This is a genomic window from Burkholderia sp. IT-111MI5 (assembly GCF_949752865.1).
Lineage (GTDB): Bacteria > Pseudomonadota > Gammaproteobacteria > Burkholderiales > Burkholderiaceae > Burkholderia > Burkholderia pyrrocinia_C.
In genome coordinates this window covers 55,643-112,998 of record NZ_CATKIF010000006.1, presented here as the reverse complement: position 1 = coordinate 112,998, position 57,356 = coordinate 55,643, and the positions used below count along the sequence as shown (strand labels likewise).

The 57,356-nt window shown below is 69.1% G+C and carries 50 protein-coding genes (2 of these 50 running past the window's edge); 24 read left to right on the top strand and 26 right to left on the bottom strand.

Annotation, left to right across the window (positions count from 1 at the left end; translation table 11 throughout):
- The 4 genes from ACM6JT_RS05385 to ACM6JT_RS05370 all read left to right on the top strand — a co-directional run.
- Positions 1–659, top strand: partial view of a TetR/AcrR family transcriptional regulator gene (locus ACM6JT_RS05385; RefSeq protein WP_034184866.1) — the 3' portion only. It extends 100 nt beyond the left edge of the window; 659 of the gene's 759 nt are visible here — the last part of the coding sequence; the start codon falls outside the window, past its left edge; the stop codon is at positions 657–659.
- A complete protein-coding gene (locus ACM6JT_RS05380) occupies positions 656–1,237 on the top strand; it encodes a TIGR00730 family Rossman fold protein (RefSeq protein WP_034184865.1) in 582 nt (193 codons plus the stop codon). Before ACM6JT_RS05385 ends, ACM6JT_RS05380 begins: the two co-directional genes overlap by 4 nt.
- 22 nt (positions 1,238–1,259) lie before the next feature.
- Positions 1,260–2,021, top strand: coding sequence for an SDR family oxidoreductase (locus tag ACM6JT_RS05375; protein WP_034184864.1), 762 nt, complete (start codon positions 1,260–1,262; stop codon positions 2,019–2,021).
- 228 nt (positions 2,022–2,249) lie between these two features.
- Complete coding sequence (locus ACM6JT_RS05370; protein ID WP_105390981.1) at positions 2,250–4,142, top strand: ArnT family glycosyltransferase; 1,893 nt, start codon at positions 2,250–2,252, stop codon at positions 4,140–4,142.
- A 194-nt stretch (positions 4,143–4,336) separates the two neighbouring features.
- Here the strand turns inward: ACM6JT_RS05370 and ACM6JT_RS05365 are convergent, their stop codons facing one another.
- From ACM6JT_RS05365 to ACM6JT_RS05290, 16 genes are all read right to left on the bottom strand, one after another.
- Positions 4,337–4,954: a DUF924 family protein gene (locus ACM6JT_RS05365; protein ID WP_034184862.1), complete on the bottom strand. Its 618-nt coding sequence runs from the start codon at positions 4,952–4,954 to the stop codon at positions 4,337–4,339.
- Positions 4,951–5,682 (bottom strand): alanyl-tRNA editing protein, encoded by a 732-nt coding sequence (locus ACM6JT_RS05360; RefSeq protein WP_414856076.1) that lies wholly within the window; start codon positions 5,680–5,682, stop codon positions 4,951–4,953. Before ACM6JT_RS05360 ends, ACM6JT_RS05365 begins: the two co-directional genes overlap by 4 nt.
- Positions 5,683–5,787: 105 nt before the next feature.
- Positions 5,788–6,198 (bottom strand): group II truncated hemoglobin, encoded by a 411-nt coding sequence (locus tag ACM6JT_RS05355; protein ID WP_017331548.1) that lies wholly within the window; start codon positions 6,196–6,198, stop codon positions 5,788–5,790.
- A gap of 43 nt (positions 6,199–6,241) precedes the next feature.
- Positions 6,242–8,803: an ABC transporter permease gene (locus tag ACM6JT_RS05350; RefSeq protein ID WP_414856075.1), complete on the bottom strand. Its 2,562-nt coding sequence runs from the start codon at positions 8,801–8,803 to the stop codon at positions 6,242–6,244.
- Positions 8,804–8,853: 50 nt separating this feature from the next.
- Positions 8,854–9,471: a DUF4126 domain-containing protein gene (locus ACM6JT_RS05345; protein ID WP_034184919.1), complete on the bottom strand. Its 618-nt coding sequence runs from the start codon at positions 9,469–9,471 to the stop codon at positions 8,854–8,856.
- 241 nt (positions 9,472–9,712) lie between these two features.
- The gene (gene sugE, locus ACM6JT_RS05340; RefSeq protein WP_414856074.1) at positions 9,713–10,033 is read right to left on the bottom strand and encodes a quaternary ammonium compound efflux SMR transporter SugE; all 321 of its coding nucleotides are present in this window, start codon (positions 10,031–10,033) and stop codon (positions 9,713–9,715) included.
- A 165-nt stretch (positions 10,034–10,198) separates the two neighbouring features.
- Positions 10,199–10,480 (bottom strand): DUF333 domain-containing protein, encoded by a 282-nt coding sequence (locus ACM6JT_RS05335; protein WP_414856073.1) that lies wholly within the window; start codon positions 10,478–10,480, stop codon positions 10,199–10,201.
- Between the two features lie 158 nt (positions 10,481–10,638).
- Positions 10,639–11,337: a two-component system response regulator KdpE gene (kdpE, locus tag ACM6JT_RS05330; protein WP_034184856.1), complete on the bottom strand. Its 699-nt coding sequence runs from the start codon at positions 11,335–11,337 to the stop codon at positions 10,639–10,641.
- Entirely contained in the window at positions 11,330–14,173 is a 2,844-nt protein-coding gene (locus ACM6JT_RS05325; protein WP_414856072.1) for a DUF4118 domain-containing protein, read from the bottom strand. Before ACM6JT_RS05325 ends, kdpE begins: the two co-directional genes overlap by 8 nt.
- Before the next feature lie 163 nt (positions 14,174–14,336).
- Positions 14,337–14,918 carry a potassium-transporting ATPase subunit KdpC gene (gene kdpC / locus ACM6JT_RS05320; protein ID WP_105390987.1) on the bottom strand — a complete coding sequence of 194 codons (582 nt, stop codon included), beginning with the start codon at positions 14,916–14,918 and terminating at the stop codon, positions 14,337–14,339.
- An 18-nt stretch (positions 14,919–14,936) separates the two neighbouring features.
- On the bottom strand, positions 14,937–17,021 hold the full coding sequence (gene kdpB, locus ACM6JT_RS05315) for a potassium-transporting ATPase subunit KdpB (RefSeq protein ID WP_217590899.1): 2,085 nt from the start codon (positions 17,019–17,021) through the stop codon (positions 14,937–14,939).
- Positions 17,022–17,075: 54 nt separating this feature from the next.
- Complete coding sequence (gene kdpA, locus ACM6JT_RS05310; RefSeq protein WP_131946536.1) at positions 17,076–18,881, bottom strand: potassium-transporting ATPase subunit KdpA; 1,806 nt, start codon at positions 18,879–18,881, stop codon at positions 17,076–17,078.
- Complete coding sequence (gene kdpF, locus ACM6JT_RS05305; protein WP_006752209.1) at positions 18,878–18,970, bottom strand: K(+)-transporting ATPase subunit F; 93 nt, start codon at positions 18,968–18,970, stop codon at positions 18,878–18,880. The genes kdpA and kdpF overlap by 4 nt, the downstream gene beginning before the upstream one ends.
- 299 nt (positions 18,971–19,269) lie before the next feature.
- On the bottom strand, positions 19,270–20,244 hold the full coding sequence (locus tag ACM6JT_RS05300) for a quinone oxidoreductase family protein (RefSeq protein WP_105390989.1): 975 nt from the start codon (positions 20,242–20,244) through the stop codon (positions 19,270–19,272).
- A 177-nt stretch (positions 20,245–20,421) separates the two neighbouring features.
- A complete protein-coding gene (locus ACM6JT_RS05295; protein WP_034184850.1) occupies positions 20,422–20,814 on the bottom strand; it encodes a methylglyoxal synthase in 393 nt (130 codons plus the stop codon).
- 55 nt (positions 20,815–20,869) lie between these two features.
- Entirely contained in the window at positions 20,870–21,649 is a 780-nt protein-coding gene (locus tag ACM6JT_RS05290) for an SDR family oxidoreductase (protein WP_034184849.1), read from the bottom strand.
- Positions 21,650–21,858: 209 nt separating this feature from the next.
- On the opposite strand from ACM6JT_RS05290, the gene upp reads away from it, so the two are divergent.
- The 13 genes from upp to ACM6JT_RS05225 all read left to right on the top strand — a co-directional run bounded on the left by upp (position 21,859) and on the right by ACM6JT_RS05225 (position 33,431).
- Positions 21,859–22,509 (top strand): uracil phosphoribosyltransferase, encoded by a 651-nt coding sequence (gene upp, locus ACM6JT_RS05285; protein WP_034184848.1) that lies wholly within the window; start codon positions 21,859–21,861, stop codon positions 22,507–22,509.
- A 221-nt stretch (positions 22,510–22,730) separates the two neighbouring features.
- Positions 22,731–23,459 (top strand): YebC/PmpR family DNA-binding transcriptional regulator, encoded by a 729-nt coding sequence (locus ACM6JT_RS05280; protein WP_034184847.1) that lies wholly within the window; start codon positions 22,731–22,733, stop codon positions 23,457–23,459.
- Positions 23,460–23,563: 104 nt separating this feature from the next.
- Positions 23,564–24,844 (top strand): phosphoribosylamine--glycine ligase, encoded by a 1,281-nt coding sequence (gene purD, locus ACM6JT_RS05275; RefSeq protein WP_034184846.1) that lies wholly within the window; start codon positions 23,564–23,566, stop codon positions 24,842–24,844.
- A 116-nt stretch (positions 24,845–24,960) separates the two neighbouring features.
- On the top strand, positions 24,961–25,884 hold the full coding sequence (hemF, locus tag ACM6JT_RS05270) for an oxygen-dependent coproporphyrinogen oxidase (protein ID WP_034184845.1): 924 nt from the start codon (positions 24,961–24,963) through the stop codon (positions 25,882–25,884).
- Positions 25,885–25,922: 38 nt separating this feature from the next.
- On the top strand, positions 25,923–26,624 hold the full coding sequence (locus tag ACM6JT_RS05265) for a nicotinate-nucleotide adenylyltransferase (RefSeq protein WP_414856090.1): 702 nt from the start codon (positions 25,923–25,925) through the stop codon (positions 26,622–26,624).
- Positions 26,625–26,628: 4 nt separating this feature from the next.
- Positions 26,629–27,078 (top strand): ribosome silencing factor, encoded by a 450-nt coding sequence (gene rsfS / locus ACM6JT_RS05260; protein WP_105390993.1) that lies wholly within the window; start codon positions 26,629–26,631, stop codon positions 27,076–27,078.
- A 19-nt stretch (positions 27,079–27,097) separates the two neighbouring features.
- Complete coding sequence (gene rlmH, locus ACM6JT_RS05255) at positions 27,098–27,568, top strand: 23S rRNA (pseudouridine(1915)-N(3))-methyltransferase RlmH (RefSeq protein WP_034184842.1); 471 nt, start codon at positions 27,098–27,100, stop codon at positions 27,566–27,568.
- Between the two features lie 51 nt (positions 27,569–27,619).
- Positions 27,620–28,252, top strand: a complete 633-nt coding sequence (locus ACM6JT_RS05250; RefSeq protein ID WP_414856071.1) for a Maf family protein — start codon at positions 27,620–27,622, stop codon at positions 28,250–28,252.
- Positions 28,253–28,260: 8 nt separating this feature from the next.
- Positions 28,261–29,730, top strand: coding sequence for a ribonuclease G (rng, locus tag ACM6JT_RS05245; protein WP_034184840.1), 1,470 nt, complete (start codon positions 28,261–28,263; stop codon positions 29,728–29,730).
- Positions 29,731–29,856: 126 nt separating this feature from the next.
- Positions 29,857–30,192: a YggL family protein gene (locus ACM6JT_RS05240; RefSeq protein ID WP_034184839.1), complete on the top strand. Its 336-nt coding sequence runs from the start codon at positions 29,857–29,859 to the stop codon at positions 30,190–30,192.
- A 397-nt stretch (positions 30,193–30,589) separates the two neighbouring features.
- Positions 30,590–31,558, top strand: coding sequence for a PRC-barrel domain-containing protein (locus tag ACM6JT_RS05235; protein WP_131946543.1), 969 nt, complete (start codon positions 30,590–30,592; stop codon positions 31,556–31,558).
- A complete protein-coding gene (locus ACM6JT_RS05230; protein WP_034184837.1) occupies positions 31,555–32,823 on the top strand; it encodes an MFS transporter in 1,269 nt (422 codons plus the stop codon). Before ACM6JT_RS05235 ends, ACM6JT_RS05230 begins: the two co-directional genes overlap by 4 nt.
- A gap of 41 nt (positions 32,824–32,864) precedes the next feature.
- Positions 32,865–33,431 carry an FUSC family protein gene (locus ACM6JT_RS05225; RefSeq protein ID WP_034184836.1) on the top strand — a complete coding sequence of 189 codons (567 nt, stop codon included), beginning with the start codon at positions 32,865–32,867 and terminating at the stop codon, positions 33,429–33,431.
- Positions 33,432–33,479: 48 nt separating this feature from the next.
- On the opposite strand, the gene ACM6JT_RS05220 is transcribed toward ACM6JT_RS05225, so the two are convergent.
- On the bottom strand, positions 33,480–33,863 hold the full coding sequence (locus tag ACM6JT_RS05220) for an RcnB family protein (RefSeq protein ID WP_414856070.1): 384 nt from the start codon (positions 33,861–33,863) through the stop codon (positions 33,480–33,482).
- Positions 33,864–33,955: 92 nt separating this feature from the next.
- Positions 33,956–35,707, bottom strand: a complete 1,752-nt coding sequence (gene msbA / locus ACM6JT_RS05215) for a lipid A export permease/ATP-binding protein MsbA (protein WP_243564760.1) — start codon at positions 35,705–35,707, stop codon at positions 33,956–33,958.
- A gap of 225 nt (positions 35,708–35,932) precedes the next feature.
- Here msbA and ACM6JT_RS05210 point away from each other — a divergent pair, with 225 nt between their 5' ends.
- The 3 genes from ACM6JT_RS05210 (at position 35,933) to ACM6JT_RS05200 (ending at position 39,073) form a co-directional block, all read left to right on the top strand.
- Positions 35,933–36,685 (top strand): glycosyltransferase family 2 protein, encoded by a 753-nt coding sequence (locus tag ACM6JT_RS05210; RefSeq protein WP_034184833.1) that lies wholly within the window; start codon positions 35,933–35,935, stop codon positions 36,683–36,685.
- 132 nt (positions 36,686–36,817) lie between these two features.
- Positions 36,818–37,660: a glycosyltransferase family 2 protein gene (locus ACM6JT_RS05205; RefSeq protein WP_105390997.1), complete on the top strand. Its 843-nt coding sequence runs from the start codon at positions 36,818–36,820 to the stop codon at positions 37,658–37,660.
- A gap of 132 nt (positions 37,661–37,792) precedes the next feature.
- Complete coding sequence (locus ACM6JT_RS05200) at positions 37,793–39,073, top strand: O-antigen ligase family protein (protein ID WP_414856069.1); 1,281 nt, start codon at positions 37,793–37,795, stop codon at positions 39,071–39,073.
- A 140-nt stretch (positions 39,074–39,213) separates the two neighbouring features.
- Here the strand turns inward: ACM6JT_RS05200 and ACM6JT_RS05195 are convergent, their stop codons facing one another.
- The 3 genes from ACM6JT_RS05195 to dnaE all read right to left on the bottom strand — a co-directional run bounded on the left by ACM6JT_RS05195 (position 39,214) and on the right by dnaE (position 45,467).
- On the bottom strand, positions 39,214–40,392 hold the full coding sequence (locus ACM6JT_RS05195; RefSeq protein ID WP_105390998.1) for a glycosyltransferase family 9 protein: 1,179 nt from the start codon (positions 40,390–40,392) through the stop codon (positions 39,214–39,216).
- Between the two features lie 178 nt (positions 40,393–40,570).
- The gene (locus ACM6JT_RS05190) at positions 40,571–41,659 is read right to left on the bottom strand and encodes a glycosyltransferase family 9 protein (protein WP_414856068.1); all 1,089 of its coding nucleotides are present in this window, start codon (positions 41,657–41,659) and stop codon (positions 40,571–40,573) included.
- 274 nt (positions 41,660–41,933) lie between these two features.
- Complete coding sequence (gene dnaE / locus ACM6JT_RS05185; protein WP_414856067.1) at positions 41,934–45,467, bottom strand: DNA polymerase III subunit alpha; 3,534 nt, start codon at positions 45,465–45,467, stop codon at positions 41,934–41,936.
- Positions 45,468–45,682: 215 nt separating this feature from the next.
- Between dnaE and ACM6JT_RS05180 the strand changes: the two genes are divergently transcribed.
- Both ACM6JT_RS05180 and gluQRS read left to right on the top strand, forming a co-directional pair.
- Positions 45,683–46,537 (top strand): sulfurtransferase, encoded by an 855-nt coding sequence (locus ACM6JT_RS05180; RefSeq protein WP_034184828.1) that lies wholly within the window; start codon positions 45,683–45,685, stop codon positions 46,535–46,537.
- A gap of 19 nt (positions 46,538–46,556) precedes the next feature.
- Positions 46,557–47,450, top strand: coding sequence for a tRNA glutamyl-Q(34) synthetase GluQRS (gluQRS, locus tag ACM6JT_RS05175; protein WP_414856066.1), 894 nt, complete (start codon positions 46,557–46,559; stop codon positions 47,448–47,450).
- Positions 47,451–47,627: 177 nt separating this feature from the next.
- Here the strand turns inward: gluQRS and ACM6JT_RS05170 are convergent, their stop codons facing one another.
- The 4 genes from ACM6JT_RS05170 to purT form a co-directional block, all read right to left on the bottom strand.
- Positions 47,628–49,187 (bottom strand): DEAD/DEAH box helicase, encoded by a 1,560-nt coding sequence (locus ACM6JT_RS05170; RefSeq protein WP_034184826.1) that lies wholly within the window; start codon positions 49,185–49,187, stop codon positions 47,628–47,630.
- Between the two features lie 394 nt (positions 49,188–49,581).
- Positions 49,582–49,962, bottom strand: coding sequence for an MliC family protein (locus ACM6JT_RS05165; RefSeq protein ID WP_243564763.1), 381 nt, complete (start codon positions 49,960–49,962; stop codon positions 49,582–49,584).
- A gap of 79 nt (positions 49,963–50,041) precedes the next feature.
- Positions 50,042–50,227, bottom strand: a complete 186-nt coding sequence (locus ACM6JT_RS05160) for a DUF6726 family protein (protein WP_034184824.1) — start codon at positions 50,225–50,227, stop codon at positions 50,042–50,044.
- An 18-nt stretch (positions 50,228–50,245) separates the two neighbouring features.
- Positions 50,246–51,460 carry a formate-dependent phosphoribosylglycinamide formyltransferase gene (gene purT, locus ACM6JT_RS05155; protein ID WP_034184823.1) on the bottom strand — a complete coding sequence of 405 codons (1,215 nt, stop codon included), beginning with the start codon at positions 51,458–51,460 and terminating at the stop codon, positions 50,246–50,248.
- Between the two features lie 212 nt (positions 51,461–51,672).
- Between purT and ACM6JT_RS05150 the strand changes: the two genes are divergently transcribed.
- Positions 51,673–52,218 carry an META domain-containing protein gene (locus tag ACM6JT_RS05150; RefSeq protein ID WP_105391001.1) on the top strand — a complete coding sequence of 182 codons (546 nt, stop codon included), beginning with the start codon at positions 51,673–51,675 and terminating at the stop codon, positions 52,216–52,218.
- 177 nt (positions 52,219–52,395) lie between these two features.
- Positions 52,396–57,246 (top strand): DNA translocase FtsK, encoded by a 4,851-nt coding sequence (locus ACM6JT_RS05145; protein WP_414856065.1) that lies wholly within the window; start codon positions 52,396–52,398, stop codon positions 57,244–57,246.
- A 100-nt stretch (positions 57,247–57,346) separates the two neighbouring features.
- On the opposite strand, the gene ACM6JT_RS05140 is transcribed toward ACM6JT_RS05145, so the two are convergent.
- Positions 57,347–57,356: the final stretch of a lactonase family protein gene (locus ACM6JT_RS05140; RefSeq protein WP_414856064.1), read on the bottom strand. Its footprint extends 1,235 nt past the window's final position; the window shows 10 of its 1,245 coding nt (coding positions 1,236–1,245); its start codon lies beyond the right edge, outside the window; the stop codon is at positions 57,347–57,349.

The window sequence follows — 57,356 nt, the reverse complement described above, 5'->3', positions numbered from 1 at the left end:
TCGCCGAGGAAATGGAAATCAGTCCAGGCAACCTGTACTACCATTTCCGCAACAAGGACGACATCATCAACAGCATCTTCGCGCAGTTCGAGCAGCAGATCGAACGGCGGCTGCGCTTTCCCGAAGATCATCGTCCGACGATCGACGAAACCTGGTCGTACCTGCAGTACATGGCCGATTTCATGTGGACCTACCGGTTCCTGTATCGCGACCTCAACGACCTGCTCGCCCGCAACCGCACGCTCGAGACGCACTTCAAGCAGATCATCAGCCACAAGGTGCGCTTCGCGCGCGAGATGTGCGAGCTGCTCGTGTCCGACGCCGAGATGGTCGCGACGCCCGCCGAGATCGAAGTCATCGCCACCAACATGGCCGTCATTTCGACGTACTGGCTGTCGTATCAGTACGTGATGCATCCGCGCAAGTACAACGACCAGGACGCGATTCGCGAGGAACTGCACCAGGTCAGCATGCACGTGATCTCCGTGATGGCGCCGTACCTGCGCGGCCGTTCGCGCCAGCTGTTCGACGACCTGGTCTCCGGCAAGCTGCCGAAGCGCCAGTTCACCGACTACCTGCCGCCGCGCGACGGTTCGCCCCGCCCCGCTGACAGCCCGGTCGTCAGTGGGCAGGCCCCCGCCAAGGATTCCAAGCAATGAAGGCAGTCTGCGTTTACTGCGGCTCGTCGTCCGGCGTGCGGCCCGTCTATGCCGACGCCGCGCGCGCATTCGGCCGCGCGCTCGTCGGTGCGGGCCTGACGCTCGTATACGGCGGCGGCCGTGTCGGCCTGATGGGCGTGATCGCCGACGAAGTGATGGCGGCCGGCGGCCGTGCGGTCGGCGTGATCCCCGAACTGCTCGTCGACAAGGAAGTCGGCCATACGGGGCTGTCGGAACTGCACGTCGTGCCCGACATGCACCATCGCAAGAAAATGATGGCCGACCTCTCGGACGCGTTCGTCGCGATGCCCGGCGGCGCCGGCACGCTCGAGGAACTCTTCGAGGTCTACACGTGGGCGCAGCTCGGCTACCACCGCAAGCCCGTCGCGCTCTACAACATCGATTCGTTCTACGACCCGCTGATCGCGCTGCTGCGTCATACGGTCGACGAGGGTTTCATGCGTCCGGCCTATTTCGACGCGCTGTGCGTCGATTCGGAACCGGTCGAACTGATCGAGCGGCTGCGCCGCTATCAACCGCCCGCCCGCGACAAGTGGGCGCCCGACGCAGCGAAGTAACCGTCCCCGGGAACCGCACGCGATGACCGCACCGTCCGGCCGCAAGGCCGTCCTCGTCACCGGCGCGAGCCGCGGCATCGGCCGCGCGACCGCCGTGCTCGCGGCCGAACGCGGCTGGGACGTCGGCATCAACTACGCGCGCGACGCGGCGGCAGCCGAACGCACCGCGCAGGCCGTCCGCGATGCAGGTGGCCGTGCGTGCGTCGTCGCAGGCGACGTCGCGAACGAAGCCGACGTCGTCGCGATGTTCGACACCGTCGCGGCCGCGTTCGGACGCCTCGACGCGCTCGTCAACAACGCGGGCATCGTCGCGCCGTCGATGCCGCTCGCCGACATGCCGGCCGACCGGCTGCGGCGGATGTTCGACACCAACGTGCTCGGCGCGTACCTGTGCGCGCGCGAAGCCGCGCGCCGGCTGTCCACCGACCGCGGCGGCCAGGGCGGTGCGATCGTCAACGTCTCGTCGATCGCCTCGCGGCTCGGCTCGCCGAACGAATACGTCGACTACGCGGGCTCGAAAGGCGCGGTCGATTCGCTGACGATCGGCCTTGCGAAGGAACTCGGCCCGCACGGCGTGCGCGTCAACGCGGTGCGCCCCGGCCTGATCGAGACCGAAATCCACGCGAGCGGCGGCCAGCCGGGCCGTGCTGCCCGCCTCGGCGCGCAGACGCCGCTCGGCCGCGCGGGCGAAGCGCACGAGATCGCCGAAGCGATCGTCTGGCTGCTCGGCGACGCGGCGTCCTACACGACGGGCGCCCTGCTCGACGTCGGCGGCGGCCGGTAGCCGCACGCGCGGCACGTCAAAACAGCTGCCTCGAACAAGCTGTCGTCACGGCGCCACAAATCTCCACAATTTCGTGACGGTTTCAGTAAACATTCGTAACAGTTCCGTGATTTACTAGCGGCCAGCCCGACAGGCGTCGTAAACGCCTGTTTCTTGCCGCCCTGATGCGGCCCTTATCGGTCCGGCCCATGTCGCCGAACCGGCTCGACTCGACCCGAGATCTTTTCCATGCCTGGAACCGCAGCGCCCGGCCGGCGACGCACGTCCGTGCCGGCTCCGGCCCCGCACACCCGCCCAACCGCCGACGCCGACCTCACCGCGACGCTTGACGCCGCCGGCACGCCCGTCATGGCCGTGACCGCCGCGACCAGCATCACGCGCGACCGCTCGCGCCTGCTCGGCTGGCGCGCGTGGCTGCTCGCCGCCGCGCTGGTCTGCGCGTATGTGCTGCCCGGCGTGCTCGGCCACGATCCGTGGAAACAGGACGAAACCTACACGTTCGGCATCATCCAGCACATGCTCGAGACCGGCGATTTCGTCGTGCCGACCAATGCCGGCCTGCCGTTCATGGAAAAACCGCCGCTTTACGCGTGGGTCGCGACCAGCCTCGCGTGGCTGCTGCAGCGCGTGATGCCGCTGCACGACGCGGCACGGCTCGCGAGCGCGCTGTTCGCCGTACTCGCGTTCGGCTTCATCGCGCGCGCGGCGCGCATCGCCAGCCGCGCGGACAGCTGGTTCGACCTGCGTGTGATCGGCCCCGTCGTGCTGAGCGCGGGCACACTCGTCGTCATCAAGCACATGCACGACATGATGACGGACGTCGCGCTGTTCGCCGGCACGGCAATAGGCTTCTGCGGCCTGCTCGAACTCGTGATGCGGCACGTCGCGCACGCGCAGCAGATGCGGCACGGGCTGCCGGTCCGGCCGTCGGGCCGCTGGGCGGCGCCGATCTTCGGCGCGGGCGTCGGCATCGCGCTGATGGCGAAGGGGCTGTTCGTGCCGCTCGTGTTCGCGGCCACGCTCGTCGGCGCGCTGGTGCTGTACCCGGCCTGCCGCACCCGCTCGTTCGCGCGCGCACTCGGCATCGCCGCGCTCGTGTTCGCGCCGTTCGCGCTGATCTGGCCGACTGCGCTGTTCCTGCGTTCCGAGACACTGTTCATGACGTGGTTCTGGGACAACAACGTCGGCCGCTTCTTCGGCTTCTCCGTCCCCGAACTCGGCGCGGAAAACGACAAGCCGTTCTTCATCCTGCGCGCGTTCCTGCTCGTCGGCTTCCCGGTCGCGCCGCTCGCGATCGTCGCGCTCGCGCGCGGTGCATGGCGCGACTGGCGCACGCCGCGCATCGCGCTGCCCGTGCTGTTCGCCGGCGTGGGGCTCGCGGTGCTGCAGGTGTCCGCAACGTCGCGCCAGCTCTACATCCTGCCGTTCTTCGCGCCGCTCGCGCTGGTCGCCGCGCAGGCGATCGAACGCATTCCGCGCACGCTGCATCTCGCGTGGGATTACTTCAGCCGCGTGCTGTTCGGTACGGCCGCCGCACTCGCCTGGGGCATCTGGGCAGTAATGGCCGATCCGGCCGCGTCGCGCGCGGATCTCGCGCTGCTCGGCCGCTGGCTGCCGCTCGACTGGACGATGCCGATCGAGCCCGCGCTCGTGGTCGGTGCGCTCGCGCTGACGGTCGGCTGGCTGACGCTGCTGCCGAAGCTGCGCACGACGGGCCTTTGGCGCGGCGCGCTGTCGTGGGGCGCCGGCGCGGTCGTCGCGTGGGGGCTCATCTATACGCTGCTGCTGCCGTGGCTCGACGTCGCGAAGAGCTACCGCTCGGTGTTCGACGACCTGAACGCGCATCTCGCGCTCGAATGGAACGACGGCGACTGCATGGCGAGCCTGCACGGGCTCGGCGAATCGGAAGCGCCGATGCTGTACTACTTCTCCGGCATCCAGCACACGCCGATCGACGACGCGAAGACGACGCGCTGCACGTGGATGATCGTCCAGGGCGTGCGGGCCGTCGATCCGGCGCCCGGCAGCGAATGGAAGCTGTTCTGGACGGGCGCGCGCCCGGGCGACAACGACGAACTGCTGCGCGTCTACGTGCGCACGCCCGAACAGCACCTGCAATGACGCGGGACGGCGCGGCGCGCCGTCTTGCCCGACTTCATCTCCGGCAAAAAGGTTGAGACCGGCCGCCTGAGCCGCGCGCAGGCTTCCCCATGCGATACGCCGCGCCGCCAGCCAGTTTCGCCGACCGCCAACGCAACCGCGCGAATCTGCGGGCTTGCCCCTCCCCCTCTTCAGTCACGCAACCGCCCTGAGCGTCAGAACGACGAACCGGGTTCGCGAAGAAACGCCGTCTCCTCATCGGTCGACGCACGGCCGAGAATCGCGTTCCGGTGCGGAAAGCGACCGAAGCGCTCGACGACGGCCGCATGCAGCAACGCGAAGCGGTGATAGCTCTCGCACCCTGCCTCATCGCGAATGCCCGCGCACAGGCGCACGGCCTCGCGCTGGCTGTCGATCGACTCGTCGTGCTCGAACGGCAGATATGCAAACGCGCGGTGATGGCCGCTCGGCAGTTGCGCATCCCAGCCGGCCGCGACGATGCGGCGTGCAAACGCGAGCGCCTTCGGATCGGCGGCAAACGCGCGCGGCGTGCCGCGATGAATGTTGCGCGAGAACTGGTCGAGCACGACGATCAACGCAAGCGCACCCTCCGGCGAACCGGCCCAGTGATCGCATGCGCCGTCGCACGCGGCGTCGAGCAGCGCGCCGTAGCGCGTGCGCAGCACGTCGTCGAACGCCGCGCCGCCGTTGAACCAGATCTTGCGTTCCTGCCCGAATTCGGCCGAGCCCGGTTCGCCGAACCAGAAATCCAGAATCTCGCGCGCTTGCGGATCCAGCGCCGCCGCGCCCGCCACCCCGGTGTCGATCGTCATGCAAACTCCAGTACGAGGCGCCGCGTGCGCGCGCTCTTCTTTTCAAGTTTCGCGACGCGCAGGCTGCCGATTTCCGACGTGTTGCGCACGTGCGTGCCGCCGCACGGCTGCAGGTCGACCTGCTCGATGCGCAGCAGCCGCACGCGGCCGAGGCCCATCGGCGGCTTCACGCTCATCGTGCGCACGAGTTCGGGCCGCTCGGCCATCTCGTCGTCGGTGATCCATTCGGTCGTGACCGGATGCGCGCCGGCGACCAGGCCGGCGAGGCGCCGCTCGACGTCGTCGCGGTCGATCGCTTCGGACGTCGCGAAATCGAGCCGCACATAGTCGGCCGTCACGCTGCAGCCGTCGACCGCGTACGGCAGCACCGCGCACATCAGGTGCGCGGCCGTATGCAGGCGCATGTGCCGATAGCGGCGCGCCCAGTCGATCGCCGCGACCACGCGCATGCCGGGCACGAGCGTCGCGACGCGCGCCTCCTGTCCCGGTGCCGGCAGGTGCAACGCGTCGTCGGGCGTCGCGCCGTCGAACTTTGCCTTGCGCGTATCGGCGATCGCGATCGTGCTGCCGTCGGGCAGGGTCAGCGTGCCGGTGTCGCCGGCCTGGCCGCCGCCGAGCGGATAGAACGCGGTGCGGTCGAGCCGGATGCCGTCGTCGCCGACGGCCTGAACGATCGCGTCGCACCGCGTGAGGTACGCGTCTTCGCGAAACAGCGCTTGTGTCGTCATCGGGCGAGCCTCGTATCGATTGCGGGAAACCGCCAGTGTCGCGCCGCGGGGCGCGCGCGCCCAGACGCAGATCGTCCCGCGCACGGGCAGCGGCGTACCGGTCGATCAACCGGGCCGGTTGCGCATCCAGTCGGCCGTGTCGTAGAACGAATGCATGAGCCGCTCGCGCAGCGGCTCGGGCAGCCCGACATCCTCCATCGCCCACGCCATGCAGCGCAGCCACTGGTCGCGCTCGACCGACGCGATCGGGAACGGCAGGTGCCGCGCGCGCAGCCGCGGATGGCCGAACCGGTCGATGTAGTGGTCGGGCCCGCCGAGCCAGCCGCACAGGAACCAGAACAGCTTGTCGCGCGAACCGTCGAGCGATGCCGGGTGCAACGCGCGAATCTGCGCGAACTCGGGCTCGAGGTCCATCAGGTCGTAGAAGCGGTCCACCATTTCGCGCACGCGGGCTTCGCCGCCCACGAGCTCGAACGCCGTCGGCTGCGACGGCGCATCGTCATTCACATCGGTCATACGGATAGTCGGAAAACGGGATCTTCGGGGCCGCCGGCGACGCTCATGCGTCGCGCAGCGACTGCAGCGCGGGGCGCCGCAACACATTATGCAGGCTCAGCCAGCCGGCCGCACCGGCGCACGCGACGCCGGCCGCGATACCGGCCGGCACGAGCCACGGATCGACGGCGAGCCGGAAATCGAACACGCGTGACGCGAGCACCCAGCCGACCGCGATCGCGCCCGCCGACGCCAGCGCGCCTGCCAGCGCACCGACCACGACGAATTCCGCACGCTGCACCGCATTGACCTGCGCGCGCGACGCGCCGAGCGCGCGCAGCAGCGCGGCTTCGCGCACCCGCTCGTCGCGCGAGCCGGCGAGCGCCGTGTACAGCACGAGCACGCCGGCCGCGAGCGTGAACGCGAACAGGAACTGCACCGCGCCGACCACCTGCAGCATCATCCGCTGCAGCTGCGCGAGGATCGGCGCGACGTCGATCGCGGTCAGGTTCGGGTAGCGCGCGATCAGCGGATCGAGCAGCGCGGCGTCGGATGCGGGCAGATGGAAGCTCGTGAGGTAGACGGCCGGGAAATCCTTCAGCACCTGCGGCGGCATCAGCACGAAGAAGTTGACGCGAAACGTGCCCCAGTCGAGCTTGCGCACGCTCGTGATCGGCGCGTCGACCGTCAGCCCCGTCACGTCGAAGCGCAGCGTGTCGCCCGGCTTCACGTTCAGCGTCTTCGCGAGGCCGGCCTCGATCGAAATCTGCGGCGTGGCCGCGGTGCCGAACCAGTCGCCTGCGACGATCCGGTTGTCGGACGGCAGCTCGGTCGTATACGACAGGTTGAACTCGCGGTCGACGAGCCGGCGCGCCTCGTCGGACGGATAGGCGTCCGGATTCACCGGCTTGCCGTTGATCGCGACGAGGCGGCCGCGCACCATCGGCGCGGGCACCGCGTCGCGCACGCCGTGCGCGGCCAGATAGGCCGCGACGTCGTCGCGCTGGTCGGGCTGGATGTCGATCAGGAACTGGTTCGGCGCATCGGGCGGCGTCGATTGCCGCCAGCCCGCGACGAGGTCGTTGCGCGTGATCGCGATCAGCAGCAGGCACATCAGGCCGAGCGCGAGCGCGGTGATCTGCAGCGCGCTGGCCGTGCCGCGCCGATGCAGCGATGCGAGCGCATAGCGCCAGCCGACGCCCGCGGCCACGCGCGCGTTGCGCACCGCGTGCGCGGCCGCGAACAGCACGAGCCGCGCGATCAGCGCGAAACCGACCAGCGCGCCGGCGAAGCCGCCCGCGACGATCAGGCCGAGCTTCAGGTCGCCGGCGGCCGCGATCAGCAGCCCTGCGAACAGCACGACGCCGACCGCATACGCGGCCCACGCGGTGCGCGACGCATCGCCCCACTCGCGGCGCAGCACGCGCACCGGCGGCACGCGCGTGAGCGGCACGAGCGGCGGCAGCGCGAAGCCGAGCAGCAGCACGAGCGCGGCACCCACGCCGATGAGCGCCGGCCACAGCGTGGGCGGCGGCAGCACGACTTCGATCAGGCCGCCGAGCGCGGCCAGCAACGCCCAGTGGCCGCCGTAGCCGAGCACCGCGCCCGCGGCGCCCGACACGATCCCGATGCCGACGAATTCGAGCGCGAACAGCGCGCCGAGCGTGCGGCGGCTCACGCCGAGGCAGCGCATCGTCGCGCAGCCGTCGAGATGGCGCCGCATGTAGCGCTGCGCGGCCATCGCGATCGCGACCGCCGCGAGCAGCGCGGTCAGCAGCGCGACGAGCGTCAGGAAATGGCGCGCGCGATCCAGCGTCTGCCGCACCTGCGGCTGGCCTTCCTGCAACGACTCGAGCCCGACGCCGCGCAGCTTCCCGCCGTCGACGCGCTCGTGCGCATAGGTTTCGAAACGCGCGACGGCCTGCGCGTCGCCGGCGACCAGCAGCCGGTACGTGACGCGGCTGCCGTAGCCGGTGAGCCCCGTCGCGGCGAGTTCGTCCGCGCGCATCATCAGCCGCGGCGAAAAATTGACGAACGAAAAACCGCGATCGAGTTCGCGGGAGATCGACGCGGCGACCGTGAACGTGCGCAGCCCGACCCGCACCGTATCGCCCGCCTTCAGGTGCAGCGCATCGAGCAGTGCGGGATCGGCCCACACGGTGCCGGGCGCGGGAATCGCGGTCGCCTTGTGCGCGGCGGCGGCGCCGGCCGGCAGGATCTCGACCGCGCCGCGCAGCGGATACCCGGGCGACACGGCCTTCACGGCCGCGAGGCGCGCGGGCGCCGCGTCGCTCGCCTGCCCGCCCGCGGTGGACGCGATCATGCTCGGGAAAATCGCGGTCGTCGCGGTACGCAGGCCGAGTGCGCGGGCCTGACGGTCGAACGACGGATCGACGGGACGGTCGGCGCGCACGACGAAATCGGCGCCGAGCATCTGGCGCGCGTCGCGCTCGAGCCCCTGGCGCAGGCGGTCGGCGAGAAAGCCGACGCTCGTCAGTGCCGCGACCGCGAGCACCAGTGCGAGTACGAGCAGCGTCAACTCGCCCGCGCGCCAGTCGCGCGCAGTCATCCGCGCGGCCTGGCGGATCAGGTCGCGCAGGCCGAAGCGGCCGGCATGCGCGGGCATGTCATGGCCGGGTTGCCCGGCCGGCGGCTGCGCCGCGTGTTGCCGCCCCTTCAATCGCGCTTACCCCCGATCGAGTTGAGCCGCGACACCATGTGGTTCGCCATCCCGCGAAAACCGCCCGACACGCCGCGCCACAGGCGCGGCAGCGCCCAGGCCGAAGCGGCGATGAAGGCCGCGAGCAGCACGAGGAACGCGAGCGGGACGAAGAACGCGAGCGCAAGCCCGCCGACCACGAGGCCGTCCTCGGTCGACGACGCGACCCAGTTCGAAATCGGTTCGGGAGACAGGTTGATCAGTGCGCGCGTACCGGCCTTCGCCACGTGCGCGGCGCCGGCAAGCGAACCGCCTGCAAGGCCCGCGACCGCGAGCACGGTCGGATCGGCATGGCCGAGCGCGCCGGCTGCGAGCACGGCGCCGGCCGGGATGCGGATGAAGGTATGCACGGCATCCCACAGCGAGTCGAACGCGGGGATCTTGTCGGCAAGGAATTCGGTGACGGTGAGCACGGCGGCGGCGCCGATGACCCACGGCGACATCAGGACGGCCAGAGTGTCGGGCAGATGGAGCCAGCCGACCCGCGCCAGCACGCCGGCGATCAGCACCGTCAGGTACAGGCGCAGCCCGCTCGCCCACGCGAGCCCCGCGCCGAGCGAAATGGCTTCGATCATGGCCCTCTCCTTGCACTTTCCGTGCGCTTTGCCGATCGATCGGGTCGGGTCGGTCAGACCGGCCGCGCGGCGCGTGGCGACCGGCGCCGCAGGCCGCGAACGGCACAACGACATTCAGGCCCGAATGCGTTCCATTATAGACAGGCTAACCGGGCACCCGACGCAATTCCGCAGTGCGGTGCCCGGGCACGGCGGGCCCGGGATGCCGTCGTCCGGGATGCCGTCGTCCGGGACTCCGGCGTCAGGCGGCCGACGACAGCTTGAGGCCGATCAGCCCGGCGACGATCAGCGCAGCGCTCGCGACGCGCGCGACGGTCAGCACCTCGCCCATCATCACGATGCCGAACACGAACGCGCCGACCGCGCCGATGCCCGTCCACACCGCGTACGCGGTGCCGAGCGGCAACTGGCGCATCGCGACCGCGAGCAGCCCGAAGCTGGCCAGCGCCGTCACGATCGTAAACACCGACGGGCCGAGCTTCGTGAAGCCGTCCGACGATTTCATGCCGGCCGCCCAGGCCACTTCCAGCAAACCGGCAATCAACAACAATACCCACGCCATCGCGACGTACTCCGTATCGGATGGGGCCGTCCCCGTTGAAGCGAATGACCCGGGGTCGTCCCCGGGCGGCGCCGAGTATAACAAGAGGCTTACGGACACGCCGGACGCGGCGCACGGCCGGCGGCCGATCCGGGGCAGGATCGGCCGGGCCCGGTCAGTTCGGCATCAATTCGACACACGCTTCGGCGCGACGCCGCCGACGCAGCGGTCGTCGCGATACAGCGCCCACTCCTCGCACACGCGGCCATCCTTGAACATGCACATCCCGACCTGCCCGCTCGGCAGGCTGCGGATCACGTGGCGACCGCCGAGCTTCTCGCAGTTGACCGACGCGGGATTGGCGAGCGCGGCCTGCGCGAGCGGCTGTTGCCCCGGCGGCAGCGGTTGGGCGAACGCGCCGGGCGCAGTCAGCGCCAGCGCACAGATGACGACCAGACGGACGGACATTGCACGCTCCTCGTTTTTGTTCGCGGAACGGTCAGCATAACGGGGAATCCGCGGCCGGTGTGCAAGGCCGGCGCCGGCCGCGCGACTGTCGCGCCGGCGCAACCCTGCCCGCGCGCGGCGTCACGCCAGCCCGGGCGGCCGCCGCCGTGCGATGCCCGTCACGCGGCGCCGACCAGCCGGTAGCCGACGCCCGTCTCGGTGACGATGTACTCGGGCTGTGCCGGGTCGCGCTCGAGCTTCTGGCGCAGGTGCGCCATGTAGATGCGCAAGTAGTGATGGCTCTCGACGTGCGACGGCCCCCACACGTCGCGCAGCAACTGGCGGTGCGTAAGCACGCGCCCCGCGTGCCGCACGAGCGTCGCAAGCAGCCGGTATTCGAGCGGCGTCAGATGCACGATCTCGCCGTCGCGCCACACCTGGCGCAGCGCGAGATCGACGGTCACGGTGCCGAAGCTCACCTTCGGCGTCTCGTTCGCGCCGCCCTGGTTGCGCCGGCGCAATTGCGCGCGGATCCGCGCGCGCAGTTCGGACACGCCGAACGGCTTGGTCAGGTAGTCGTCGGCGCCCGCGTCGAGCGCCGCGACCTTCTCGTCTTCCTGCGTGCGCGCGGACAGCACGATCACCGGCACCTCGGACCAGCCGCGCAGCTCGCGGATCACGTCGAGGCCATCGGTATCGGGCAGGCCGAGGTCGACGATCACGAGATCGGGCTTGCGCGTCGCCGCGTCGATCAGCCCCTGCTTGCCCGTCTCGGCCTCGAACACGGCGATGTCCTCCTCTTCGAGCGCGGCGCGCACGAAGCGGCGGATCTGCTTTTCGTCCTCGATCAGGACAACGGTCAGGCTGGGTTCACTCATGGTCTGGCAATGGCTCGGATGGGGACGATGCGCTCGGCACGTCGGATTCGTCGTCGGGCACGGCGGGCGCGGCCGGCGGCGTCTCGACCGGCAGCGTGAACCAGAAGCGCGCGCCCGTCACGCGGCCGTCGGGCGCGGTGCGGTTGAGCGCGCCGATTCTACCGCCGTGCGCCTCGACGATCGCGCGGCAGATCGCGAGGCCGAGCCCGATGCCCGGCGTCGCCGATTCCTTCTCGCCGCGCGTGAACTTGTCGAAGATCCGCGTTTCCATGCCGGCCGGCAGGCCCGGGCCGTGATCGTCGACGTGCACGCGCACGAACGGCAGCCCGTCGTCGGTCACGCGCTCCGCGCCGATCTCGAGCGGCGTGTCGGGCGGCGTGTACTTCGCCGCGTTCTCGAACAGGTTGGTGAACAGGCGTTCCATCAGCACCGCGTCCATCTGCAGCAGCGGCAGGTCGACCGGCAGCGACACGCGCGCGGGATGGCGCGCGAGCACGCGCTTGCACGCGGCGAGCGCGGCGCCGACGGTTTCCTCGAGCAGCGACCACTGGCGCTTGAGCTGCAGGCTGCCGGCCTGCAGCCGCGCCATGTCGAGCAGGTTCGTGACGATGCCCGTCATCCGCAGCGCCTCGTCGTGGATCGCGTCGACGAGTTCGCCCTCGCGCTGCGCGAAGCGTTCGGCCGCCGCGGCGCCGCCGCCCTGCGCGGCCGCGCGCCCGTTCGCGAGCATCGACGAGAAGCCGACGATCGTCGTGAGCGGCGTGCGCAGGTCGTGCGAGATCGCCGACAGCAGCGAGTTGCGCAGCCGCTCGGATTCCATGTTCACGAGCGCGTCGCGCGCGATCTCGACGTAGTGCACGCGCTCCAGCGCAAGCGCGATCTGCGCGGCGAATGCGTCGAGCATCCGCTGCTGCTCGGGCACCTCGAGCTCGCGCGGCTCGCGCGACACGACCGCGAGCACGCCGCGCGTGCGCATCGGCGCCTTCAGCGGCAGGTACAGCGCGGCCGTTGCGGGCAGCGTGTCGGTGCCGCGGCCGGCCGGCTTCTGCTGGTCGTACACCCACTGGCCGACGTCGCTGTCGAGATCGGCGCCCGTCAGCGTGACGGCCGCGTCGGGCTCCTCGATCTTCTGGCGCACCTTGTCCGCGCTGTCGGGCAGCAGGAACGCGACACGCGCGCGAAACACCTCGCCCACGTGGCGGCTGCCGATCTCGACGATCTGCTCGGTCGTCAGCGCCGCGCCCAGCTCGCGCGCCATCGCGTAGATCGCGCCGGTGCGGCGCTCGCGGCGCTGCGCGATGCTCGCCTGGCGCGTCAGCGTCGACGTCAGGTGGCTGATCACGAGCGACGTCAGCAGCATTCCGAAGAAGGTCAGCAGGTATTGCGTGTCGCTGACCGAGAACGACATGCGCGGCGGCACGAAGAAGAAATCGAATGCGGCCACCGACAGGAACGACTGCAGCACGCCCGGGCCGCGCCCGAGCCGCACGGCCGAAAACACGACGCCGAGCAGGTACAGCATCACGAGGTTCGTGAGGTCGAGCCGCTCGGACACGACGTTTGCGACGACGGTGATCGCCGCGCAGATCGCGGCCGCGTACACGTAGTGCCGCGGCGGCGAACGATGCGTGCCGAACTTCGCGAACGCATCGCGCCAGTCGCGCGCACGCGGGTCGAGCGGCGCCGCGCGCGCCTCGTCGCTCGCGGACGCGCGGATCAGCATCAGGTCGACGTCGCCCGCGCGTTCGGCGAGCTGCTCGCCGAACGGCCGCGCGAAGCGGCGCATGAGCCCGACCTTCGGCGAGCCGCCCGCGACGATCTTCGACACGTTGCGCACCTTCGCATAGCCGATCAGCGCGGCGACCGCGTCGCCGCCGGCGAGCGTGGCCGTTTCCGCGCCGAGTTCGGCCGCGAGCTTCAGCGCATCGAGCGTGCGCTGCCGCTGCGCGTCGGGCAGCCGCTGCAGGCGCGGCGTCTCGACATACACGGCGATCCAGTCGGCCTTCAGGCTCGCGGCGAGCCGCGCGGCCGCGCGCACGAGCGTCGGCGCTTCGGCGCCCGGACCGACGCACACGAGCAGCCGCTCGCGCGCCTGCCAGATGCGCTGGATCGAACGGTCGGCGCGGTATTCGCGCATCTGCGCATCGACGCGATCGGCCGTGCGCCGCAGCGCCAGTTCGCGCAGCGCGATCAGGTTGCCCTTGCGGAAGAAGTTGCGCACCGCGCGCTCGGCCTGCTGCGCGAGATAGACCTTGCCGTCGCGCATCCGCTCGAGCAGTTCCTCGGCCGGCAGGTCGACGAGCGTGACTTCGTCGGCCGCGTCGAACACGCGGTCGGGCACGGTCTCCCACACGCGGATGCCGGTGATCGCGCCGACCACGTCGTTCAGGCTTTCGAGGTGCTGGACATTGACGGTCGTATACACGTCGATGCCCGCGTCGAGCAGTTCGTAGACGTCCTGCCAGCGCTTCAGGTGCCGTGCGCCCTGCACGTTCGAATGCGCGAGTTCGTCGACGAGGATCAGTTGCGGCTGGCGCGCGAGCGCGCCATCGAGATCGAATTCGGCGAGCGTGCGGCCGCGATAGTCGATGCGCGCGAGCGGCAGCACGTCGAGGCCGTCGAGCAGCGCGGCGGTTTCGCCGCGGCCGTGGGTTTCGACGATGCCGACGACGACGTCGACGCCGTCCTGCAGGCGCTGGCGCGCGGCCTGCAGCATCGCGTAGGTCTTGCCGACGCCGGCCGATGCGCCGAAGAAGATCTTGAGCTGGCCGCGCCGCTGCTTTTCTTCGTCTCGCTGCAGCTTGTCGAGGAGTTGGTCTGGATCGGGACGGTTCATGCGTCAGGAAAGCGGAGCGCCCGGATGCGCGCGAGTACGAGCATTGTTGTTCCAAATCGCCGCAAAAGGCAAAGACGGCGCATGCGCCGTCGGGAAAAGTGCGTCCGGCGCGGCTCAGGCCGCGCCGGGCACCGGTTGCCGGGCCCGGAGCCCGGACGCGCGATCAGTGCGTGGCCTGCGCCGCGTCGAGCGCGAGGTTCAGCTTCAGCACGTTCACGCGCGGCTCGCCGAGCACGCCGAACTGGCGGCCCGTCGTGTTCGCGGCGACGAGCTGCGCGACCGCGTCGGGCGCCAGGTTGCGTGCCTTCGCGACCCGCTCGACCTGGTATGCGGCGGCGGCCGGCGTGATCTCCGGATCGAGGCCGCTCGCCGACGCCGTCACGAGGTCGACCGGCACGGGCTTCGACATGTCGGTGCCGGCATCGCGCAGCGCGGCGATGCGCCCCTTCACCTGGTCGGCGAGCGACGGGTTCAGCGGGCCGAGGTTCGAGCCGCCGGAACCGGTCGCGTTGTACGGCATCGGCGCCGTGGCCGACAGCCGGCCCCAGAAGTACTTCGGCGCATCGAACGGCTGGCCGATCAGCGCGGAGCCGACCGCCTTGCCGTCCTTCTCGATCAGGCTGCCGTTCGCCTGCGACGGAAACACGGCCTGGCCGAACACGGTCATCACGGCCGGATACGCGAGCCCCGTCACCGCGGCAAGCACGACAAAGAGCACGACGAGCGGACGAATCAACGTTTTCATGATGTTTCCTTCAGGACTTCAGGCCCAGCCGAGTGCGGCGAGCGTCATGTCGATCAGCTTGATGAACGGGAACGGCAGCAGCAAGCCGCCGAGGCCGTACACGAGCAGGTTGCGGCGCAGCAGCGATGCGGCGCCGAGCGGCCGGTACGTGACGCCCTTCAGCGCGAGCGGGATCAGCGCGACGATGATCAGCGCGTTGAAGATCACCGCCGACAGGATCGCGGACGCCGGCGACGTCAGGTGCATGATGTCGAGCACGCGCAACTGCGGGTACGTCGTCACGAACGCAGCCGGGATGATCGCGAAGTACTTCGCGATGTCGTTCGCGATCGAGAACGTCGTCAGCGAGCCGCGCGTCATCAGCATCTGCTTGCCGATCTCGACGATCTCGATCAGCTTCGTCGGGTTCGAATCGAGGTCGACCATGTTGCCCGCTTCCTTCGCGGCCTGCGTGCCCGTGTTCATCGCGACCGCCACGTCGGCCTGCGCGAGCGCCGGCGCGTCGTTGGTGCCGTCGCCCGTCATCGCGACGAGGCGCCCCGCCGCCTGGTGCTCGCGGATCGTCGCGAGCTTGGTTTCCGGCGTCGCTTCCGCGAGGAAATCGTCGACGCCCGCTTCCGCCGCGATCGCCGCGGCCGTCAGCCGGTTGTCGCCCGTCACCATCACGGTCTTGATGCCCATCTTGCGCAGTTCCGCGAAGCGCTCCTTGATGCCGCCCTTCACGATGTCCTTCAGCTCGATCACGCCGAGCACGCGCGCCGCCCCTTCATGCAGGTCGGCCACGACGAGCGGCGTGCTGCCGCGGCGCGCGACGTCGTCGACCGCGCGACGCACTTCTTCCGGGAAGCGGCTGCCGTGCGTCTCGACGTAGCGGCGGATCGCGTCGGCCGCGCCCTTGCGGATCTCGCGGCCGGGCAGGTCGACGCCGCTCATCCTCGTCTGCGCGGAGAAGCCGATGAACGTCGCGTGCAATTGCCCCATGTCACGCTGGCGAATGTTGAAGCGCTCCTTCGCGAGCACGACGATGCTGCGGCCTTCCGGCGTTTCGTCGGCGAGCGACGACAGTTGCGCGGCGTCGGCCAACGCTTCCTCGGTCACGCCCGGCGCGGGCACGAACATCGACGCCTGGCGGTTGCCGAGCGTGATCGTGCCGGTCTTGTCGAGCAGCAGCACGTCGACGTCGCCGGCCGCTTCCACCGCGCGGCCCGACGTCGCGATCACGTTCGCCTGCATCATCCGGCTCATCCCCGCCACGCCGATCGCGGACAGCAGGCCGCCGATCGTCGTCGGGATCAGGCACACGAGCAGCGCGACGAGCGCGGTGATCGTCACCACGTGGCCGGCCTTCATCGCGTCGACCGCGAACGTCGAGAACGGCAGCAGCGTCGCGGTCGCGAGCAGCATCACGATCGTCAGCGCGACGAGCAGGATCGTCAGCGCGATCTCGTTCGGCGTCTTCTTGCGCTTCGCGCCTTCGACCATCGCGATCATCCGGTCGAGGAACGCCTCGCCGGGGTTCGCGGTGACCCTGACGACGATCCAGTCGGACAGCACGCGCGTGCCGCCCGTCACCGACGAGAAGTCGCCGCCCGATTCGCGGATCACCGGCGCCGATTCGCCGGTGATCGCCGATTCGTCGACCGATGCAACGCCGTCGACGACCTCGCCGTCGGCCGGGATCACGTCGCCGGTCTCGACGAGCACGATGTCACCCTTGCGCAGGTCGGATGCGGTCGTGACGCGGATCGGCGACTTCGGATGCGGCTCGTTGAGCTTCTTCGCCATCACGTCCTTCTTCGCGCTGCGCAGCGATGCGGCCTGCGCCTTCGAGCGCCCTTCGGCGAGCGCTTCGGCGAAGTTCGCGAACAGCACCGTGAACCACAGCCACAGCGCGATCGCGAGGATGAAGCCCGCGGGCGCCTCGGCCTGGCCGGCAAGCGCCGCGATCCACAGGATCGTGGTCAGGATGCTGCCGACGTATACGCAGAACATCACCGGATTGCGGAACTGCGTGCGCGGCGTGAGTTTCTTGAACGAATCCACGATCGCCGGGCGCAGCAGCGCCGGATCGAACATGGATCGTGTTGCGGAATGTTGAGTCATTGCGATCTCTTCAATCTCTTCAGTCTTTTCAATGTGTGACCATGCGGGCGCGCGTCACGCGCCCAGCCACATCATCAGGTGCTCGACGCCAGGGCCGAGCGCTAGCGCCGGCACGTAGGTCAGCGCGCCCACCAGCAGCACGGTGCCGAGCAGCAGCACGACGAACAGCGGACCGTGCGTCGGCAGCGTGCCGCTCGTCACCGCGATGCGCTTCTTCGCGGCGAGCGAGCCGGCGATCGCCAGCACCGGCACGATCGTGCCGAAGCGGCCGAACCACATCGCGATCGCGGTCATCCAGTTGTAGAACGGCGTGCCGACCGTCAGGCCCGCGAACGCGCTGCCGTTGTTGTTCGCGGCCGAACTGAACGCGTACAGGATTTCCGAGAAGCCGTGCGGGCCCGGGTTCGCGATGCCGGCCTTGCCCGCATCGGCGAGCACGGCGATCGACGTGCCGACCAGCACCAGCAGCGGCGTGAGCAGCACGACGATCGACACCATCTTCATCTCGTACGACTCGATCTTCTTGCCGACGTACTCCGGCGTGCGGCCGATCATCAGGCCGGCGACGAACACCGCGAGCAGCGCGAACACGAGCATCCCGTAGAGGCCCGAGCCGACCCCGCCGTAGATCACCTCGCCGAGCTGCATCAGCAGCATCGGCACGAGGCCGCCGAGCGGCGTCAGCGAATCGTGCATCGTGTCGACCGCGCCGCACGACGCGGCCGTCGTCGCGACCGTGAAGATGCCGGTCTGCGCGATTCCGAAGCGGGTTTCCTTGCCTTCCATGTTGCCGCCCGACTGCAGCGCGTTCGCCGACTGGTCGACGTGCAGCGCGGCGAGCGTCGGGTTGCCGCCCTGCTCGGCGCTCACCTCGACGCCGACCGCGACCGCGAACGCGACCGTCATCGCCGCGAGCACGGCGATACCCTGCCGGCGATCGCCGATCACGCGGCCGAACACGAGGCACAGCGCGGCCGGGATGATCAGGATCGCGAAGATCTGGATGAAGTTCGCGAACGGCGTCGGGTTCTCGTACGGATGCGCGGAGTTCGCGTTGAAGAAGCCGCCGCCGTTGGTGCCGAGCATCTTGATCGCTTCCTGCGACGCGACCGGGCCCATCGCGAGCGTCTGCTTCGTGAGCGGGGTCGGCACCGTCACCGGAGCGCCCTTGTCGTCCTTCACCGGGTTGCCCTGCGCGTCGAGCTTCGGCGCCGCATAGGTGCTCGCCTGCAGCACCGGCACGTCCTGGTACGCCTTCATGTTCTGGATCACGCCCTGGCTCATCAGCAGCGCGGCGACGATCATCGACATCGGCACGAGCACGTACATCGTCACGCGCGTGAGGTCGACCCAGAAGTTGCCGATGGTCTGCGCGGTGTGGCGCGCGAAGCCGCGGACCAGCGCGATCACGACGACGATGCCGGTCGCCGCCGACAGGAAGTTCTGCACGGTCAGGCCGAGCATCTGCGTCAGGTAGCTGACGGTCTGCTCCGGCGTGTAGTCCTGCCAGTTCGTGTTGGTGACGAAGCTGACGGCCGTGTTGAACGCGCCGTCGACCGTCATCGCGCCGAACTGCTGCGGGTTGCCGGGCAGGAAACCCTGCAGGCGCAGCAGGCCGTAAAGGAACAATGCGCCGAGCGCGTTGAACGCGATCGTCGCGATCGCGTACTGCTTCCAGCTCATCTCGCTGCCGGCGTCGACGCCGGCGATGCGGTACAGCGCGCGTTCGAGCGGCCCGAACACGCGCACGACGCGCGAGCTGCCGTCCATCACCGCCGTCAGGTAGCGCGCGACCGGAACGGCCGCCGCCAGCAGCACGACGATGAACAGCAGCATCTGCAACAGGTTGTTCGCGTTCATTCGATGTCCTCCGCGCGCAGCAGCGCAAAGACGAGATACGCGAACAGCAGGGCTGTCGATGCGCCCGCCAGCCAAAGCATCCAGGTCATGCTCGCCCCCCGCGACCGTATTGCACGAGCTTCTCGCAACCGGCAACCAAACCGAGGATCAGCACGGTGAAAAGCACCAGGGCGCCGATGAATACCCCATCCATTTTTGTGTTCTCCGTCGTCGAAATCAGACGACTAGAACCTTATGGGAACGCACGTAAAGGACGGGTCAAAGGTATCGGGGCGGATGTAAAAAACGTGTAAACGCGAGGCGGGAGGAAAACGGACGCAGGACGGGCGGCGCCGCAGCGCCGCCCGCGAAGGCGCGTGCCGGCATGGCGCCGGCACGAAGGGAACGGTCAGGGAACGAGGATCGTCGAGCCGGTGGTCTTGCGCGCCTCGAGATCTTCATGCGCGCGGCCGACTTCCGCGAGCGGATAGCGCTGGTTGATGCTCGTCTTCACCTTGCCCGACAGGATCACGTCGAACAGCTCGGCGGCCGCGGCTTCGAGATCGGCGCGCTTCGCGATGTACGAGAACAGCGTCGGCCGCGTGAAGAACAGCGAGCCGCGCGACGAGAACTCCTTCGAGTCGATCGGCGGCAGCGGGCCCGACGCGTTGCCGAAGCTGACGAACAGCCCGAGCGGCGCGAGGCTGTCGAGCGAGCCGATGTAGGTGTCCTTGCCGATCGAATCGTAGACGACCGGCACGCCCGCGCCGTTCGTGATCTCCTTCACGCGCTGCGTGAAGTTCTCGCGCGTATAGACGACCGGATAGTCGCAGCCGTGCGCCTTCGCCAGCTCGGCTTTCTCGTCGGAGCCGACCGTGCCGATCACGGTCGCACCGAGCGCCTTCGCCCACTGGCACACGAGCAGGCCGACGCCGCCGGCCGCCGCGTGAATCAGGATCGTGTCGCCGGCCTTTACCGGATACGTGCGGCGCAGCAGGTAGTGCGCGGTCAGGCCTTGCAGCATCACCGACGCCGCGTCGTCGTAGCTGATGCCGTCCGGCAGCTTCACGAGCCGCTCGGCCGGCATCACGCGCTCCTGCGCATACGCGCCCGGCGGCTGCCCGACATAGGCGACGCGGTCGCCGACCTTGAGCGCGGCCACGCCGTCGCCGACGGCCGTCACCTCGCCCGCCGCCTCCATCCCGAGGCCGCCGGGCAGCGGCTGCGGATAGAGACCCGTGCGGAAATACACGTCGATGTAGTTGAGCCCGACCGCGTGCTGCCGGATGCGGACTTCGCCCGCCTTCGGCTCGCCGACCTCGACATCGACCCACTTCATCACGTCCGGGCCGCCCGGCTGGTCGTATCGGATTGCTTTCGGCATCGTTTCGCTCCTCGTCTGTCAATCGGTCAGGAAAAAATCCGGGTCGCCGATGCGTGGGCCGGCCGCTTCATGCAGGAACCGGGCGGCGGGTGCGCGTCGCGACGCACGATTCTCGCGCGTCGCTGCCGTCCGTGCATGGCCCTGCCGCCAGCAGGGGCAATCGGGCGCAGCAAGCGCCTAGCAAACGTCCTGCATGCTCCGCGCCAGATCGTCGAGCAGCATCCGCGCCGTCGCGACGTTGGTCGCGACCGGCACGTCGTGCACGTCGCATGCGCGCACGAGCGCGGTGATGTCGGGGTCGTGCGGCTGCGCGGTCATCGGGTCGCGCAGGAACACGACGATGTCGATGCGGCCGTCGGCCAGCTCGGCGCCGATCTGCAGGTCGCCGCCGAGCGGCCCCGACAGCTTGCGCTCGACCTCCAGCCCGTGCGCGGCCGCGATGCGGCCGCCCGTCGTGCCGGTCGCGACCAGCCGGCATTGCGCGAGCGTCTCGCGAAATTGACCCGCGAGCGCGACGATCTCGTCCTTCTTCGCGTCGTGCGCAATCAGTGCGATGCGGGGTTTGCTCATCTCCGGTTCCTTTGTCGTTCAGTTGTTGTCGTGATCGTGATCTGGCGGGCGCGCGTCAGAACGTGCCCGGATACGCGCCGCCGTCGAGCAGCCAGTTCTGCCCGGTGATATAGCCGGCATGCACGCTGCACAGGAACGCGCACGCCGCGCCGAATTCCTCGCGCGTGCCGAGGCGGCCGGCCGGGATGTCCTTCGTGCGCCGCGCGCGCATTTCGTCGACGGTCACGCCCTGCGCCTGCGCCGACGCGGCGAGCGTCGTCGCGATCCGGTCGGTGTCGAACAGCCCCGGCAGCAGGCTGTTGATCGTCACGCCCTGGCCGGCGACCTTGCGCGACAGCCCCGCGACGAAGCCGGTCAGCCCCGAGCGAGCGCCGTTCGACAGCGCGAGCACGTCGATCGGCGCCTTCACGGCCGAACTCGTGATGTTGACGATCCGGCCGAAGCCGCGCGCGATCATCCCGTCGATGGTCGCGCGGATCAGCTCGATCGGCGTCAGCATGTTCGACTCGAGCGCGCGGATCCAGTCGTCGTGCGAGAAGTCGCGGAAGTCGCCCGGCGGCGGGCCGCCCGCATTGTTCACGAGAATGTCCGGCTGCGGGCACGCGGCAAGCGCGGCCGCGCGCCCGTCCGGCGTCGTGATGTCGCACGCGACCGCCGTGACCGACACGCCGGACGCCGCGCGGATCGCGTCGGCGGTGGCCTCGAGCGTGTCGCGCGTGCGCGCGACGATCACGAGGTTCACGCCCTCGGCGGCCAGCGCTTCCGCGCAGCCGCGCCCGAGGCCCTTGCTTGCCGCGCACACGAGCGCGGTCTTTCCTGCGATGCCGAGATCCATCGTCGATTCCCTGGTGGCGAAGCGCGCCGATGCGGCCCCGAGTCGCGCCGTCGGGCGGGCGAACGGGCGTGCGCGGCACGCGGATTGTCGTGAGACGTCGATAATATCCGGATCATGTGGCGCGCCTTGGTAAAATTGCGGCCATAAGCGGCGGCCGGCCCGGCGCCGCCGTCGCCCCGATCCCCTTTTGCCGCCAAGGCGCCCCCGTCATGAAACAGGACAGCCGTTTCCCGAATCTCTTCATCCTCGATCACCCGCTGATCCAGCACAAGCTCACCCACATGCGCGACAAGGACACGTCGACGCGCACGTTCCGCGAACTGCTGCGCGAGATCACGCTGCTGATGGGCTATGAGATCACCCGCAACCTGCCGATCACGACCAGACGGGTCGAAACCCCGCTCGTCGAGGTCGACGCGCCCGTGATCGCGGGCAAGAAGCTCGCGATCGTGCCCGTGCTGCGCGCGGGCATCGGGATGTCGGACGGCCTGCTCGACCTGGTCCCGTCCGCGCGCGTCGGCCACATCGGCGTATACCGCGCCGAAGACCACCGCCCGGTCGAATACCTCGTGCGCCTGCCCGACCTCGAGGACCGCATCTTCATCCTGTGCGACCCGATGGTCGCGACCGGCTATTCGGCCGTGCATGCGGTCGACGTGCTCAAGCGCCGCAACGTGCCGGCCGCGAACATCATGTTCGTCGCGCTCGTCGCCGCGCCCGAGGGCGTGCAGGTGTTCCAGGACGCGCACCCGGACGTGAAGCTGTATGTGGCTTCGCTCGACTCGCACCTGAACGAGCACGCGTACATCGTGCCGGGCCTCGGCGACGCGGGCGACCGCCTGTTCGGCACCAAGAACTGACGTGCCTGCGCGGCCGCGCGGCGCGCCGTCGGGTATCCCGCGGCGGCCTGCCCGGCCGTTCGGCCATGCGCGGCGGCCCCGATCCGGCGGTCGCCGCGTGATAAAATCTCGATCCACTCGACACGCGCGGCCCCGCGGCTTCATGCCCGCCGAAACGGCCGCCGATTCAACGACACATTGGCACAATCGCCCGCGCAGCGCGCCCGGGCACGGAGAAAGGTATGGCTGGTCATTCGAAATGGGCCAACATCAAGCATAAGAAGGCAGCGGCCGACGCGAAGCGCGGCAAGATCTGGACCCGCCTGATCAAGGAAATCCAGGTCGCGGCCCGCCTCGGCGGCGGCGACGTCAACTCGAACCCGCGCCTGCGTCTCGCGGTCGACAAGGCGGCCGACGCGAACATGCCGAAGGACAACGTCAAGCGCGCGATCGATCGCGGCGTCGGCGGCGCGGACGGCGCGAACTACGAGGAAATCCGTTACGAAGGCTACGGCATCAGCGGCGCGGCGATCATCGTCGACACGCTGACCGACAACCGCACCCGTACGGTCGCGGAAGTCCGCCACGCGTTCTCGAAGTTCGGCGGCAACATGGGCACCGACGGCTCGGTCGCGTTCATGTTCGATCACGTCGGCCAGTTCCTGTTCGCGCCCGGCACGTCGGAAGACGCGCTGATGGAAGCCGCGCTCGAAGCCGGCGCGAACGACGTGAACACGAACGACGACGGCTCGATCGAAGTGCTGTGCGACTGGCAGGAATTCTCGAAGGTGAAGGACGCGCTCGAAGCTGCCGGCTTCAAGGCCGAGCTCGCCGAAGTGACGATGAAGCCGCAAAACGAAGTCGAATTCACCGGCGACGACGCGGCGAAGATGCAGAAGCTCCTGGACGCGCTCGAGAACCTCGACGACGTGCAGGACGTGTATACGAACGCCGTCATCGTCGAGGAATGAGATGCCGGCCGCCGTGCTCCTGTCGCGGCGGCGGCCCGACCGAATCCGCGGCCGGCGCGCCTGAGCGTGCCGGCCGCCCTGTTTTCTAGTCTGCGGGGAATCCCATGAAACTACTCGTCGTTGGCTCCGGCGGCCGCGAACACGCGCTGGCGTGGAAGCTCGCGCAGTCGCCGCGCGTCCAGATGGTCTACGTCGCACCCGGCAATGGCGGCACGGCGCAGGACGAGCGTCTGAAGAACGTCGACATCACGTCGCTCGACGAACTCGCCGATTTCGCGGAAAGCGAAGGCGTCGCGTTCACGCTCGTCGGTCCGGAAGCACCGCTCGCGGCCGGCATCGTCAACCTGTTCCGCGCGCGCGGCCTGAAGGTGTTCGGCCCGACCCGCGAAGCCGCGCAGCTCGAAAGCTCGAAGGATTTCGCGAAGGCGTTCATGAAGCGTCACGGCATCCCGACGGCCGACTACGAAACCTTCTCCGATGCCGCCGCAGCCCATGCGTACATCGACGCGAAGGGTGCACCGATCGTCGTGAAGGCCGACGGCCTCGCGGCCGGCAAGGGCGTCGTCGTCGCGATGACGCTCGAAGAAGCACACGCCGCCGTCGACATGATGCTGTCGGGCAACAAGCTCGGCGATGCCGGCGCGCGCGTCGTGATCGAGGAATTCCTCGATGGCGAGGAAGCGAGCTTCATCGTGATGGTCGACGGCAAGCATGCGCTGGCGCTGGCGTCCAGCCAGGACCACAAGCGCCTGCTCGACGAGGACCGCGGTCCGAACACCGGCGGCATGGGTGCGTATTCGCCCGCGCCGATCGTCACGCCGCAGATGCACGCACGCGTGATGCGCGAAATCATCATGCCGACCGTGCGCGGGATGGAGAAGGACGGCATCCGCTTCACGGGCTTCCTGTATGCGGGCCTGATGATCGACAAGGAAGGCAATCCGCGCACGCTCGAGTTCAACTGCCGGATGGGCGACCCGGAAACGCAGCCGATCATGGCGCGCCTGAAGAGCGATTTCTCGAAGGTCGTCGAGCAGGCGATCGCGGGCACGCTCGATACGGTCGAGCTCGACTGGGACCGCCGCACCGCGCTCGGCGTCGTGCTGGCCGCGCACGGCTACCCGGACGCGCCGCGCAAGGGCGACCGCATCAACGGGATCCCGGCCGAGACCGAACAGGCCGTCACGTTCCATGCGGGCACGACGCTCGGCGACGGCGACAAGCTCGTGACGTCCGGCGGCCGCGTGCTGTGCGTGGTCGGCCTCGCCGATTCGGTGCGCGAAGCGCAGCAGCATGCGTACGACACGATCAACCAGATCAATTTCGAAGGCATGCAGTACCGCCGCGACATCGGTTTCCGCGCGCTCAACCGCAAGAGCGTGTGACGATCGCAACCGCCGCCCCGCCCTCGCGCGGCGGCCTCTCTGCCGGGGTTCGATAGAATGCCCGGCAGATGCCTTTTTTACGGCCCCCGCTTCGGGCGGGGGCACCCAGTCCAGACATGACCGATTCGACCTACGACGTGGCGCGCGTGCGCACGTACCTCCAGGGCCTGCAGGCACGCATCGCCGACGCGCTCGGCGCGCTCGACGGCACGCCGCTCGCGACCGATGCGTGGCAGCGCGGGCCGGCCGAACGCCTGCGCGGCGGCGGCTGCACGCGGATTCTCGAAGGCGGCCGCGTGTTCGAACGCGCGGGGATCGGCTTTTCCGACGTCGCGGGCGACGCGCTGCCGCCGTCGGCGAGCGCGGCGCGCCCGCAGCTCGCGGGCCGCGGCTTCGAGGCGCTCGGCGTGTCGCTCGTGCTGCACCCGCGCAATCCGTACTGCCCGACCGTGCACATGAACGTGCGGATGCTGATCGCGACGAAACCGGGCGAAGACCCCGTGTTCTGGTTCGGCGGCGGCATGGATCTGACACCGGTTTACGGTTTCGAGGATGACGCGCGCCATTTCCACCAGACCTGCAAGGATGCGCTCGACCCGTTCGGCGCCGAGCTCTACCCGCGCTTCAAGAAATGGTGCGACGAGTATTTCTTCCTGAAGCACCGCAACGAGATGCGCGGCATCGGCGGGATCTTCTTCGACGATTTCTCCGAGCCCGGTTTCGAACGCTCGTTTGACATGATGCAAAGCGTCGGCGATGCGTTCCTGCAGGCCTACCTGCCGATCGTCGAGCGCCGCGCCGACCTGCCGTACGGCGAGCGCGAGCGCGACTTCCAGGCCTACCGCCGCGGCCGTTACGTCGAATTCAACCTCGTGTTCGACCGTGGCACGCTGTTCGGCCTGCAAAGCGGCGGCCGGACCGAGTCGATCCTGATGTCGATGCCGCCGGTCGCGAACTGGCGCTACAACTGGCAACCCGAACCGGGAACGCCTGAAGCGCGCCTGTACAGCGACTTCATCGTGCCGCGCGACTGGGTCTGAGCCCGCGCACCCCGCCGCCCCAAGAAAAGGACGCGTTTCTGGACACCACCGCCCGCCCCGCCCCGCTGCCGCGTCGTATCGGCTTGCTGGGCGGCACTTTCGACCCGATCCACGACGGCCATCTCGCGCTCGCGCGCCGGTTCGCCAAACTGCTCGGGCTGACCGAGCTCGTGCTGCTGCCCGCCGGGCAGCCGTACCAGAAGCGCGACGTGTCGGCCGCCGAGCACCGGCTCGCGATGACGCGCGCGGCCGCGGATTCGCTCGTGCTGCCGGGCGTGACCGTGACCGTCGCCACCGACGAGATCGAGCACGCCGGCCCGACCTACACGGTCGACACGCTCGCGCGCTGGCGCGAGCGGGTCGGCCCGGACGCGTCGCTGTCGCTGCTGATCGGCGCCGACCAGCTCGTGCGCCTCGACACGTGGCGCGACTGGCGCAAGCTGTTCGACTACGCGCACATCTGCGCGTCGACGCGCCCGGGCTTCGAGCTCGGCGCGGCGCCGCCGGAGGTTGCGCAGGAAATCGCCGCGCGGCAGGCCGGCGCCGACGTGCTGAAGGCCACGCCGGCCGGCCGCCTGCTGATCGACACGACCCTCGCGTTCGACATCGCCGCGACCGACATCCGCGCGCACCTGCGCGAATGCATCGCGCGCCATGCGCAAATGCCCGACGCATCGGCCGAACATGTACCGGCCGCCGTATGGGCCTATATTCTTCAACATCGCCTCTACCACACCTGATTCCATGGATATTCGCAAACTGCAGCGCGTGATCGTCGACGCCCTCGAAGACGTCAAGGCGCAAGACATCAAGGTGTTCAACACCAGCCACCTGACCGAACTGTTCGACCGCGTGGTCGTCGCATCGGGCACCTCCAACCGCCAGACCAAGGCCCTCGCGTCGAGCGTGCGCGACAAGGTCAAGGAAGCCGGCGGCGACATCGTCAGCTCCGAGGGCGAGGAAACCGGCGAATGGGTGCTCGTCGACTGCGGCGACGCCGTCGTGCACATCCTGCAGCCGGCCCTGCGCCAGTACTACAACCTCGAGGAAATCTGGGGCGACAAGCCCGTGCGGATGAAGCTCGGCGGCGGCAAGGGCCAGAATGGCTTTGCGACGGCCAGCGAAGACGGCGAAGACGAGGAAGAAGCCGCGCCGGCCCGCCCGGCACGCAAGACGGCCGCCCGCCGCCGCTAAGTCGTCACGAATCGTCCCGATGAAGCTTTTCATCCTCGCGGTCGGCCACAAGATGCCGGGCTGGATCGCATCCGGCTTCGACGAATACACGAAGCGGATGCCGCCCGAGCTGCGCATCGAGCTGCGCGAGATCAAGCCCGAACTGCGCTCGGGCGGCCGTAGCGCCGAAAGCGTGATGGCGGCCGAGCGGCAAAAGATCGAGGCCGCGCTGCCGAAGGGCGCGCGCGTCGTCGCGCTCGACGAGCGCGGCCGCGACTGGACCACGATGCAGCTCGCGCAGGCGCTGCCCGGCTGGCAGCAGGACGGCCGCGACGTCGCGTTCGTGATCGGCGGCGCCGACGGGCTCGATCCGGAACTGAAAGCACGCGCCGACGTGCTGCTGCGCATCTCGAGCATGACGCTGCCGCACGGGATGGTGCGCGTGCTGCTCGCCGAACAGCTTTACCGGGCGTGGAGCATCACGCAGAATCACCCCTACCACCGCGCATGACGTGTCGTCCTCGAGACGCGCGCCGCGCGCGCTCACCGAGATAACGACACCATGCCGTCCAGCACGTCCCCCGCGCTTTTCCCGATCCTTTACCTCGCTTCGCAAAGCCCGCGCCGCCAGGAGCTGCTGCAGCAGATCGGCGTACGCTTCGAGTTGCTACTGCCGCGCCCCGACGAGGACGCCGAGGCGCTCGAAGCCGAACTGCCCGGCGAAGCCGCCGATGCGTACGTGCGGCGCGTGACCGTCGCGAAGGCCGAAGCCGCGCGTGCGCGCCTCGTCGCGAGCGGCAAGCCGGCCGCGCCGGTGCTGGTTGCCGATACGACCGTCACGATCGACGGCGCGATCCTCGGCAAGCCGGCCGACGCCGATGACGCGCTCGCGATGCTGATGCGCCTCGCGGGCCGCGAACACGCGGTGCTGACCGCCGTCGCCGTGATCGACGCGCGCGGCGAACTGCTGCCGCCCGCGCTGTCGCGCTCGTCGGTGCGCTTCGCGGCGGCGTCGCGCGACGCATACGCGCGCTACGTCGAAACGGGCGAGCCGTTCGGCAAGGCCGGCGCGTACGCGATCCAGGGGCGCGCGGCCGAATTCATCGAGCGGATCGACGGTTCCCATTCGGGTATCATGGGTCTGCCCCTTTTTGAGACCGCGGCGCTGTTGCGCGCCGCGCGTGTCGCCTTCTGAATCCCACCATGAACGAAGAAATCCTGATCAACCTCACGCCGCAGGAAACGCGGGTCGCACTCGTCCAGCAAGGCGCGGTGCAGGAGCTTCACGTCGAGCGCACGCTGTCGCGCGGGCGGGTCGGCAACATCTATCTCGGCAAGGTCGTGCGCGTGCTGCCCGGCATGCAGTCGGCGTTCATCGACATCGGCCTCGAGCGCGCGGCGTTCCTGCACGTCGCCGACATCTGGCATCCGCGCCTCGCGGGCGAGCCGCAATCGAGCGCGCCGCACCAGCCGATCGAGAAGACCGTGTTCGAAGGCCAGACGCTGATGGTCCAGGTGATCAAGGATCCGATCGGCACGAAGGGCGCGCGGCTGTCGACGCAGGTCAGCATCGCGGGCCGCACGCTCGTCTACCTGCCGCAGGAGCCGCATATCGGCATCTCGCAGAAGATCGAGAGCGAGGCCGAGCGCGAGGCCGTGCGCGCGCGCCTGACGGCCGTGATCCCGCCGGACGAGAAAGGCGGCTATATCGTGCGCACGATCGCCGAGGATGCGACCTCCGACGAGCTGGCCGGCGACGTCGCCTACCTGCGCAAGACGTGGGCGACGATCGTCGCGCAGGCGCAGCGGCTGCCGGCGACGAGCCTGCTGTACCAGGATCTCGATCTCGCGCAGCGCGTGCTGCGCGATTTCGCGAACGACGACACGACGCGCATCCAGGTCGATTCGCGCGAGACGTACCAGCGCCTCTCCGAATTCGCGTCCGAGTTCACGCCGGCCGTGAGCCCGAAGCTGCACCACTACACCGGCGAGCGGCCGCTGTTCGACCTGTACAACATCGAGACGGAGATCCAGCGCGCGCTGTCGCGCCGCGTCGACCTGAAGTCGGGCGGCTACCTGATGATCGACCAGACCGAGGCGATGACGACGATCGACGTGAACACGGGCGGCTATGTCGGCGCGCGCAACTTCGACGACACGATCTTCAAGACCAACCTCGAGGCCGCGCACACGATCGCGCGGCAACTGCGGCTGCGCAACCTCGGCGGGATCATCATCATCGACTTCATCGACATGGAGAACGCCGAGCATCGCGACGCGGTGCTGTCCGAGCTGAAGAAGGCGCTGTCGCGCGACCGCACGCGCGTGACGGTCAACACCTTCTCGCAGCTCGGGCTCGTCGAGATGACGCGCAAGCGCACGCGCGAATCGCTCGCGCACGTGCTGTGCGAGCCCTGCCCGACCTGCCAGGGCAAGGGCCAGGTGAAGACGTCGCGCACCGTGTGCTACGACATCTTGCGCGAGATCCTGCGCGAATCGCGGCAGTTCAACCCGCGCGAATTCCGTGTGATCGCCGCGCAGCAGGTGATCGATCTGTTCCTCGACGAGGAGTCGCAGCATCTCGCGATGCTGATCGACTTCATCGGCAAGCCGGTGTCGCTGCAGGTCGAATCGAACCTGAGCCAGGAGCAGTACGATATCGTGCTGATGTAACGTTCCGCCCATCCGCCGCCGGCATCGCCGCGCGGCGCTTCGATGCGGCGCCCGGGCCGCTCGCGCATCCCGCGCCAGCGCCCGCCGCCGCCCTTTCACTTACCCTTTTCGTATTCATCACGCACCATGAGCCAAGGCCACAACCGCCGCCAGCGCAAGAAACTCCACATCGGCGAATTCCAGGAACTCGCGTTCAACGCGACCGCGCATTACCGCAACGAGATGACCGACCTCGAACGCGGCGAACTGATCGACGCGTTCATCGACTTCGTCGAAGCGAACGGGCTGCTGACCGTCGCGTCCGCGGACGAAGGCATCGGCGCCTACGTGATCTCCGGCGCACCGCGCGGCACGACGACCGACGCCGATCGCGAGATCGTGCGCGGCTGGCTAGCCGCACGGCCGGAACTGACCGACGTCAAGGTCAGCGAATTCACCGACGCGTGGTATCCGGACGCCTGACTTTCCGGTATCTCCCTGCAGCGGGCAGCGCCCGCGCCTGCCCGCCGTGAAGGCTGGCCAGGCCGGCGCCTGCGTGCACCATCTCCTCTCCCGCTCCCTCCCTTCCCCGTCGCCCGACACCCGCGCGACCGGCACCGACTCACACGATTCGCGCCGCGTCGACCGTGACTACCCCTGATCAGGCGCCGCAACCTTGACCTCAACCGTCATTCGGCATCCCCCGCCCCGCCTCCGATCCCTTCCTTTTCCCCGACAGTCCGCCTCCAATCGGCCATCGAAATCGGTCCTGAAAGCAAGACACGTTAAACTCTCACCTCGCGTGGTGCGCCGCCCGCACCCGCCATCCATCGCCAGCCGCGTGCCCTCGGGCCGCCCCCGACCCATGGAGTGAGTGTCAATGAGCGGCGGACTTCCGTTTCCCGCATCCCGCAAGTCGTTTCCGTCGTCGACGGTCTTCCTGATTCTCGCCGCCGCCGTGCTGCTGTCCGGCTGCGGGCTGCTGCCGACCCAGAATCCGCCCGCGCCGATCAGCGAGGCGCTCGTCGAGCCCGTCGAGGAAACCGCCGGCGAGCCGCTGACGATGCCGCCCGTACCGGCGCCGACGCAGCCGGAGGAACCGGAAGCGCCGAAGAAGCCGCACCGCGAAGTGACGCGGCCGAAGCCCGTACCGCGCCCCGAATCGCCGACGCCGCCCCCGCCGCCGCCCGCGCCGCTCGTCGCGACGCGCGTGCTCGACCGCACCCAGATCCATGCGCTGCTCGACAGCGAAGTCGCGCGCCGCAACGGCAAGGTGATCGGCCGCGCGATCGACATGGTGACCGACGCGAACGGCAAGCCGCGCGAGATGATCGTCAACCTGCAGGGCTTCATGGGCGTCGGCGACCGCAAGGTCATCTTCCCGTGGAACGTGTTCCGCTTCACGCCGGGCGGCAAACAGGAGCCGATCGTGCTCGACGTGCCGTCGGGCGACCTGCCGCCGGCCGCGCGGCCGAAGGCCGTGCCGCTGTCGGGCTCCGCCGCGGCATCGCCCGCGACGCGGCTGCCGATGCTCGACAGCGATGTCGAGCGCCCGAACGGCACGAAGATCGGCCGCGTCGTCGACGTGCTGATCGACCGCGCCGCGCAACCGCAGGCCGTCGTGCTCGACCTCGGCGGGCTCGTCAATACCGACCGCCGCTCGATCGCCGCGAACTGGGCCGCGCTGCGCTTCGTCACGCGCGACAAGGCGCTGCATCCGCAGCTCGACCTGAACGATGCGCAGATCAAGGCGTCGCCGCCCTACGCGGCCGACAAGCCGATCGTCGCGGTCTCGCCGCCTCCCCCTGCCGCCCCCGCGCCGGCTTCGTCTGCGAGTGCCACCCGATGACGATCAAGCATTCCGTCAGCGTTCGCAGTCTGCGGTCCCTCGACTGGCTCAACTTTTTCGTTGCAAACGTTCAAACCGGGTTCGGTCCGTTCATCGCGTCCTACCTCGCGTCGCACAAGTGGACGCAGGGCGAGATCGGCATGGTGCTGTCGATCGGCACGATCAGCGCGATGGTCAGCCAGGTGCCGGGCGGCGCGGCCGTCGATGCGCTGAAGAACAAGAAAGGCGCGGCCGCGTGGGCGATCGCGGCCATCATCCTGTCCGCGGTGCTGCTCGCGTCGAGCCCGACGATCGTGCCGGTGATCGCCGCCGAGGTGTTCCACGGGTTCGCGAGCTGCATGCTCGTGCCGGCAATGGCCGCGATCTCGTTCTCGCTCGTCGGCCGCGCCGACCTCGGCGACCGGCTCGGCCGCAACGCGCGCTGGGCATCGATCGGCAGCGCGGTCGCGGCGGGCCTGATGGGGCTCACCGGCGAATACTTCTCCGCGCGCGCGGTGTTCTGGTTGACCGCGGTGCTGGCGCTGCCCGCGCTGTTCGCGCTCGCGATGATCCAGCCGACGCACGAGGTGATTCCGCAGTCGTCGAAGCCCGACGACCATGGCGATCACGACGAAGCCGGCGAGCGCGAAACGCTGCTCGAACTGCTGCGCGACCGCCGGATGCTGATCTTCGCGGCGTGCGTCGTGCTGTTCCACCTGTCGAACGCGGCAATGCTGAACCTCGCGGCCGGCGAAGTCACGGCCGGGATGGGCGAGAACGTGCAGCTCGTGATCGCCGCGTGCATCATCGTGCCGCAGGCGATCGTCGCGATGCTGTCGCCGTGGGTCGGCCGCTCCGCGCAACGCTGGGGGCGCAGGCCGATCCTGCTGCTCGGCTTCTCCGCGCTGCCGGTGCGCGCGCTGCTGTTCGCCGGCGTGAGCAGCCCGTACCTGCTCGTGCCCGTGCAGATGCTCGACGGCATCAGCGCGGCCGTGTTCGGCGTGATGCTGCCGCTGATCGCGGCCGACGTCGCGGGCGGCAAGGGCCGCTATAACCTGTGTATCGGGCTGTTCGGGCTCGCGGCCGGGATCGGCGCGACGCTCAGCACGGCCGCGGCCGGCTACGTCGCCGATCACTTCGGCAACGCGGTCAGCTTCTTCGGGCTCGCGGCCGCAGGTGCGCTCGCGGTGCTGCTGGTCTGGCTCGTGATGCCCGAAACGCGCGTCGAGAACGGCGACGCAGCGGCCGACGAGCCGGCCGCCGCATCGCCCGAACAGGCGCACTGAGGCCGGCGCGCCGCCGTTACCCGCTTCCTGGCCAACTCATGATGGATACGATCAGGACACTCAACGAAGCCCGCCAGCAGATCCAGCAGTCGGTCTTCGATCTGTTCAAGGGGCTGACCTTCGGCGAGCGCTTCGTGCAAGGCGTGCTGATGGCCATCCAGGCCGTCTGCGGCGCGTGCCTCGCGTACACGATCGGACGTGCGCTGCACACCGAGCAGGCCGTGTGGGCGGCGGTCACCGCGATCGCCGTCACGCAGCACAACTACTCCGACACGATGTCGCTGTCCCGCGACCAGTTCGTCGGCGCGATGATCGGCGGCGTGCTCGGCTTCGCGGGCGCCGCGCTCGGCGGCGATCGCCTCGTCGCCTATGCGCTCGCGGTCGCGCTCACGATCGTCTGCTGCTGGTGCCTGAACGTCGGCAGCGCGGCACGGCTCGGCGGCGTGACCGCGACGATCGTGCTGCTGTTTCCGGGCAACGGCCCGCTGTGGGACATTCCGCTGATGCGGCTCGGTGAGGTGACGCTCGGCACCGTGTGTGCGCTGGGCGTGTGCTGGGGGATGTCGAGAATCGAGCGGCGCTGGTTCCGCCGCGCGGCGGCAAAGTGACACGGTTGCCGGGCGCACGCCCGGCAACCGGATAAACGGCGGGAAAGGTTACTGGCCGATCTGCAGCACGATGCCCGAGCCGATCTGCACGAGCAGGTGATCGCCGCCCACGCCGACCCAGTGATAACCGCGCGGCGGCGGGCTCAGGTGGTAGCCGCGCCAGTCGTCGATCACGTACTGGCGGTCGCGGAATTCGTCGGGCAGCCGGTCGCCCTTATGCCAGTCGCGGCGCGGCTGGTCGGCCCAGCGCGGCGGCACGTCGTCCTCGCGGTGCATCGCCTGGCCGGGCGGCATGTGTTTCGGGCCATGGCCGCGATGCATGCCGTGATTGTCGTGCTTGTCGTAGTTGCCGTGATCCTGCGCCATTGCGGCCGGCGCGGCAAAACCCGGCGCGATCAGCGCGGCCAGCATCATGCAGTGCATCTTCTTCATCGTGCCTTCCCTCCGTGTTGTCACGTCGTAGCAAACGACCGGGCCTGCCCAATGAAGACTAGCACACCGCTCTGACGCGAACGGAACGCGCATCACGCCGCCTGCTGCTGGTACTGGATCCGGTGCAGATGCGCATAGAGGCCGCCGTGGCGCAGCAGTTCGTCGTGGCTGCCCTCTTCGACGATCTTGCCGGCTTCGAGCACGAGGATGCGGTCCGCCCGCTCGATCGTCGACAGCCGGTGCGCGATCACGAGCGTCGTGCGCCCTTCCATCAGCCGTTCGAGCGCGGCCTGCACGTGGCGCTCCGATTCCGAATCGAGCGCCGACGTCGCTTCGTCCAGGATCAGGATCGGCGCGTCCTTATAGATCGCGCGCGCGATCGCGAGCCGCTGGCGCTGGCCGCCGGACAGCCGCATCCCGTTGCCGCCGACGAGCGTATCGAGCCCGTCGGGCATCGCGGCGACCGCGTCGGCGAGGTTCGCGGCCTCGAGCGCGGCCTGCACGCGCACGCGGTCGGGTGTCTGCCCGTATGCGACGTTCGCGGCGATCGTGTCGTTGAACAGCACGACGTCCTGGCTGACCATCGCCATCTGGCTGCGCAGCGCGTGGAGGTCGTAGTCGGCAACCGGCACGCCGTCGACCAGGATCGCGCCGTCCGTCGGATCGAAGAAGCGCGGCAGCAGGTTCACGAGCGTCGTCTTGCCGCTGCCGGACGGGCCCGCGAGCGCGATCATCTCGCCCGGCGCGACCTTGAACGAGATGCGGTCGAGCGTCGGCCGCTCGGCTGCACCGTAATCGAACGACACGCCGCGGAACTCGATCTCGCCGCGCGCCTGCGGCAGCGGCCGGCCGCCGCCCTGCGGCTCGGCCGGCTCGTCGATCAGCCCGAAGATCAGCTCGGCGGCCGTCATCCCGCGCTGCAGCGGCTGGTTGACGTCGATCAGGTGCTTGAGCGGAGAAATCACCAGCAGCATCGACGTGACGAACGCGACGAAGCCGCCGACCGTCGTCTGGTCGTTGGTCGACTGCACGACCGCGATCGTGATCACGACCGCGAGCGCGATCGACGCGAGGAACTGCGTGAGCGGCTGCGCGAGACCGCCCGAGATCGTCATGCGCATCGCGTAGCCGCGCAGGCGCTTGCTCATCGACGTGAAGCGGTCCATCTCGTACGCTTCGCCGTTGTGCACCTTGACGACCTTGTAGCCGCCGACCGTCTCCTCGACGATGTACGACAACTCGTTGGTCAGCGTCTGGTGCTCGCGGTTCAGGCGGCGCAGGCGGCGGTTGATCTTGCTGACGAGCCAGCCGATGCCGGGCAGGATCACCGCGACGATCAGCGTGAGCCGCCAGTTCAGGTAGAACAGGTAGCCGAGCAGGAAGATCACCGTCAGCGAATCGCGCACCAGCGTGACCATCACGCCGGTCAGCACCGACAGGATCTGGTTGACCTCGAACACGATCGCGTTGATCACCGTGCTCGCGGTTTCGCGCTGGAAGAACGACGCGCTCGTGTGGAGCATCCGCTGGAACATCTCGAGCCGGAGTTGCAGCAGGATGCGGTTCGATACGTAGTTGAGCAGGTAATTCGATGCGTACTGCGATACGCCGCGCACGAGCGCGAGGCCGATCACCGCGATCGGTACGTACCATTTCGCGTTGTCGCTGCCGTGTGCGCCGAAGCCATGGTCGAGCAGCGGCTTGAGCAGCGCCGGAATGCCGGCTTCGGTGGCCGCGACGACGCCCATCGTCATCACGGCGAGCACCACGATGCCGATGAGCGGCCGGATGTACGGCCACAGGCGCTTCAGGACCGTGACCGGCGAGGTGCCGGTGCCGTCCATCGGTTTGCGAAGAGTGTTCTGGGTTTCCAAGGCAATCCTTCTTGAGCCGCGATGCGGCGCCCGGCGCGTGGCCGCCCGGGATTTCGCCCCTGTCGGGCGGGTGCCGAAAAGGGCTCAACATTATAGCCGCACCGCCCCCGCCGGCACGGTCATGGCCGATGCGGCCGGCGGCCGGGCCGCGGGTATACTGCCGCTCACCGTTTTCTCCGCCTTTCCGACGATTTCATGGCTGAACCCTCCCTCGGCGTCGCCCTCATCGCCCTCAACGCGTCCGCGCGGCTCGCCCAGTGCCTCGATGCGCTGTCGTTCGCCGACGATGTCGTCGTCATCGACGGCGGCAGCACCGACGATACCGTCGCGATCGCGCAGGCGCACGGCGCGCGCGTGATCGTCGAGCGCGACTGGCCGGGCTTCGGCCCGCAGAAGAACCGCGCGCTCGACGCGCTCGGCACCGACTGGATCCTGTCGCTCGATACCGACGAAATCGTCAGCCCGGAGCTCGCGCAGTCGATCCGCGACGCGATCCGCGCGCCGGCCGCGCAGGTCTATGCGCTGGACCGGCTATCGAGCTTCTGCGGCCAGTGGATCCATCACAGCGGCTGGTATCCCGACTGGGTGCCACGCCTGTTCCGGCGCGGCGCCGCGCGTTTCTCGGACGATCTCGTGCACGAGCGCCTCGTGTTCGATACCGCCGCGCAGCGCCTGCCCGGCAAGCTGATGCACTACTCGTACGAGGATTTCGAAACCGTCGTGCGCAAGCTCGACGCGTATTCGACGGCCGGCGCGCGCCAGCGCCGCGCGGCCGGCCAGCGCGGCGGCTTCGGCAAGGCACTCGCGCGCGGCGCCTGGGCGTTCGTGCGCACCTACGTGCTGCGGCGCGGGTTCCTCGACGGCCGCGCGGGCTTCATGATCGCCGTGTTCAACGCGGAGACCGTGTATTACCGCTTCCTGAAGCTCGGCCACGGACCGGCGCGCTGAGCGCCCGCCCCTGCGCGCCGCCAGCAAGCGGCCGGCCCGGCGTTACAATGCCGGGCTGCCCGCGCCGCGCGTGCCCGCCCAAACGGCTGCACCGCGCGCCGCCCGCCACGACGACTACCGAATCCGACCGCCATGTTCTCCATCATCATCCCGACCTGGAACAACCTGCCGTACCTCAAGCTCGTCGTCGACAGCCTGCGCCGCCACTCCGCGTACGACCACCAGATCATCGTGCACGTGAACGACGGCTCGGACGGCACGCTCGACTGGGTGCGCAGCGAAGGGATCGAGCACACCGCGTCGCCGACCAACATCGGCATCTGCCATGCGGTGAACCTGGCCGCCGCGCGCGCGACGCGCGACTACGTCGTCTACATGAACGACGACATGTTCTGCTGCCCCGGCTGGGACGCGGCGCTCGTGCGCCGCATCGAACAGATGCCAACCGACCTTTTCATGCTGTCGGGCACGATGATCGAGCCGGTCGACACGCGCAACCCGTGCGTCGTCGTCAGCAATTTCGGCCGCGATGCCGAGCATTTCGACGCGGCGGGCCTCGTCGAGGCGACCCCGCGGCTCGCGCGCGCGGACTGGCTCGGCTCGACCTGGCCGCCGACGCTCGTGCACCGCGACTGGTGGAACCGCATCGGCGGCTACAGCAGCGAGCTGTCGCCCGGCATGAGCAGCGACAACGACTTCTCGATGAAATTCTGGGACGCCGGCTGCCGGATCTTCCTCGGCGTCGGCGACAGCCTCGTCTACCACTTCCAGCAGAAGAGCACGGGCAAGATCGTCAAGAACGACGGCCGCCGCCAGTTCCTGAACAAATGGGGCATGACCCAGGCGACGTTCGACCGCTACTACCTGCATCGCGGCGAGCCGGCCGGCACGCGCATCGCGCTCGATACGCCGGCAGTCGCCGGGCGCCTGAAGCGCGCGCTGCTGCGCTCGCGGATCAAGCGCGCATTCAGCTGATCGGGCCCCTGAAACGGCACAGAAACGCCGCCTGCTTCGCGTATACTGCGCCGTTCGTCCCGGAGCTCCCGCCGGGACGCGCGGCGCGAGCACGATGTCCGCAAGCCGCATTCGTTCATTCGACAGGTTCCGATGCTTTCGTTTTCCGCTCCCGCCACGCGGCGCCTGACCGCCGCCCGCGCCTTCGCCGTTGCCGCGCTCTGCATGGTGCCCGTCTCGACCGCGCTGACCAACGTCTTCTGCGGGCTGTTCGCCGCCGCGCTCGTGATCTCCCCCGAATTCTGGCGCGACCTGCGCTCGTTCGTGACCGACCCGGCTTCGCTCGCGGCGCTGCTGATCCTCGCCGCGCTGACTGCCAGCGTCGCATATACGGTCGCGCCGCATAACAAGGCGTGGAACTGGGTCGCCAAATACGACAAGCTGCTGCTGCTGCCGTTCGCCGTGCTCGCGTTCCGCCATTCGAACTGGGCGCCGATCGTGCGGCGCTGCTGGTTCGGCACGTTGTGCGTGATCCTGCTGCTGTCGACGACCAACTATCTCGGGCTGACCGCGATCGGGCCCGCGCACGCGACCGAACTGCCGCTGTCGCGCGCCTGGGTGTTCAAAAACCACATCGCTGCCGCCATGTTCGGCGCGCTGCTGTTCTACCAGGCGGCCGATCTCGCGCTTGCTGCCCGCACGGCGCTGTCCCGCGCCGCGTATGCGGGCGTCGCCGCATGGTCGCTCGTCAACGTGTTCGTGATGCTGCAGGGGCGCACCGGGCAGATCGTCGCACTGCTGCTGATCCTCGTCGTCGCCGTACGTTTCGTGTTGCTGTTGCGCCGACAGTCGGCGCTGCGCGCCTGGCTCGCCGCCGGCGCGCTCGTGCTGGGCGGCATGGCGCTCGTGGCTGCCGCCTGCACGGTTCACAACGGGCGGCTCGTGAAGGTCGCGTCGGAGGTGCAGCAATACAGGCAAAGCGATGCTGCTACGCCGACCGGGCTGCGCCTGGAGTGGTACAGGAAGGGACTCGAGCTGTTTCGCCAGCACCCCGTGATCGGTTACGGCGCGGGCGGCCTCGAGTTCGAATTCGAGAAGCTCACGGCCGGCAAGACAGCCGCCGAAGGCCAGCTCACGTCGAACCCGCACAACGAATACCTGCTGATGGCCGTGCAGCTCGGCTCGCTCGGCCTGCTGTTGTTCGTGAACCTGATCGTGCAGATCGCGCGCGGCAGCCGCACACTCGATCCGCGCTCGCGGCACTTGCTGCTCGCGTGGCTCGCGATCTTCGCGATCGGCAGTCTCGCGAATTCGCTGCTGCTCGATTTCGCCGAAGGGCACCTGATCGTGCTGCTGGCCGGCATCCTGCTCGGTTGCGGCGCGAGCGGCGAGGCGCTGCCGCGCGAGACGTCGGCGATCAGGCGCAGCGCGTAACGCGCAACGGCATCCGCGCTGCAGCCGGCCGGCTTCGGCGGCAGTGGAGGCACGCCGTCAAAGCGAGCGGGCTGCACGGCTCGTCGCGAAACAAGCCGCCTGCAACGCAGCAAAAACGCGCGTCTTCCGCGCGTCAGTCGTCAGTCGGATCCGGCGCGATGCAGTCGCGACGTATCGACGACGGCCCCGGCCGGACTCGGCGGATTCAGCCCGAGCATCTCGGCCGCCGCAGCTTTCACGCGCTGCGCGCCGAGATTGGCGAGGCAATCGCTGCGGCTGTCGACCTTGCGCTCGCAGCCCTCGTGCCGGCACGGCACGCAATCGCCCTCCCCCTGCAGCAGCCACACGTTCCCGTGCCGCCCCGAACCGCGCAGCGGCCACGGATTCTCGGTCGCGGGCCAGTGCTGCGGCCACGGTCCCCAGCGCACCGGGTCGGACGGGCCGAACAGCGCGATCGTGTCGGTGCCTGTCGCAGCCGCGACGTGCGTCGCGCCGGTGTCGGGGCCGATGAAGAGCCGCGCGCGCCGCACGAGTTCCGCGCTCTCGCCGAACGTGAGGCGGCCGACCAGATTCAGCACGTCGCCGCCCGCCTCGGCCGCGACCTGCTCCGCATACTCGCGCTCGCGATCGGCCGGACCGCCCGACAACGCGACCGCAAAGCCGCGCTCGCGCAGCCAGTCGATCATCTCGACCCAGCCTTCGAGCCGCCATTGCTTGTAGCGGAACATCGGATACGGATGCAGGACGACCAGCGGCTTGCCGTCGCGGATCGCCGGCGACTCCGCGAGCCATGCGTCGAAGCGCGCGCGCCGCGCGGGATCATCGCCGATGCCGGGCGCGACGACCTCGGACACCGGCTCGATGCCGATCACGGGTGCGAGCGCGAGCGTGCTGACGACCGTATGCGCGGATTCGTGGTGATTGATCGCGATCCCGTTCAGCATCATCCGCGTGAGCCACGTGACGCGGTCGGGATCGACGAGGCCGACCCGTTTGCGGCCCGCGAACCAGCTATAGAAACGCGGCCGGTCGGAGCTCAGCGCCGCGCACGCGAGATCGTAGCGGCGCCACATCGACAGCGCGTCGCGCAGCCGCTCGCGGAATCCCGCGCGCTGTGCGACGACGATCACGCGCCGCACGTCCGGATTGTGCTCGAGCACGCCCTCGGTGCCGCGAAACACCAGCATGTCGATCTGCGCATCGGGCCAGCGGGCCTTCAGCGAACGCACCAGCGGCGTCGTCAGCAGCACGTCGCCGATACGGCGCGGCGCGGCAACGAGGATGGTTCTGGGCGGGCGGGCGGAGGAAAACAGGGCCACGGCAATCGGTCTGTCTAGCTGGCTGAACAAGGCTGGCAATGTACAGGATTTTGCAGCAGCCGGCGCGGCATCGCGAACGGGCCGTGCAGGACGCGCTGACGTGACCCTGATGCAGCCCTGCCTGCGGAACGCAGTGAGGCACGCGCCGGCGCTTGCACCGCGTGCGGTGCTTCCGGCGCTACGAAGCGATGGTCACGACCGCGGATGTCGCGGCGGCCGCCGGCCGTGCGCGCGCCGCATCCGTCACCTGCTCGTCGCAATGGCCGGCCTGCGACAGCAGATGACGCACGGCGCGCTCGACCGCGTCGACACCGATCGCGTCGACGGTCGCGCCGGCGCGCAGGATCACGTGCGGCACGCCGAGCGGATGCCAGCGCAGGTATTTCTCGGGACGGTCCTCGAACAGCGCGGCAACCGGCAAGCCGAGCGCCGACGCGAGATGCACGGGTGCGCTGTCGGCCGACACGATCGTATCGAGCAGGCTCGCGGCAGCCACCAGATCGGCGACCGACGACGGCGCGACATGGCGCGCGCTCACATCGCGCCACGCCTCGTCCTCGGCGGTTTTGCGGATGGCCGGATCGCGGAACACGATCACGTCGGCGAACGGCGCGAGCCGCTCGCCGAGGTCGCGCCAGCGGTCCGCGGGCCAGCGGCGCTCGGCCGCCTTGTTCGACACGAACAAACCGACTCGCGGCTTCGTGCGCTCCCCGAGCAGGCGATACCACTCGTCCTGCAACGTGCGATCGGGATGAACCGACAGCGCGAGGCGGTCGAGATCGGCACGGCCGAGTTCGGGCACGAGCCGGAACCCCGACAGCGCCTCGTGGCACATCGGCCGCTGCGCGACGTGTTCGGGCTTGCGATCGTCGAATTCGGTGTCGGCATCGTGCCAGCGGCAATCCTTCGCGCCGAGCTGGCGCGCGAACTGCATGCTGCTGCGATGCATGCCGCCGTTCGGCACGACCACGAGGTCGAACCGCAAGCGACGCAGGCGGCGCACGAGCCGCAGCCGGTCGAAGAACGCGCGCATCCGCCCGGGACGGTCGTTGCGTTCGCATTGGCGGCTGTACACGTACGTGTGAACCGCGTGCACGTCCGGGTTGCCGGCCAGCGCGGCCGCGTTGTAGCGGTTCGCGACCACATGCAGCTCCGCGCCGGGCCAGCGCTCCTTCAGCGCACCAAGGAACGCGGTCGTGCACAGCATGTCGCCCAGAAAATCAATCCGGATCACGAGGATCCGCTCCGTCGGGTTCCTGTTGGCCATGGTCATGTGGTGGACTGTCAGTTTTTATCGTCGCGACGGGCCGATGCCCCGGCATCCAGTTCCGGGACGGCCCTGTCGCGCGTTGCCGCTCGCCGCATGGATCCGCCCCCGTTTGTGTGCGCGCGTGCGAGCGCGGCTTGCGCCGGATTGTATAGCGTCCGGATGGCCGGCCCAAGCCCCGGGTAACCGAAGATGCAAAAACGGCCCGCCGCACCGCACGATGGCGATGCGACGGGCCGCGTATCGCGACAGCCGTCCGGTGGTCGGGAAGCGGTCAGTACGTGATTTCGACGACACTGCCGTCGAACGCCGCGCGCAGTTCCGCGAGCAGCATGTCGCTCGGCTTCACGCGCCACGCGTCGCCGAGACGCATTTCGCCTTGCGCCCGCGCGTTGCTGTAGTGGATCTGGACCGCGAGGCCGTTCGGCAGCGGCGCCTGCGGGCGACGGCCGCCGTCACGCCCGCCGCCGCGCGGCGCGGGCGCTTCGACCGCGTGCGCGGCGGCCGGATCGTCCTTCGACACGTGCGGCTCGAGCACGCGGCGCAGCGCGGCTGCGTCGGCGTTGCCGTTCATCGTCAGCCGCACGGCCTGCGCGTAGCGGCTGCGCGCGCGTTCGAGATCCATCACGGTATCGGTCGTGAAGCGGATGCCGCCCGTGAATGCGTCGTTGCGCGCCTGCCCCTGCACGATCAGCAGTTCGTCTTCCTTGAACAGCGCCTTGTTCGCCTCGAACTGCTCGTTGAAGATCGTGATCTCGCACTGGCCCGAACCGTCGTCGAGCAGCGCGATCAGCATCTTGCCGCGCTGGGTCATCTGCGTGCGCAGCGACGCGATGATGCCCGCGACGAGCTTGTCGCGCCCTTCCTTCAGGTCGCCGACCTTCTGCCGCACGAAGCGGCGCACCTCGTCGCGATACGCGTCGAACAGGTGACCGGACAGGTAGAAGCCGAGCGCGCCCTTTTCTTCCTGCAGGCGACGCTTGTCGTCCCACGCCGGTTCATCGACGAGCGCATGCGCGTGCGGCGACTCGGCGCCCATGTCGAACAGCCCGGCCTGCATTGCGTTCGCCTTGGCCTGGTCGGCCGCTTCCATCGCGAGCGGCACCGACGCGAGCATCTGCGCGCGGTTCGCGTTCAGCGAATCGAACGCCCCGGCGCGGATCAGCGCCTCGACCGTGCGGCGGTTGACGACGCGCCGGTCGATCCGTTCGCAGAAGTCGAACAGGTCGGTGAACGCCTTTTCCTCGCGAGCGCGCAGGATTTCCTCGATCGCGTTCTGGCCGCTGCCCTTCACCGCGCCGAGACCGTAGCGGATCGTGCGCGAGCGCTTGCCGTCGGCTTCGGCGACGGGCTCGAACCGGTAATGCGACTGGTTGATGTCGGGCGGCAACACGACGAGGTTGTTCACGACGCAGTCGTCGAACAGGATCTTCACCTTGTCGGTGTCGTCCATCGCGAGCGTCATGTTGGCCGCCATGAATTCGGCCGGATGGTGCGCCTTCAGCCACGCGGTGTAATACGCGAGCAGTGCATACGCGGCCGCGTGCGACTTGTTGAAGCCGTAGCCCGCGAACTTCTCCATCAGGTCGAAGATCTCGTCGGACTTCTCGCGCGTGAGGCCGTTCTTCGCGGCGCCCTCGGCGAAGATCTCGCGGTGCTTGGCCATCTCCTCGGGCTTCTTCTTGCCCATCGCGCGACGCAGCAAGTCCGCGCCGCCGAGCGAGTAGCCGCCGATGATCTGCGCCATCTGCATCACCTGCTCCTGATAGACCATGATGCCGTAGGTCTCTTTCAGGACGGGTTCGACGCGCGGATCCGGATAGTCGACCTTCTCGCGGCCGTGCTTCCGTGCGCAGAAGCTCGGGATCAGGTCCATCGGGCCCGGACGGTACAACGACACCAGCGCGATGATGTCCTCGAAGCGGTCGGGCTGCGCATCCTTCAGCATGCCCTGCATCCCGCGGCTTTCCAGCTGGAACACCGCGACCGTGTTGGCCTTCTTCAGGATCTGGAACGAAGCCGGATCGTCGAGCGGCACCTGCGCGAGCGACCAGTCGGCCTTCGACGGATCGAGGCGGCGGATGTAGCGCTCGGCCCAGTCGAGGATCGTCAGCGTCGTGAGGCCCAGAAAGTCGAACTTCACGAGGCCGACGGCTTCGACGTCGTCCTTGTCGTACTGGCTGACGACGCCGCCGTCGTCGCCCTGCGTGTACAGCGGGCAGAAATCGGTCAGCTTGCCGGGCGCGATCAGCACGCCGCCCGCGTGCATCCCGACGTTACGCGTGAGGCCCTCGACGCGCTGCGCGAGATCGAGCAGCTGGTGGACTTCGTCCTCGTGGTCGTAGCGCTCCTGCAGCTGCGGCTCTTCCTTCATCGCGTCGGCGATCGTCACGTGCTTGCCCGGCTTGAACGGGATCAGCTTCGCCACGCCGTCGGTGAACATGTAGCCGAGGTCGAGCACGCGGCCGATGTCGCGCACGGCCGCCTTCGCTGCCATCGTGCCGAAGGTGGCGATCTGCGACACGGCGTCCGCGCCGTACTTCTCCTTCACGTACTGGATCACGCGGTCGCGGCCGTGCTGGCAGAAGTCGATGTCGAAGTCGGGCATCGACACGCGTTCCGGGTTCAGGAAGCGCTCGAACAGCAGGTTGTAGCGCAGCGGGTCGAGGTCGGTAATGCCGAGCGCGTACGCGACCAGCGAACCGGCGCCGGAGCCGCGGCCCGGGCCGACCGGCACGCCGTTGTTCTTCGCCCAGTTGATGAAGTCCGCGACGATCAGGAAGTAGCCGGGGAAGCCCATCTTCGTGATGGTCCCGCATTCGAATTCGAGGCGCTTGTAGTACGTGTCGCGCTGCGCGTCGCGTTCGGCTTCGGCCGGATAGAGCTGCACGAGTCGCGTCTCGAGCCCTTCCTTCGACAGCTGGACCAGGTAGTCGTCGAGCGACATGCCGTCCGGCGTCGGGAACAGCGGCAGCTTCGGCTTGCCGAGCTCGAGCTTCAGGTTGCAGCGTTTCGCGATCTCGACCGTGTTCGCGACCGCCGACGGCAGGTCGGCGAACAGCGCGACCATGTCGTCCTGCGTGCGGAAATACTGGTCGGTCGTGAAGCGTTTCTGGCGCCGCGGGTTCGCGAGGATGTCGCCTTCCGAGATGCACACGCGCGCCTCGTGCGCGGTGAAATCGTCGTCGGTCATGAACTGCGTCGGGTGCGTCGCGACGACCGGCAGCTTCAGCGACGCGGCGAGCGTCGCGGCCTGCTGGATATACGCCTCGGCGCCCGGCTGGCCGTATCGCTGCAGCTCGATGTAGAAGCCGCCCGGAAACACCTTCGCCCAGCGCTCGGCGTGACGGCGCGCTGCTTCTTCGTTGCCGGCCGCGAGCGCGAGCCCGATATCGCCCTGCTGCGCGCCCGACAGCGCGAGCAGCCCCTGCGCGAGTTCGCCGTCGAGCCAGCTCGCGTCGAGTTCCGCGCGGCCGCGATACTGGTTCGTGAGCCATGCCTTCGACAGCAGCTCGCAGAGATTCAGGTAGCCGACCTTGTCCTTCACGAGCAGCAGCAGCCGCGACGGCTTGTCGCGATCGTCCGGATTCATGATCCAGACGTCGCAGCCGGCGATCGGCTTGATGCCCTTGCCGCGGGCTTCCTGGTAGAAACGGACGAGGCCGAATGCGTTGCCGAGATCGGTGAGCGCGAGCGCGCCCTGGCCGTCCGCGGCCGCCGCCTTGACGATGTCGTCGAGACGCACGATGCCGTCGGCAATCGAGAATTCGGAGTGAACGCGAAGATGAACGAAGCGGGGATCTGACATGGGCGTTATTGTAGCCGCGTCGCCGCGCTGGCTGCCCAAAAAATCCCCGCACTGGCCGTTCGGCCGATGCGCGCGACACCACGTCGCGCGGCTGGCCAAACGGCTGGATGTCGGTGCGCAAGCGGTTTGCGGGATAATACGGGTTTTCGAATCATCGCCACGGCTTCGCACCCTTTTTTGCGGGCCGCCGTGCGGCCGTTTCCCGTCGGACCATCATGACCATCGTCAACCTCGCCGCCTACCACTTCGTGTCGCTCGACGCGAACGAGCAATGGCGCCCGCTCGTCACCGCCCGCTGCAACGAACTCGACCTGCGCGGCACGATCCTGCTCGCGCCGGAAGGCATCAACCTGTTCATCGCCGGCACGCGCGAAGCGGCCGACGCGTTCATCGCGTACATCCGCCACGATCCGCTGTTCGAAGGCAAGTTCGCGACGCTGCAGTTCAAGGAAAGCCTGTCCGACTCGCAGCCGTTCCGCCGCATGCTCGTGCGCCTGAAGCGCGAGATCATCACGATGAAGAAGCCGGCGATCAAGCCGGAACTCGGTCGCGCGCCGTTCGTCGACGCGCGCACGCTGAAGTCATGGCTCGACCGCGGCCACGACGACACGGGCCGCCCGGTCGTGATGCTCGATACGCGCAATGCGTTCGAGGTCGACGTCGGCACATTCGACGACGCGCTCGACTACCGGATCGACAAGTTCAGCGAATTCCCGGAAGTGATCGATGCGAACCGCGCCGATCTCGACGGCAAGACGGTCGTGTCGTTCTGCACGGGCGGCATCCGCTGCGAGAAGGCCGCGATCCACATGAAGGAAATCGGCATCGAGAACGTGTACCAGCTCGAAGGCGGGATCCTGAAGTATTTCGAGGAAGTCGGCGGCGCCCATTATCACGGCGACTGCTTCGTGTTCGACTACCGCACCGCGCTGAACCCGCAACTCCAGCCTACCGAGAACGTCACGTGCTTCGCGTGCCGCGCGGTCGTCACGCCGGAAGCGCAACAGTCGCCGAGCTACGTGCCCGGCAAGTCGTGCCCGGCCTGCGCGCAGGCAGCCAGCGCCGCGTAAGCGCGCGACCCGCGCCCCGATGAACGGCTATCGCGGCCGCTTCGCGCCGTCACCCACCGGGCCGCTGCACTTCGGCTCGCTGGTCGGCGCGCTTGCAAGCTGGCTCGACGCGCGCGCGCACGGCGGCGCATGGCTCGTGCGCATCGAGGCTCTCGACGGCCCGCGCACGGTACCCGGCGCGGCCGACGACATCCTCGCAACGCTCGCGCATTTCGGCATGACGCCCGACGAGCCGCCCGTATGGCAAAGCACGCGCGATGCCGCGTACACGGCCGCGCTCGAGCAGCTCGTCGCAGCGGGGCTCGTCTATCCGTGCGGCTGCACGCGCAAGGAAATCGCCGACTCGCTGCGCGCCGCGCACGAGCGCCACACGACGCTCGCGTATCCGGGCACCTGCCGCACCGGTCTGCACGGCAAGCCTGCACGCGCATGGCGGCTACGCGTACCGGACGGCGACGCGGCGATCGTCACGTTCGACGACCGCTGGCAGCACACGCAATCGCAAGACCTCGCGACCGAAGTCGGCGATTTCGTGTTGAAGCGCGCGGACGGGCAATGGGCCTATCAGCTCGCGGTCGTCGTCGACGATGCCGATGCGCGCATCACGCACGTCGTGCGCGGCGCCGACCTGCTCGATTCGACCGCGCGCCAGATCCATCTGCAACACTGCCTCGGCGTACCGACGCCGCGGTATCTGCACGTACCCGTCGTCGTCGATGCAAACGGCGAGAAGCTCAGCAAGCAGACGGGCGCGACCGCACTCGAGCGCGACGATCCGCTGCCGGCACTGCAGGCCGCGGCCGCGCATCTGGGCCTCGCGCCCGATGGCGCGCTCGCGGGCACGACGCTGGATGCGTTCTACTCGGCCGCGACGGTCGCGTGGGCGCAACGCTTCGGGCCGCTGGCCGGCTAAAGCGGCCGGCGAGCCGGTTTCGCGCCGATCGAGTGCCGGTTTGGCATCGCGCGCCGCGAAGCCCGCATCCCGCCCGCCCCATCCAACCACAGCCCCAATAAAAAACGGGCACATGCTCATCGCATGCACCCGCTTTTCCGGCAGCGCTCGCGCGCCGCCCCGCCATGTTCGTCCGGCTTAAGCCGACGGCTTGCGCGGCATCCCGAACCCGCCGAGCAGCGCGGCGACCTGGCGCTTCGGCCCTTTCTTCTCGGGCTGCTGCGCGGGCTGTGCGTCGTCCGACTGCTTCGCCGCCGCCGACGGCTCGTACGGCTTCAGGAAGAAATCGTCGACCGGCGCTTCGTGGCGACGGTGATGGCCACTACGCTCGGAACCGGCCGAGCGGCGCGCCGATGCACCGCGATGCTCGTCGCGTTCGCGCCGGCCACCGCGTTCGCCACCGCGCTCGCTGTTGCGGTCGCCGCTACGCTCGCCGCCACGTTCGTCCTGACGATGGCGCGCCGGCTTGTCGATTGCGAGCGTCTGCACTTCGAGCGGACGCTTGATCAGCTTCTCGATATCGGCGAGCTGCTTGCGCTCGTTCGGGCTGCACAGCGACAGCGCGTCGCCGGTCGCGCCCGCGCGGCCGGTACGGCCGATCCGGTGCACGTAGTCTTCCGCGCTGAACGGCAGGTCGAAGTTGATCACGGCCGGCAGCTCGACGATGTCGAGGCCGCGCGCGGCCACGTCGGTCGCGACCAGCGCCTCGATTTCGCCGCGCTTGAACGCGTCGAGCGCCTGCATCCGCTCGATCTGCGTCTTGTCGCCGTGGATCGCCGACGCGACCACGCCGTCGCGCTCGAGATTGCGCGCGAGCCGGCTCGCGCCGATCTTGCTGTTGCAGAACACGATCACCTGCTTGAGCCCGCGATCGCGCAGCAACTGCACGACGGCCGCCTGCTTGTCGCCTTCGGCGACGTCGTAGACGATCTGCGTGACGTTCGCGTTCGTCGAGTTGCTGCGCGCGACCTCGATCGTCTGCGGGTTGCGCAGGTAGGTCGACGCGAGCTTCTTGATTTCCGGCGAGAAGGTGGCCGAGAACAGCAGCGTCTGGCGCTCCTTCGGCAGCAGATTCAGGATGCGCTGCAGATCGGGCAGGAAGCCCATGTCGAGCATCCGGTCGGCCTCGTCGAGCACGAGCATCTGCACCTGCCCGAGGTTCGCGGTCTTCTGCTGCACGTGGTCGAGCAGGCGGCCCGGCGTCGCGATCAGGATCTCGACGCCGCGGCGCAACTCGGCCATCTGCGGGTTCATGTCGACGCCGCCGAACACGACCGCGCTGCGCAGCGGCGTGTGCTTCCCGTACGCATGCACGTTCGCGGCGACCTGGTCGGCGAGTTCGCGGGTCGGCGTGAGGATCAGCGCACGCACCGGGTGGCGCGCGGGCGATGCGCTCGTGTTGGCCTGCGGCAGCAGGCGCTGGATGATCGGCAGCGAGAAGCTCGCGGTCTTGCCGGTGCCTGTTTGCGCGGCGCCCATGACGTCGCGGCCGGCGAGCACGACCGGAATGGCCTGCGCCTGGATCGGCGTCGGCGTCGTATAGCCCTGCTCCACAATGGCTTTCAGGATATCGGCGGCAAGGCCGAATTGGTCGAAGGTTGCGTCGACGGGCTTGGCGACAGAATCGGACATGGTGGCGTTTCGCTCAAAAGGCGCGGCGGGGACATCGTGCGTCAGGCCAGCCGGGCCTGCGCTCATCACAATTCGGAAATAGACGGAGCCGCGGCGCGCCGCGCGGCGCCGCTCTGGCGCTTGGGACCGGTTCAATGCGAACGCCGGACACCAGGCCGTGCGGACTCCGTTCGGCGCGAATGCCGGCGGAAAGGGCCGTATTGTAGCACTGCGCGGCCATCTGTCCGTGACAACGCCGCGAACGGCCGCAGCGGCAGTTCGCGCGGCGGGCCCGGACAGCGCCGCACGGCCGGCGCACGGCCCGGACGAGCTATCCCGATCGGTCGTCGAGCGATATCAGGGGCCTGATCAAGAATGGCGTTGCCAGGCGTCCGCGGCGGGCCTGAGCGCCGGACCTTCAGGTCCGGCAGCCGGCTTGCGCTGGCGCCTGGCGGGCACGATCCGCGATCGCGCCCGGTGCTCAGCCCTTCTTCTTTTTCTTCTCGACCTGCACGCAGTCGCCAAGCAGCGGCGGCGACTTCAGGTCGGCGATCTCGTCGCGCAGCGTCGCTTCCTTGCCCTTCGTCCACCATGTATAGCGGCCGGCCTGATAGCGCGCGCCCGAAGCCGACACGGTATCGACGAACAGCAGTTGCCGCCCGTTGACCGGCACGAGCGCGAAGCTCTGGCCGTTGCCCGCGAGCCAGTACGACACGCGCACGGGCTGCTTCTGGTTCGCGCACTGGTAGACGGTCTGCTGGCGCGCATCGGCGTCGATCTCTTCGACGGTCAGTTGCGCGGCATGCGCGACGGAAACGGCGGTGCCGGCGAGCGCGAGTGCGGCGACGGTTTGGCGAATCATGCAGGTCCTCTCACGAGACGGGTGGAAACGCGCCCTCGCGGGGCGCGGTTATTGTTGGTTATCGCACCGCTTATCGTCGTCAGGGATCGATGACGTCGGCGCACGCGTCGGTCGGCGCGGCTGCGACATGGCCGACGAGCGGCACGATCTTGAGCCCGGCCGATGCCACCCGGCACGGCGCGGCCGCGAGGCCGCAGCCCGCGAGACCCGCGGCAAGCGCCAGCGCGGCGCCCAGCTTTCCGATACGCAGCCAGATCGGCGCCATCGCCCTCTCCTCGTTCCGTCAGCCGGCCGACACGGGCCGGACGGCCGCGGCGGCGCGCTTCGCGCGTTCGCGGGCTTCGTCGACGGTCGCGCCGGTCGCCAGCGCGACGCCCATGCGCCGCTTCGCAAAACTTTCCGGCTTGCCGAACAGGCGCAGGTCGGCGCCCGGCACCGCGAGCGCGTCGCGCACACCTTCGAACGCGATCCCGCGCTCGTCGAGCCCGCCGTAGATCACGGCCGACGCGGCCGGCGTACCGAGCGCCGGATCGACCGGCAGCCCGAGAATCGCGCGCGCGTGCAGCTCGAATTCCGACTGGCGCTGCGACGCGAGCGTGACGAGGCCCGTATCGTGCGGCCGCGGGCTCACCTCGGAGAACCACACGTCGTCGCCGCGCACGAACAGCTCGACGCCGAACAGCCCACGCCCGCCGAGCGCCTCGGTGACCTTGTGCGCGATCTCGCGCGACTTCTCGAGCGCCGCCGCGCTCATCGGCTGCGGCTGCCACGATTCGACGTAGTCGCCCGCGACCTGCACGTGGCCGACCGGTTCGCAGAAGTAGGTGCGCGTGCCGAGCGTCGCCGGGTCGATCGCGCGCACGGTCAGTTGCGTGATCTCGTATTCGAAATCGATGAAACCCTCGACGATCACGCGGCCGTGGTTCACGCGCCCGCCCGCCATCGCGTAGTCCCACGCGGGCTTCACGTCGGCTTCGGTCTTCACGACCGACTGGCCCTTGCCCGACGACGACATCACCGGCTTCACGACGCACGGCATGCCGATCTTCGCAACCGCCGCACTGAAGGCCTCGAACGATTCCGCGAATGCATACGGCGACGTCGGCAGCCCGAGTTCCTCGGCCGCGAGCCGGCGAATCCCTTCGCGGTTCATCGTGAGCTGCGTCGCGCGTGCGGTCGGGATCACCTCGGCGAGGCCGTCCGCTTCGATCGCGGCGAGCGCGTCGGTCGCGATCGCCTCGATCTCCGGCACGATCAGGTGCGGGCGCTCGGCCTCGACGATCGCCCGCAGCGCGGCGGCGTCCGTCATGTCGATCACGTGCGCGCGATGCGCGACCTGATGGCCCGGTGCGTCCGGATAGCGGTCGACCGCGATGACTTCTACGCCGAGCCGCTGCAACGCGATGATGACTTCCTTGCCGAGTTCGCCGGCGCCGAGCAGCATGACGCGCGTGGCTGAGGGCGAAAGCGGCGTACCGAGCCGCTGACCGATCTGCATGTGATTTCCCGCTTCTGGTGGAGAACGAAAACGGCTCCGATGTTAACACGCGCCACGTCGCCGGTTTGGCGGTTTCGCCACGCCGCTGCCCGGCCGTGCGCCGCGCGCGGGCAGGCTGCGAACGTTTTCACGCGTGAAGTGTCGGCTCGCCTGCCGCGGGGCGGGTGCGTTACTCTTACGCCTTGATCAGAATCCGATGAGGAACGAGGCTCATGTCCCACCTGTTCGCAGCCGCACGCGCCCGCACCGGCCTGCTTCGTCCGTTGCGCGCGCCGCTCTGCGCGTTGACGCTTGCCACGCTTCTCGCCGCCTGCGCGATGCCGACCCATCCCGACTCCGCCGCCCCCGCCCCCGACCCGTACAACCCGGCCGCCGTCCAGTTGCTCGACGACACGAGCTGGGAACTCACCAGCTGGCTGAACGCCGACGGCACGCCGCGCACGATCCCGCACGGCGACAACGGCGAGCCGATCAAGCTCGCGCTGTCGACCGATTCGGGCATCCGGCGCGCCAGCGGGTTCTCGGGCTGCAACCGCTATATGGGCACCTACGCGATCAAGAACGGCCTGCTGAGCTTCGGGCCGCTCGCCGGCACACGGATGGCCTGCCCGAATACGCTCGGCGGCCAGCTCGAACACGCGTACCTCGACGCGCTTGCCCACATCGAGAAGACCGGCGTGCAGATGCGCGAACCCAAGCAACTGCAGATCGTGACCAATGCCGGCGCAACGCTGACCTTCACGCACCGGAGCCCCTGACGCACCGCGCGCGCGAAGGCCGGCCGACCGCCTTCGCGTTGCGCGTCGCGCGCGTGTGCCGGACGCACGCGCCGCACGGCGTGAAACGAATTCACGCCATCTTAGAATCTTGTTCGCCGGCCGGTTAAACTCGGCGGGTCGCGCCGCGCGCGCCCCTCCCCACTCCTGTTTCAAAGCATGCACACGGTTGTCTTCGGCTGGTTCGGCATCTCCGCCGTCTGGTTCCTCCTTCTGTTCTGGCGTCTCGTGCAGGCGATGCTGCCCGGCGGCGGCGGCCTCGCCGGCCGCGGCTCGATCCGCCTGTGGCTCGGCTTCGCCGCGGTGTTCGTCGCAAGCTGCACGCTGACGAGCGCGCTGTCGGGCCCCGACACGAACGCGCTCGGCCACGCGTTCTCCGCCGGCTTCGTCCATGTGCTCGGTCCGATCGGCACGCCGGTCGCGATGGTCGTGCTGTTCTTCGCCGGGCTGCCCTGGCTGACCGGCATCGGCTGGCGCCAGTTCGCCGCATGGGTCGACACGTCGTTCGGCGTCAAGCTGTCGCGCGAGCGCGACGACGACGATGCCCGCGGTATCGCCGACCTGCCGCGCAGCGCACTGCATCGCGACGACGACGTCGTGCAGCCGACCACCGCGCATACCGTCAACTCGATGGCGCCGCGCCAGAACGGCCGGTATTCGCGCCCGACGCTGTGGAAACCCGACCCGCAGGCGCGGCCGAAGCCGCGCAGCAAAACGCCCCCGCGTCCGCACACGGAACCCGTCGCGCCGTCGGGCTGGCTGAAGCCGACCGCGACCGGTCGCAGCATGCCGGCACCGCCCGCACCGATCCCGGCCAGCGCGATGCCGCCCCCGACGACCGGCAGCACCGCCAGCCTCGCGCGTGCGGCGGCAAACTCGCAAGTGCCGCGCCCCGATCCCGCCCCGCTTCCGGTCGGATTCGAACCCGTCCGGCCTCGGCCGACGGCTGCGCGACCAGCCACCGCTGCGCTGAAACAGGCCGCTCCGCACACCACGGTCACGCCGCGGCCGGCCAGCGCACCGCCGCCGCGCCCGCCCGTGCGACCGGCGGCGGGAATCGGCGCGGCCGGCCTGCCGCCGGACACCGCGCGACGCCGCCCGGCACCGCCAACGCCAGCGCGCGCGCCGCTCTATGCATGGACGGAAAAACCCGCGGCGCCGATCACGCCGGCGCCGAGCGTTCACGACACGCTGCGCTCGATCGAGGCCAGCACCGCACAATGGGCCACGCTCGGCGGTTCGCAGTCGACCGATGCCGCGCACGCGGCGGCAGCCGCCGCAACCGTGGCCGGTATGGCAGCGGCAGCCGGCAGCGTTGCCGCGCCGGTGTCGGCTGCCGTGTCGAACGGGTTCGTCTCCGCGACGCACGGCGTCGCGGACCATGACGCCGGCGCCACGGTCGAACACGATGCGGCGCCCGCTTACGACGACAACGCGCCGATCATGCTGGATGCGTTCATGCCGGCAGAACCCGGTATCCACGCGCCGGTTGCCGATTGGGGCACCACTGCGTTCGACGACGTCGTCCCGCAGACGCTGCCGGATACCGGCATCGACAATGCGGCGTTTTCGCATCGCGGCGCCCCCGATATCCGGCACGCCGACGATGCGCCCGCCGCACCGGCGTCCGGGATCGCGCCCGCGCCATCGTTCGACGCGCCGATCGACCTCGCTCCGTGGGAAGACCTCGCCAGCCAGCCGGTTTCCGCGTTCGACGGATCGGCCGGTAGCCCGATCGCTGCGTCGCCGACCGGCGCGACGGGATCGCAGCCGGCCAATGCGGCCTTTGCGCAACCGCAAGACGAGGCGGTTCACGACATCGCTGCAAGCAAACCGGTTGCGTCCATCGATACCGATGACAAGCGCGCAGCACAACCGGTGCCCGCGATCGATCGCGTTGCACCGGCCCGTGCGCCGCAGGGCGTCGCCGATGCTCACGCCGACGTCAGACCCGCCGGGGAGATCGCGCCGTTTGTGGCCCTCCCCTCTTCGTCGATCGCAGAATCGTCGGCACGCGCCAGTTCCGACGCCGTGCCGCTAGCGGCGGCGTCGGCACTGACTGCATCGCGTACCGCATCGGAAACCGTCGAGCCGAAAGCAGCCGAACGTGCCGCGCCGCTACCAGCAATCGCGCAGGGCGCCACGCCCGCGACAGATTGGACGCGGACACCATCGATTCCGCCGACCGTGCAACCTGCAACGACAGATACGGCCGTTTCCGCGGAATTGCCGCAATCGCAGACAGCTCAACCGTTTGCCGCAGCACCGACGGCTTCGGCCGCCGCTACTTCGCCGCTCGGCGGCGCCGCTCACGGTGCGACCGCGCAGGCACCTGCATCTGCATCGAGCATGGCGCCCGACACAGCTGCAGCTGCACCGGCCGGCGCAACCGGCACGGCATCCGCTTCGCTTTCGCAGCCGGCCGCATCGGCATCGACCTTTGCACCGGTCGCTTCGACTTCACCGGTCGGCGTAACCGGCACGGCATCCGCTTCGCTTTCGCAGTCGACCGCATCGACATCGACCGTTGCACCGGTCGCTTCGACTTCACCGGTCGGCGTAACCGGCACTGCGTCCGCTTCACTTTCGCAGCCGGCTGCCTCGGTACCGACCTTTGCACCGGTCGCTTCGACTTCACCGGTCGATGCAACCGGCCCGGCATCCGCTCCGCTTTCACAGCCAGCCGCCTCGGCACCGGCCGTTGCATCGGTCGCATCGACGGCGCCGGTCGGCGTCACGGGCGAGACTTACGGTTCACCCGTCCGCGCATCGACCGTCGCGCCCGCCACGGCACCATCGACGGCCGGCGCGTCGGATTCGACATTCAGCTCGACCGCGCAAGCGCCTGCACCGGCGGCAACGCCTACGCCCGCTCCCGCAACGCCTGTGAGTTTCGCGTCCGGCTCGATCGCCGCGCAGCCTTTCGCGCCCGCATCGACTCTGTCGGCCAACACGGCAACCTCGTCGAGCGGCACGACATTCGGCGGATCCGGCTCAACCGCACCGCAGCCGGCGGCCAGCCTGCCGGTTCCGCCAGCCGCTTCCGTCGTAACGACATCGTCCTCGGGCGCAGTCACCCCGATGACCACGACCGCGGCGGCTCCGGCTCAACCGGTCGCAGCCTCGCATGTCGCCGCGGCCGGATCGCTGGCGTCCATCGCGGCAACGACCGCGACGCAGCCCCTGCCGATCGCATCGGCGCCTGCGGCAACTGCAACTACGACGTTCGCTACACCGCCCGCCCCTGCCGCATCGTCGGCGAGCTGGTCGGCGCCGAATGTGTCCGCGACACCGACTGCCGCATCGATCGCAGCACCGCAACCGGCAACAACCGTTCCCGGCGCGGGCCTGCCCACGCCGGTGACTGTCGCTGCTGCGTCGACGCTTCCCGTTGCCGCGCCCATCGGCGCCATCGCCACCGTGGCAACCGAACCGGCCGTGCCCGCCGCGGCCGACACAGCCGTCGCCCCCGACACCCCCGCGCGCCAGCCGCGCCCGAACGCGTTCGAATTCCACGCGCCCGCGTCGTTCAACGTCGAACTGCCGACGCTCGACCTGCTCGAGCCCGCGTCCGACGACGTCGAAATGATCACCGAGGAACACCTCGCGCAGACGGCCCAGGTGATCGAACAGCGGCTGCAGGAATTCAAGGTGCCGGTGACGGTCGTCGGCGCGTCGGCCGGCCCCGTGATCACGCGTTTCGAGATCGAGCCCGCGCTCGGCGTGCGCGGCAGCCAGATCGTCGGCCTGATGAAGGACCTGTCGCGCGGCCTCGGCCTCACGTCGATCCGCGTCGTCGAGACGATCCCCGGCAAGACCTGCATGGGCCTCGAACTGCCGAACGCGAAGCGCCAGATGATCCGCCTGTCGGAAATCCTTGCCGCGCGCGAGTACCAGCATTCGCCGTCGCAACTGACGATCGCGATGGGCAAGGACATCACCGGCCACCCGGTCGTGACCGATCTCGCGAAGGCGCCGCACATGCTCGTCGCCGGCACGACGGGCTCGGGCAAGTCGGTCGCGATCAACGCGATGATCCTGTCGCTGCTGTACAAGGCGACGCCCGAGGACGTGCGGCTGATCATGATCGACCCGAAGATGCTGGAACTGTCGGTCTACGAAGGCATCCCGCACCTGCTCGCGCCGGTCGTCACCGACATGAAGCTCGCGGCGAACGCGCTGAACTGGTGCGTCGGCGAAATGGAGAAGCGCTACCGGCTGATGTCGGCCGTCGGCGTGCGCAACCTCGCGGGCTTCAACCAGAAGATCCGCGACGCGGAAGCGAAGGAAAAGAAGATCGGCAACCCGTTCTCGCTGACGCCCGAGGATCCCGAGCCGCTGTCCAAGCTGCCGCTGATCGTCGTCGTGATCGACGAGCTGGCCGACCTGATGATGGTCGCCGGCAAGAAGATCGAAGAGCTGATCGCGCGTCTCGCGCAGAAGGCGCGCGCGGCCGGCATCCACCTGATCCTCGCGACGCAGCGTCCGTCCGTCGACGTGATCACGGGCCTGATCAAGGCGAACATCCCGACGCGCGTCGCGTTCCAGGTGTCGTCGAAGATCGACTCGCGCACGATCCTCGACCAGATGGGCGCCGAATCGCTGCTCGGGATGGGCGACATGCTGTTCCTGCCGCCGGGCACCGGTTACCCGCAGCGCGTACACGGCGCGTTCGTCGCCGACGAGGAAGTGCACCGGATCGTCGAGTACCTGAAGCAGTTCGGCGAGCCGCAGTACGAGGAAGGAATTCTCGACGGCCCGGCCGCCGACGGTGCGACGCAGGACCTGTTCGGCGAAGCGCCGGACGCGGAAGCCGATCCGCTGTACGACGAAGCCGTCGCGTTCGTCGTGCGCACGCGGCGCGCGTCGATCTCGTCGGTGCAGCGGCAGTTGCGGATCGGCTACAACCGCGCCGCGCGCCTCGTCGAGCAGATGGAAGCGGCCGGGCTCGTATCGGCGATGGGCATCAACGGCAGCCGCGAGGTGCTCGTGCCGGCCGCGGCCGACTGAGCAAGGCGGCCGCCCGGCCGCGATCGGCCGGCGCGGGCGCACCGCGAAACCGGCCGCCCCGGAACACGAAGGGCGCTGCATCGGCAGCGCCCTTCGTCATTTACAGCGCC

Bases quoted from the DNA above. Each gene is read 5' to 3' on its own strand.
- ACM6JT_RS05380 (WP_034184865.1), top strand. From the start codon at position 656: ATGAAGGCAGTCTGCGTTTACTGCGGCTCGTCGTCCGGCGTGCGGCCC.
- ACM6JT_RS05375 (WP_034184864.1), top strand. From the start codon at position 1,260: ATGACCGCACCGTCCGGCCGCAAGGCCGTCCTCGTCACCGGCGCGAGC.
- ACM6JT_RS05370 (WP_105390981.1), top strand. From the start codon at position 2,250: ATGCCTGGAACCGCAGCGCCCGGCCGGCGACGCACGTCCGTGCCGGCT.
- ACM6JT_RS05365 (WP_034184862.1), bottom strand. From the start codon at position 4,954: ATGACGATCGACACCGGGGTGGCGGGCGCGGCGGCGCTGGATCCGCAA.
- ACM6JT_RS05360 (WP_414856076.1), bottom strand. From the start codon at position 5,682: ATGACGACACAAGCGCTGTTTCGCGAAGACGCGTACCTCACGCGGTGC.
- ACM6JT_RS05355 (WP_017331548.1), bottom strand. From the start codon at position 6,198: ATGACCGATGTGAATGACGATGCGCCGTCGCAGCCGACGGCGTTCGAG.
- ACM6JT_RS05350 (WP_414856075.1), bottom strand. From the start codon at position 8,803: ATGCCCGCGCATGCCGGCCGCTTCGGCCTGCGCGACCTGATCCGCCAG.
- ACM6JT_RS05345 (WP_034184919.1), bottom strand. From the start codon at position 9,471: ATGATCGAAGCCATTTCGCTCGGCGCGGGGCTCGCGTGGGCGAGCGGG.
- sugE (WP_414856074.1), bottom strand. From the start codon at position 10,033: ATGGCGTGGGTATTGTTGTTGATTGCCGGTTTGCTGGAAGTGGCCTGG.
- ACM6JT_RS05335 (WP_414856073.1), bottom strand. From the start codon at position 10,480: ATGTCCGTCCGTCTGGTCGTCATCTGTGCGCTGGCGCTGACTGCGCCC.
- kdpE (WP_034184856.1), bottom strand. From the start codon at position 11,337: ATGAGTGAACCCAGCCTGACCGTTGTCCTGATCGAGGACGAAAAGCAG.
- ACM6JT_RS05325 (WP_414856072.1), bottom strand. From the start codon at position 14,173: ATGAACCGTCCCGATCCAGACCAACTCCTCGACAAGCTGCAGCGAGAC.
- kdpC (WP_105390987.1), bottom strand. From the start codon at position 14,918: ATGAAAACGTTGATTCGTCCGCTCGTCGTGCTCTTTGTCGTGCTTGCC.
- kdpB (WP_217590899.1), bottom strand. From the start codon at position 17,021: ATGACTCAACATTCCGCAACACGATCCATGTTCGATCCGGCGCTGCTG.
- kdpA (WP_131946536.1), bottom strand. From the start codon at position 18,881: ATGAACGCGAACAACCTGTTGCAGATGCTGCTGTTCATCGTCGTGCTG.
- kdpF (WP_006752209.1), bottom strand. From the start codon at position 18,970: ATGACCTGGATGCTTTGGCTGGCGGGCGCATCGACAGCCCTGCTGTTC.
- ACM6JT_RS05300 (WP_105390989.1), bottom strand. From the start codon at position 20,244: ATGCCGAAAGCAATCCGATACGACCAGCCGGGCGGCCCGGACGTGATG.
- ACM6JT_RS05295 (WP_034184850.1), bottom strand. From the start codon at position 20,814: ATGAGCAAACCCCGCATCGCACTGATTGCGCACGACGCGAAGAAGGAC.
- ACM6JT_RS05290 (WP_034184849.1), bottom strand. From the start codon at position 21,649: ATGGATCTCGGCATCGCAGGAAAGACCGCGCTCGTGTGCGCGGCAAGC.
- upp (WP_034184848.1), top strand. From the start codon at position 21,859: ATGAAACAGGACAGCCGTTTCCCGAATCTCTTCATCCTCGATCACCCG.
- ACM6JT_RS05280 (WP_034184847.1), top strand. From the start codon at position 22,731: ATGGCTGGTCATTCGAAATGGGCCAACATCAAGCATAAGAAGGCAGCG.
- purD (WP_034184846.1), top strand. From the start codon at position 23,564: ATGAAACTACTCGTCGTTGGCTCCGGCGGCCGCGAACACGCGCTGGCG.
- hemF (WP_034184845.1), top strand. From the start codon at position 24,961: ATGACCGATTCGACCTACGACGTGGCGCGCGTGCGCACGTACCTCCAG.
- rsfS (WP_105390993.1), top strand. From the start codon at position 26,629: ATGGATATTCGCAAACTGCAGCGCGTGATCGTCGACGCCCTCGAAGAC.
- rlmH (WP_034184842.1), top strand. From the start codon at position 27,098: ATGAAGCTTTTCATCCTCGCGGTCGGCCACAAGATGCCGGGCTGGATC.
- ACM6JT_RS05250 (WP_414856071.1), top strand. From the start codon at position 27,620: ATGCCGTCCAGCACGTCCCCCGCGCTTTTCCCGATCCTTTACCTCGCT.
- rng (WP_034184840.1), top strand. From the start codon at position 28,261: ATGAACGAAGAAATCCTGATCAACCTCACGCCGCAGGAAACGCGGGTC.
- ACM6JT_RS05240 (WP_034184839.1), top strand. From the start codon at position 29,857: ATGAGCCAAGGCCACAACCGCCGCCAGCGCAAGAAACTCCACATCGGC.
- ACM6JT_RS05235 (WP_131946543.1), top strand. From the start codon at position 30,590: ATGAGCGGCGGACTTCCGTTTCCCGCATCCCGCAAGTCGTTTCCGTCG.
- ACM6JT_RS05230 (WP_034184837.1), top strand. From the start codon at position 31,555: ATGACGATCAAGCATTCCGTCAGCGTTCGCAGTCTGCGGTCCCTCGAC.
- ACM6JT_RS05225 (WP_034184836.1), top strand. From the start codon at position 32,865: ATGGATACGATCAGGACACTCAACGAAGCCCGCCAGCAGATCCAGCAG.
- ACM6JT_RS05220 (WP_414856070.1), bottom strand. From the start codon at position 33,863: ATGAAGAAGATGCACTGCATGATGCTGGCCGCGCTGATCGCGCCGGGT.
- msbA (WP_243564760.1), bottom strand. From the start codon at position 35,707: ATGGACGGCACCGGCACCTCGCCGGTCACGGTCCTGAAGCGCCTGTGG.
- ACM6JT_RS05210 (WP_034184833.1), top strand. From the start codon at position 35,933: ATGGCTGAACCCTCCCTCGGCGTCGCCCTCATCGCCCTCAACGCGTCC.
- ACM6JT_RS05205 (WP_105390997.1), top strand. From the start codon at position 36,818: ATGTTCTCCATCATCATCCCGACCTGGAACAACCTGCCGTACCTCAAG.
- ACM6JT_RS05200 (WP_414856069.1), top strand. From the start codon at position 37,793: ATGCTTTCGTTTTCCGCTCCCGCCACGCGGCGCCTGACCGCCGCCCGC.
- ACM6JT_RS05190 (WP_414856068.1), bottom strand. From the start codon at position 41,659: ATGGCCAACAGGAACCCGACGGAGCGGATCCTCGTGATCCGGATTGAT.
- dnaE (WP_414856067.1), bottom strand. From the start codon at position 45,467: ATGTCAGATCCCCGCTTCGTTCATCTTCGCGTTCACTCCGAATTCTCG.
- ACM6JT_RS05180 (WP_034184828.1), top strand. From the start codon at position 45,683: ATGACCATCGTCAACCTCGCCGCCTACCACTTCGTGTCGCTCGACGCG.
- gluQRS (WP_414856066.1), top strand. From the start codon at position 46,557: ATGAACGGCTATCGCGGCCGCTTCGCGCCGTCACCCACCGGGCCGCTG.
- ACM6JT_RS05170 (WP_034184826.1), bottom strand. From the start codon at position 49,187: ATGAGCGCAGGCCCGGCTGGCCTGACGCACGATGTCCCCGCCGCGCCT.
- ACM6JT_RS05165 (WP_243564763.1), bottom strand. From the start codon at position 49,962: ATGATTCGCCAAACCGTCGCCGCACTCGCGCTCGCCGGCACCGCCGTT.
- ACM6JT_RS05160 (WP_034184824.1), bottom strand. From the start codon at position 50,227: ATGGCGCCGATCTGGCTGCGTATCGGAAAGCTGGGCGCCGCGCTGGCG.
- purT (WP_034184823.1), bottom strand. From the start codon at position 51,460: ATGCAGATCGGTCAGCGGCTCGGTACGCCGCTTTCGCCCTCAGCCACG.
- ACM6JT_RS05150 (WP_105391001.1), top strand. From the start codon at position 51,673: ATGTCCCACCTGTTCGCAGCCGCACGCGCCCGCACCGGCCTGCTTCGT.
- ACM6JT_RS05145 (WP_414856065.1), top strand. From the start codon at position 52,396: ATGCACACGGTTGTCTTCGGCTGGTTCGGCATCTCCGCCGTCTGGTTC.